The following is a 56,555-nucleotide window of genomic DNA, read 5'->3' as shown; positions in this document are numbered from 1 at the left end:
TTTCTTTTTCCCGTTGCCGGGCAACAGGCAGAGGTCGAGTTTGTTTTTACTGACATCAATACCGAGATAAATCATAAGACAGCTCCCTTTCACATGAACCATCACGCCATCTTGCCTTGTACATACGAAGTCAGAGCTTCTGGTTACCGTTCAGAGTAGATGCTGGCGTGAAAGGAGAAACGGAGGGCTTTAAGCTACGGCACAAGATCGGGTCTTAAGCGGCGCGACAAGCTGCCTCCGTTTCGTGTAACGGGTAGCTAACCAGTTACAACTTCAAGATACAAGCGGCGCGATTTATCACGCAAGGTCAGAGCGCTTTTATGCCTGCGTACGGCGGGCAAAATCGCGCGGGCGGAATCCCATCAGACCGAGCACCACAAAATACGCCCCGCCACCGACAGCACACACCGCCGCCAGACGCAGTAAACGCCACCACATATGCCCCACTTCCCATGACGGCATGACATACAACAGGCCCAGCAGCGCCACCGCCATCGCCACCACGGCGATCAACAGACGGATCAAAAAGCTAAACCAGCCCGGTTGTGGCTGAAAAATCTGTTGTTTTCGCAGCTGCCAGTAAAGCAGTGCCGCATTGAGGCAGGCCGCCAGACCGATGGAGAGCGACAACCCGGCATGCTTCAGTGGCCCGATAAACGCCAGGTTCATCAGCTGCGTCATGATCAGGGTGATAATGGCAATTTTCACCGGCGTTTTGATGTCCTGACGAGAATAGAAACCCGGTGCCAACACTTTCACCACAATTAACCCCATCAGCCCGACCGAGTAGGCAATCAAGGCACGTTGCGTCATCGCTGCATCGAAGGCGGTAAATTTCCCGTACTGAAACAGGGCCACAGTCAGGGGACCGGAAAGAATGCCCAGCGCCACCGCACTCGGCAGTGCCAGCAGGAAACACAGGCGTAACCCCCAGTCCATCAACCGTGAATACTCATCATGGTTATTGCTGGCAAAACTTTTCGCCAGCGAAGGCAGCAGGATAGTCCCCAGTGCCACGCCCAACACGCCAGAAGGAAACTCCATCAGGCGGTCGGCATAGTACATCCAGGAGACGGAACCCGAGACGAGGAATGATGCAAAGATGGTGTTGATAATAAGAGAAATCTGGCTGACGGAGACGCCAAGAATCGCCGGCCCCATCTGACGCATGACGCGCCAGACACCCGCATCACGCAGGTTGACACGCGGCAGTACCAGCATGCCAATTTTCTTCAGATGCGGCAGTTGATAGAACAACTGCAACACGCCCCCCACTACCACGGCCCAGGCCAGCGCCATCACTGGCGGATGGAAATGCGGTGCGGCAAACAGCGCAAAACCAATCATGCTGATATTCAACAACGTCGGGGCAAAGGCAGGAACCGAAAATCGATTCCAGGTATTCAGAATGGCCCCAGCCAGCGATGCCATTGAAATCAGAAAGATATACGGAAAAGTCACCCGCAGCAGCGAACTGGTGAGCGCAAACTTATCGGCGGTATCCGCAAAGCCCGGCGCAGTCACCACAATCACCCAGGGCGCGGCAATCATGCCCAACACCGTCACCAGCGCCAGTACCAGAGTTAATAGCCCGGAAACATAGGCCACAAATACCCGAGTCGCTTCTTCGCCCTGCTTGCTTTTGTATTCGGCAAGAATCGGCACAAATGCCTGAGAGAAGGCCCCTTCAGCGAAAATACGTCGCAGCAGGTTAGGCAGTTTAAAGGCGACAAAGAAGGCGTCGGTGGCCATTCCGGCACCAAACACTCGCGCCACGATGGCATCGCGGGCAAAGCCCAGCACGCGGGAAAACAGGGTCATCGAACTGACCGCTGCCAGCGATTTCAACAAATTCATAATTAGCGGCGCATCCTGAAAAGAGTCGGATAAATGAGCAACTTAGCGCGGGCATTCGAAAATGCCCGGCGATAGTCTACTGCCACGGCGGGAAATGACCAGCATTGAGTGTTACAAGGGATTATTCCTGTTCGGCATCACGCCACAGCTTTTCCACCAGACGCTGCGCCGCCAGCGCTTGTTCGCCACTGGTTACAGGCATCGTCTGATTTTGTACGCACTGAATAAAATGGTGAGCGGCCCCGGTAAAACCACGCTGTGTCAGATGACTCTGCCATGCGGGTGGCGCGTCAAGGCGTAACCCTGTCAGGTTTTCCTGTTGCCAGTCACGCATCTCTGCCACCTGAATGTAATCACCCTCACAAATGGCACTCACCACTTCACGTTGCGTTCCGGCACGACGGTGCATGCTGGTGGTGATTTGCAGCGCACCTGCGGAAAAATGGTGTTCCGCATACAGCATCGCTCCCTGCTCGTTGGTTTCAATATGACCGTGGAGGTGCGAGAGTTTACCACCGGCCAGCCATAACGCGGTGTCAACCACATGCAGATAGTCGTCTAACAACGTAAAACGCAAATCTTGCGGCCCGACACTGTCGGCACGGTGCTTTTCGATACGCAGCGATGCGGCACGCGCCATTTCAGCCTGTAATTGTTGATAACGCGGCGCAAAACGACGGTTGAATGCCACCATCAGTTTGCGTTTGCGTTTCTCCGCCAGCGCCACCAGCGCTTCAGCCTGCTGTAGCGTTTCCGCCAGAGGTTTATCGACGCAGACATCTTTATCTGCCAGCAGCAACGCTTTGACCACCTCGTAATGTGAGGCGGTGCTGCTATGCACAAACACCGCGTCGCTGGCGGCCGCCAGCGCATCGAGCTGACCAAAACAGGGAATGCGGTAGCTATCGCAAATCGGCTGCGCTTTGGACTGATTAGGTGAGAACGCGCCGGCCAGTTGCCAGCCTTGCGCTTGCGACAACACCGGCAGCCAGGCTTTCTGTGCAATGCCGCCTAATCCGACCATCCCAATACGCAATGTCATTTTAATGCTCCTGTTGCAGCAACTGTTCCAGTTGCGCCTGCAACCGGGCTACCGTTTCTTCCAGTTGGGCGACCCGCTCCTCCAGATCTGCATTATCTTCAGCGGTGGTTGTGGCCGGTACATCTACCACATCACCGCCGAAAAGATGCATATAACGACTTTCACGCTTACCCGGTTCTCGCGCCAGACGCACCACCATAGGGCCATCTTCACGGGAAATTAAGCCGTTCAGTGTCTGCTCAACCTCGTTCATATCGCTGAATTCATGCAGGCGACCACTGCGGGTACGCAGCTCGCCGGGTGTCTGCGCTCCACGTAAAAACAGCAACGTCAACACCGCCACTTCCGCGCTACTCAGTTGCAGATTACCAAACGCGGAGTTGCAAAAGCGTTGTTCATATTTACTGACGCGCTGACCAAAGCCGCTGTTCGACGTGACCAGGTGCTTTTTGACCAGTTCATCCAACTGGGATTGCACCTCGCTCTCGCTCAGGTTCATCACCGGTTCACGGTTAGATTTTTGATTGCAGGCGGTGACCACCCCATTGAGCGACAGCGGATATTGATCGGGTGTGGTGACCTGTTTTTCCAGCAGACAACCAATCACACGCAATGCCTGCACTGATAATGCCATTTTCATCGAATTATTCCCTTTTCTTATCCGCGGCGGTCCGGGGTCCACTCGCGCCAGGTTAAGGCTGTCAGAACATGATCCTGCCAGCGGCCATCAATTAACAGGTAATCTTTGGCATAACCCTCTTTTTCAAAGCCCAGACGTGCCAGCAGATCGCCGCTGCGCTGATTATGCGGCATGTAGTTCGCCATAATACGGTGCATGTGCTGCTGCCGCTGCATATATCGAATAGCGCTTTGCAGGGCTTCAAACATCAGTCCCTGCCCCTGCCATTTCTCTCCTAATGAATAGCCAAGGTAGCAAGCGTGAAAGGAGCCTCGTAGCACGTTGCTGAAGTTGGCAACGCCGCGCACTTCACGCTCTTCCTGATCCATTAAGACAAAATAAAATGCCGAGCCTTGTTTGTGCATGTCGGCAATCAATCCCAAACGCGCCTGCCAGCCAGACGGATAGCAATGACTTTCATCACGTACCGGTTCCCAGGGCTTGAGAAAAACACGGTTTTCCGCGTAGTAATCTGCCAACCGCCAGGCATCACGCTCATGAACTAAACGGACCACCAAACGATCGGTAGTGAGGCGCACGCGCGGCCCAGCAGAACGATAGCCAAACATCTTGACTCCTGAAATCCAAGACTTAAGAAGGAAGTACGCCATCGGCGTTATATCTCACTATAACCGTCACCCTGCTTGCGGTAAAACCCCGTTTCCCGCCCTTCGCTATTCATCCCAATTCAGGATTAATTTCTTTACCGGCTCGATGAAAAAATATCATCCTGATAATCCTGTTTTTCCTGCCTGCACAGGCGGAAAATAGACCAACTGGTCTCTTTTCTCCTCTCTTCCTTGCTCAGGATTTAGCATGTCTCGGGTTGCGCGGGCACGACGCCTTGGTAAAACATTTTTATTAGTAGATAACATGCTGGTGGTGTTGGGTTTTTTTGTGGTATTTCCTCTCATCTCCATTCACTTTGTCGAACAACTCGGCTGGGCCGCGCTGATGGTCGGGATTGCGCTGGGTCTGCGTCAGTTTGTGCAGCAGGGTTTCGGTATTTTTGGCGGTGCGATTGCTGACCGCTTCGGCGCTCGTCCCCTTATCGTTTCGGGGATGCTGATGCGCGCTGCGGGCTTTGCCTGTATGGCGCTGGCGCACGAACCCTGGGTGCTGTGGCTGGCCTGCCTGTTATCGGGCCTTGGCGGCACGCTGTTCGATCCTCCCCGCAGCGCGATGGTGGTGAAGCTGGTACGCGCCCGCGAACGTGGTCGCTTCTTCTCCCTGTTGATGATGCAGGACAGCGCGGGCGCGGTACTGGGTGCGCTGATCGGCAGTTGGTTACTGGCCTGGGACTTCCGTCTGGTTTGTTGGGTAGGTGCGGCGGTTTTTGTCAGCGCGGCATTATTTAACGCTATTTGGTTGCCCGCCTGGCGTATCTCCACCGAACGTATCGCGATGCGTGAAGGTATGCACCGCGTCTGGCAGGACAAACGTTTTCGCCTGTATGTACTGACGCTGACCGGTTACTACATTCTTGCCGTGCAGGTGATGCTAATGCTACCGGTGATGGTTAACCAGGTTGCGGGGGCACCCGCGGCGGTGAAATGGATGTACGCCATTGAAGCGCTACTTTCGCTGAGCCTGCTCTATCCGTTGGCACGCTGGAGTGAAAAACGCTTCCGGCTGGAGACACGGCTGATGGCCGGATTATTTCTGATGACCATCAGCCTGTTGCCGGTGGGTCTGACCACGACGCTGCCGTCGCTGTTTTTCCTGATCGCCGTGTTTTATCTCGGCTCGATCATTGCTGAACCGGCGCGAGAGACCCTCAGCGCCTCGCTTGCCAGCCCACGCGCGCGTGGTAGCTATATGGGGTTCAGCCGTCTTGGCCTGGCGATTGGTGGTCTGATTGGTTATTCCGGCGGTGGCTGGATGTTTGATGTCGGGCAGCAACTTTCGCTGCCGGAATTGCCGTGGATGCTGCTCAGCGCGGTGGGCAGCATGACGCTGTTGGCGCTGTGGTGGCAGTTTCAACCGCGCTCGGTGGCCCCGGCGTTGTACAGCAGCTGATTTGCCCGCACCCATAATCTCTCCCATACTTCCCGCACGTCTGTAAAAAGGGTGACGCCAGTCACCCCCGGGAACCGAGGAGAAACAGGATGAAACTCTACATCTACGATCACTGCCCTTTTTGCGTCAAAGCGCGCATGATTTTTGGCCTGAAAAATCGGCCCATTGAACTGGTCGTGATGCTCAATGACGACGAGAACACCCCCAAAAAGCTCATTGGTCAAAAGATGGCACCCATTCTGCAAAAAGCCGATGGCAGCGCGATGCCGGAGAGTATGGATATTGTCCGTCTGGTGGATAATCAGGATGGCGAAACCTTGTTAAATGGCAAAATCAATCCCGCCATCACCGACTGGTTGCGCCATGTGAATGGTTACGTGAATAAACTTCTGCTGCCGCGTATTGCTGACGCTGCTTTTGCTGAGTTCGCCACCCCTGAAGCCCGTCATTATTTCCGGGAGAAAAAGCAGGCCAGCATCGGCGATTTTGGCGAGCTGCGCAAACATTCACCCGGATTAATCAAAAACATCAACGATGATTTGCGTCAGCTGGATAAATTGATCGTCAAACCCAATGCGGTAAACGGTGAGCTATCAATAGATGATATCAATTTGTTTCCGTTGTTACGTTCACTGACCCTGGTTGCCGGTATCGAATGGCCAAGCCGGGTAGCGGCTTATCGCGACAATATGGCGAAACAAACCCAGGTGAATTTGCTGTCATCTATTGCTGCCTGACCGTTTTGATGAGGAGCGCCCGCGCGTTTCTCATCGCTCTCCTGGTGACACCCGTCCCTGATTCAGGCAGGCTATGGCACGTTTGCCGTATTGTTCAGGATGAGGAAAGTATGAAGAAGGCATTTCCCGGGCTGATGGCCCTGCTTTTTGCCGTGCTGCTGGCCGGCTGTAACCAATTAACCCAATACACAATCAGCGAGCAGGAAGTTAATCAGGCACTGCAAAAACACAACAACTTCGAGAAGGATGTGGGTGTTTCCGGACTGGTGAATGCGCATATTGTGTTGACTGATTTGAGCAGCCAGATTGGCCGTGAAGAACCCGGTAAGATCACCTTATCCGGTAAAGCTAACATTAATGTCAGCTCCCTGTTTGGCCCACAGCAAGCTGAAATGCAGCTAAAAATGAAAGCACAGCCGGTTTTCAATGCGCAACAGGGGGCAATCTACCTGAAGGATCTGGAGATCGTTGATGCCCAGGTGCAACCGGAAAAAATGGCGTCGATCATGAAAACGCTGACGCCTTATCTCAATGAATCGCTGAAACGTTACTTCGATGAAAAACCCGCGTATGTGTTGAGCGAAGATCGTAGCAAAGGCGAAGCGCTGGCGAAGAAATTCGCCAAAGGCCTGGAAGTGAAACCCGGTCAGTTGGTGATCCCGTTCACTGACTAATTCCCTTGCAATGATACGTAGCGGCGCGATTGATCGCGCTGTACGGGGTAAAACCCGCGCGATCAATCGCGCCGCTACGCAACATGAATAAAATCCCGTGCAAACGGTTGCTCACATCCTTATGATTACTCCCCGGCCTAAACGTGCCTTTCGTTTTCTACCTAGCCGGAGCCTTTTGAATGACAGCCCAACCCCAGCAAATCACGATTCGCCGCCCTGACGACTGGCATATCCATCTGCGCGATGGCGCAATGCTTCAGGCAGTTTTGCCTTACACCAGTGCGGTGAATGGTCGTGCGATTGTCATGCCAAACCTGGTTCCGCCGGTGACCAGCGTTGCTGCTGCCATCGCGTATCGCGATCGCATTCTCGCTGCACTGCCAGCAGAGCATAACTTTACGCCGCTGATGACCTGCTACCTCACCGATTCTCTGGATCCCGATGAGATTGAACAAGGCTTTCGTGCCGGGGTGTTTACGGCCGCAAAACTCTATCCGGCCCATGCCACCACTAACTCCAGCCACGGCGTGACCAATATCGCGTCCATCGCTCGCGTGCTGGAACGGATGCAGCAAATCGGCATGCCGATGCTGGTGCACGGTGAAGTAACCGATTCGCACATTGATATTTTTGACCGCGAAGCGCGTTTTATCGAAACCGTACTGGAACCGCTGCGTCAGCAATTCCCTGGCCTGAAAGTCGTGATGGAGCACATCACCACCAAAGAAGCGGCTGAATATCTTGCTGCCGGTAATGAACTGTTGGGCGCGACCATTACTCCCCAGCATCTGATGTTTAACCGTAACCATATGCTGGTTGGCGGTGTGCGTCCCCACCTGTATTGCCTGCCGATCCTGAAGCGTAATATTCATCAGGAGGCACTGCGCAAACTGGTCGCCAGCGGAAACCGTCGTGTGTTCCTCGGCACCGATACTGCGCCGCATTTGCGTCATCTGAAAGAAGCCAGTTGCGGGTGTGCCGGGGTCTTCAACGCGCCGACATCTTTACCGGCCTACGCTACCGTATTTGAAGAACTGGGTGCGTTGCAGCACTTTGAAGCCTTCTGTTCCGAAAACGGGCCAAACTTCTACGGCTTGCCATTGAATGAAGGGACACTGACGCTGGTGCGGGAGCCGTGGACGGTTGAACAGAGCGTGGCGGTCGCTGACGATACCCTGGTGCCCTTCCTCGCCGGTGAGACACTTAACTGGCGTGTGACTGACTGATATTTTTCACGCTTGCCTTCGGGATAATTATACTGTACAAATAACCAGTATATTATCTCGGAGGCGTTTATGCGTGTTGAAATTACCGTAGCAAAAACTCAGCCCCTTCCTGCGGGCGCACTGGATGCGTTAAGCGCAGAGCTTACCCGCCGCATCTCCCGTGATTTCCCAGACGATGAACATCACGTCAAAGTTCGCTATGCCAGCGGCAATCAACTGAGCGTTTTTGGTGGTTGCAAAGAAAATCGCGAACGTATCAGCGATATTTTACAGGAAACCTGGGAAAGCGCTGACGACTGGTTTATTACCGATTAACCGCCACTGCGCAGTTTTTGCCGGGTTTCGCCACCCGGCTTTTTTGTTTTATTTCCGCCTCGCCAGACAAACTCTCTGCATCTAAAATCATCATTACTCCCCACCCATTCTTGCGCACGTCATGCTGACAGGAGACGTTTTACATGACTCACGATAAACCGGAAGAGGCAATGACGTTTGGCGAGCTGCTGGCATTAATCAGCGAACAGCAACGCCGCTTGACCGTGCTGGAAAGTGCCTTCGCCAATCTGACCTTCTGTCTGGACGATCGCGCCAGCCAGTTGCTGGTCCATAATCTGACGCTCGAAGCGCAAAATCAGAACCACGACGAGCAGTTACAGCACCAATTTGCTCGTCTGGCTGAAGAGATTCAAAAATGCGCGGGAACCGTTCAGGACCAGGAAAAGGGCTAACTTCACAGTTTTCATCGGCTCAAGAGTTTTCCTAAAGCCAGGCGACTTTGCTGCCGATAATCTCTTTAGCGTCGGTAATTTGTTGCGCGGAAAAATACCCACGCCGGTATGTGTATTATTATTTTTAAAAAGACGCATCTCAAAAGCATTTATTTTGTGTTTTTTTTCACCACCACATTTTTTAACTATTGTACCGTTCGTTTCATGTTATAATTATCTCGCTTGTGCAAGAACAGCCGCATTGAACCTCAAGAAGCACTTCGTTTAACGAGTAAAAAGGAGGTTATAATGGACAGAAATAAAGACGTCATCCAGACTCATCCATTAGTGGGATGGGACATTAGCACCGTTGACAGCTATGACGCCATGATGATTCGCCTGCACTCGCTATCATCGCAGGATCAGAAAGAAGAAGAAGCTGATGTTGGCCCTACCTACTGGCTGACCACCGACGTGGCCCGACAGTTTATCTCGATACTTGAAGCTGGCATTGCGAAAATTGAGTCTACCGAGCAATACCTACGCGATAATCAAAAGCATTAATTTCTCCCATCGCGTGTAAGGGGCACCCTCAAGGGTGCCTTTTTCATGTGCGCGCTCTTTTGATATGCTGCTGAAAAAGTTCGCCGTTTTTCAGGAGTAATGTCACATGGTTTATGATCTGATTGTGGTTGGCAGTGGATCAGTAGGTGCAGCCGCCGGGTACTATGCCACTCAGGCGGGTCTCTCGGTATTGATGATTGATAGTGCCCACCCGCCCCATACTCAGGGTACCCATCACGGTGAAACCCGCTTAATCCGCCACGCCTACGGTGAGGGCGAACGCTATGTTCCGTTGGTGTTGCGTGCACAAACCTTGTGGGATGAACTGGAACAACGCGGTGGTGAACGCATTATGCACCGTAGCGGCATCCTCAACCTCGCTCCTGTCACTTCCACCTTTATTCAAAACGTCATCGACAGCGCGCGCGTCTGGCAACTTGACGTACAGATTTTGCAGGCAGATGAAGTCCGCAAACGCTGGCCACAATTTTCCGTACCCGATGGTTATATTGGGGTGTTCGAACCCAATTCCGGTTTTCTCAAGTGCGAAGAGGCGGTGCGCAGTTGGGTAAAACTGGCGGAACAGGCGGGCTGCGCGCAGCTATTTAACTGCCCGGTGACAGACATTGGTCGGGATAACGATCTGCAACAGGTCACCACCAGTGAAGGCATGTTTCGCGCCCGTAAACTGCTGGTCAGTGCCGGAACCTGGGTGAGCCAGTTGGTGAACAATTTGCCGGTCACCCCGGTGCGAAAAGTGTTTGCCTGGCATCAGGCGGATGGGCGCTACAGTGAAAACAACCAATTCCCTGGTTTTACCGTAGAGATGAGCGACGGTAGTCACTTCTATGGCTTCCCGGCAGACAATAATGCGCTCAAAGTAGGCCGACATGATGGTGGGCAGGTTATGCAGACACCTGCGGATCGCAAGCCGTTCGGCAGTGTCGCCGCCGATGGTAGCGAAGCCTTCAGCTTTTTACGCCAGTTTCTGCCTGGCGTGGGGGTTTGTTTACATGGTGAAGCCTGTAGCTATGACAACACGCCTGACGAGGACTTTATCATTGATACGTTACCAGGCGAGCCAAACCGCTTAATTATCACCGGACTGAGCGGCCATGGCTTTAAATTCGCCAGCGTACTGGGTGAATTGGCCAGTGAGTTTGCTCAGGACAAGCCTTTTTCGTTCGATATTACCCCCTTCTCACTGTCGCGTTTTGCCTGACATCTGATGGCCGCTGCGCTACGCTAGCGGCCTGCCTGACACTTCCTGACATAAACCCACAAATATTTAATTACTGGATTAAATGACAGCGCAAAAGGTGTAGTAATTAATTTCAACGCTTTATTCCAGCGACTTTCCCGCGTAGTTATTCAATATTTCTGTGCGCTTCAGGCATATATCACCATAAATACCGAATGGTTATTTCATAGTTTATAGAAAAGTAAGGGTGATTGATTTTGTATTTCAATATATGGATTCTAATTACCAGTTATTTCCAAACAGGATTTACCGATGATGTGGCGCAATTCCCCACAGCAATTTGGTTTGATATCTATCTTATTACACTGGCTAATGGCGCTCGCCATTTATGGCATGTTTGCGCTCGGATTGTGGATGGTCGGGCTGGGTTACTACGACAGCTGGTATCACAGCGCACCAGAAATTCACAAAAGTATTGGCATCCTGTTATTGATGGCCCTGTTGCTACGTCTGCTGTGGCGTTTCCTGTCCCCTCCTCCGGCACCACTGCGCAGCTACTCCCCTGTAGTCCGGTTTGCGGCGATTGCCGCTCACTGGCTGCTGTACAGCCTGCTGCTGGCCATTCTGGTCAGTGGCTATTTGATCTCCACCGCTGACGGTAAATCTGTTTCGTTGTTTGGCTGGTTCAATATCCCCGCGTTGGTTGCTGGGGCAGCAGAACAAGCCGATGTGGCTGGCGATATTCATCTCTGGCTCGCCTGGACGGTGGTGGTGCTTTCGGTACTACACGGGCTTGCCGCGCTGAAACACCACTTTATTGACCGTGATATCACGCTGCAAAGGATGCTGGGTTGCCGCATCCCATTAACCTCTGAAAAGGAAAAGTGACATGCTTAAGAAGACCCTGCTGATGCTTTCAGGTGCTGGTTTACTGGCCGCCAGCCTGACGGCCAATGCCGCAGATTACAAATTTGATAAACAGGGACAACACGCCTTTGTCCAGTTCCGTATTCAGCATCTCGGCTACAGCTGGCTCTACGGTAGCTTTAAGGATTTCGATGGCAGTTTTACCTTTGATGAAGCGAACCCAGGTGCCGACAAAGTCAATGTCACCATCAATACCGGTAGTCTCGATACCAACCATGCCGAACGTGATAAACACCTGCGCAGTGCTGATTTCCTGAATACGGACAAATTCCCGCAGGCGACGTTTGTCTCCACTGCCGTTAAGAAAGAAGGCAAGGAGTATATAATCACCGGCGATTTGACCCTCAACGGCGTAACCAAACCGATTACGCTGAATGCGCATTTGATTGGCGAAGGTAAAGATCCCTGGGGAGGCTATCGTGCAGGCTTTGAGGCCAGTGGCGATGTGGTGTTGAAAGAATTCAACATCAACAAAGATCTGGGACCAGCATCGCAAAAAGCGGAATTGATTATTTCAGTCGAAGGGGTTCGACAGTAAAAAAATGAGGCAGCCTGCATCATGGCAGGCTGCCGGTTACTTACTTCTTCTCTGGCAACGGAATTGCCATCGTCATGTTGAGCAAACCACGCGATTTATTGAAGACTTTGTTGCCATTTTCACGACCAGCGCGACGTGTGCGCTGCTCTTCCGGCGACAGTTTTGACTCTTCCATGCACAGCGGGCTACAGCAATTGTGAAACTTCTCGGCACAGCTTGGGCACTGAATAAACAGCAAATGACAGCCGTCATTGACGCAGTTGGTGTGGGTGTCACAAGGCACGCCACACTGATGACAATTCGACAGCACATCATCGGAAATGCGTTCCCCCATACGTTCGTCAAAGACAAAGTTTTTGCCTTTAAAACGTACCGGTAACCCCTGCTCGCGCGCCCGGCGGGTGTATTCGATGATGCCGCCTTCGATGTGATAAACATCATCAAAACCGTTATGTTTCATCCAGGCACTGGCTTTCTCGCAACGAATGCCGCCGGTGCAATACATAACAATCTTTTTATCTTTCTGGTCTTTCAGCATGTCGACCGCCATCGGCAGCTGATCGCGGAAAGTATCAGCAGGGACTTCCAGCGCATTATCAAAATGCCCCACTTCGAATTCGTAGTGGTTACGCATATCGACAAACACCGCATTGGGATCATCCAGCATCGCATTGACATCGGCGGCTTTCAGATAGTTACCGACATCGCTGGCATCAAAGCTGTTGTCTTCAATACCGTCTGCGACGATGCGATCGCGTACTTTCAGGCGCAAAACCCAGAATGATTTCCCATCATCATCCAGCGCGATATTCATACGCAGATTATTCAGTGCCGGATCGAAGCCGTAGAGAAAAGCTTTCATGCTTTCATACTGGCTGGCAGGCACACTAATTTGCGCGTTGATGCCTTCATGGGCGACATACACGCGGCCAAATACCTTGAGCTTGGTTAACCCAATGTACAACGCATCGCGGAATGCTTTGGGATCGGCAATCTGGAAGTATTTATAAAAAGAGACTGTGGTACGCGGCTCGGTTTCAGCCAGCATGCGTGCCTTCAGCTCTTTATTGGAAACAAGGTTGTGTAACACTGGCATGGTGTTCGTTCCTGTTAGCAATAGGAAAAAATGAGCGCGCACATGATACCTGAAATCACCACAATGCATAGCCTTTGCCGCGAATATCGGCGAGGGTGAGCTGTGCCGCATTTTTGTCCGGTAATTATATTTTAATGCGATAAGGTGAATTCAGACATTAGCAGTGGAGCTATGCTTGATTTCAGTCAGAGAGAAAAAATGGCACAATAGACACAAATAACAGGAACCGGTACCTCTGGTACAAGACGCAGGATACTGACATTTCAATGACTCAACTTCCACAATTTTCCCGTGAACTCCTTCATCCACGCTACTGGTTTACCTGGTTAGGTATTGGGGCTCTCTATTTACTGGTGCTATTGCCTTACCCGGTTTTATCCGTCATCGGCTGTGGTCTGGGCCGCATTGCCATGCGGTTTCTGAAGCGTCGCGTCAAAATTGCCCAACGTAATCTGGAGTTATGTTTTCCTGATATGCCAATCAGCGAACGCAATGCGATGGTAAAACACAATTTTGAATCGGTCGGCATGGGGTTGATTGAAACCGGTATGGCCTGGTTCTGGCCGGACTGGCGTATCCGCAAATGGGTAGCCTGTACCGGTCTGGAGCATATTGACTCTTCACTGGCTGCCGGACGCGGTATTTTACTTATCGGGATGCATTTTCTTACCCTGGAGTTGGGCGCCCGTGTTTTTGGCATGAACAATCCCGGCATCGGTGTTTATCGGCCAAACGACAACAAACTGATCGACTGGCTGCAAACCTGGGGACGTATGCGTTCCAATAAAAGCATGCTCGATCGTAAAGACCTTAAGGGCATGATCCGCGCAATGAAAAACAACGACATTATCTGGTATGCACCTGACCATGATTATGGCCCGCGTAGCAGTGTGTTCGCGCCGTTTTTTGCCGTTGAAGATGCCGCCACCACGACCGGGACGCATATGCTGATCCGTCTGGCAAATCCCAGTGTTGTCCCCTTTCTGGCCCGCCGCCTGCCACATGGCCGTGGCTACGAACTGAAAATCATGCCGGATATCCGTGAAAAATTTTCGCTGGAAAGCGAACTCGACACCGCAATTTGCATGAATAAAGTGGTTGAGGAGAGCGTATTGCTGGCCCCGGAGCAGTACATGTGGCTGCATCGTCGTTTCAAAACCCAGCCAGAAGGTCAACCCTCGCGTTATTAATGTGATGTGGGACACAGGGAGTGTCCCTCTGCATCAAAACTGAAATTCGACTTAATTCATGACATTATCCGTCAGTTTTTTGTTAAAACTGTACCAGACTTAATTGAAGCTGGCGTATTTTCTCAGACCATATATTTATAGAGCTTTCTCAGAATAAAATCAGACAATGGTGATCATTACTTAAGCCCGTGCTGCTTACGATGCGACATCTTATGCGCATGTCGTTGATTTACACCTGAAAGATTAAATAAAATTTATTGATCGCAATATGGTTGTATGGACCTGTTTTTTTCCAATTCCAGGCATATTCCTATTTAATATTACTAAATTCTTTGAAATCGCTAATCAATGCAGAAAAATTAACTTAATTTACAAGGAATTATCCTGGTAGCTGCAACGCTTATTCCGTTTCTAAAAAAGATACACCCTCTTTATACCTTTCTGGAATTTGTTAGTGAATTCGATTCCAGTTAGTTTCGTTAATGACAGTTAGTTCAATAACTGTTCAAAAAAATAATAAAGATTACACACAGCAAATATACAGCAGGAACTCATAATATGAATAAAGGCATCTATTATTATGTGACGGTCAGTACCGATCAGGACAATTACCATTTACTGCATCGGAAAGAGTGTAAGCGTCTGCCCGAAAAGGAGGATATGGTCTTTATTGGTACGCTCTATAATTTAAATCAGGCCTTATCGATTGCGCGCATTAATTTTAAAAAGGTGAAACCCTGTATTAAATGTTGCATTCGTTATTCTGCGCCAGTTATCCGCGAATCTGTGCGGCCTGTACTGCATTTTCCACAAAAAATGCACTGACACATTCGGGCGGATGTGGCACCTCATCCGCCCGAATGTTATTCCCTCCTTCGCATGGTGATTTTTCGTCTATTCTTCTCTGGAAGCCCTATTCAACAGGCAAGGAGATTGCGATGAGCATGTATAGCACCTTAGTCGAAGCCATCGAGGCGGCGCGTGAAGAGTTTCTCGCCAGTCAACCTGAGTTGGATGAGGACGATGCCGTCGTCAACCAATTCGCTCTGCAAAAATATGTCATGCAGGATGGCGACATCATGTGGCAGGCTGAGTTTTTCGCTGATGAGGATGGACAAGGTGAATGTCTGCCTATTCGCAGCGGCGAAGCAGCTCAGGCCATTTTTGATGATGACTATGACGAAATTGAGCTTCGTCAGGAGTGGCAATCTGAAAATACGCTACATGAATGGGATGAGGGAGAGTTTCAGCTCGAACCGCCGATGGATACTGAAGAAGGTGAAGCCGCAGCAGCCGAATGGGACGACGATAACAGTGATTCTGACCGCTGGGCGTAAAGCTTATTCGTAAGGTCCGTGATGGGCATCCACCGGTAATAGCAGCGTGTCCATCACCAATGACAACGGTAAATCGAGGATGGTAAGCATCCGCCATGCGCCGTCACGCACATCCCACTGCACTCCTGGGTAATATTGATTACCGTGCCCCTGCCCCGGCACGGTACGACTGATAATGCTGCCACATCCGCTCAGTAACAGAATGGCTGCACTTACAACGATGAATTTCATGAAACGATTCACAACAAATTCTCACAATGGCCTGGCGCTATTTTAGCCGTCAGTATGGGTGAATAACCACACCCGACAGCGTAAAGATTGCGTTAGTCGGAACAGTCTTGCTGTCGTAACAGATAAAAAAAGCCGCTATCGTGTTGCGATAGCGGCTTTTTAACTGGGTTACTGACCCGATATCATGACTGCTGAGGCAGTGCCTGCGGGTTTAGCTTCAGCTTTTGATAGCTCTCAACCCACTCATGATATTTCTCTCCATTCTCCCACAGGCGCGTATGCACGCGCGCAAGCACCACCGGATCGCTAATCAGCTGTAAACGCTGCTCGCGGTTCAGTTTTTCCGGCGAATCGCTCAATGCCTGATCCACACGCCGATCGCGTGAATGATCCAGTATTTTGCTGTGCAGGTGACGTGAAGTCGCCATTGCCGTCGCCAGAGCGTTAAATGCCGGGTTGAACAGCGCATGCATAAAGCCATTCTTCAGCGCACGTTCGCGGTTCAGTTGCAGATAGTTGTCCGTGTCGACCAACTCTTGCGGCGGATCGTACTCTTCCGGGATCAGGAACAGCTTCGCGCGCTTACTCTTCAGACCAATGGTGGCACGGCTCGACATGACTGAGACGAACGGTGACAGAATCAGTGAGAAGACAATCGGCGACAACCACCACAGGAAGTTCAGATCCAGCACGCCCATGCCGACAGCCCAGACAATCCCGAGCAGCATCTGCGAACCGTGGCGGCGGAAGGCTTCACTCCAGGGCGTCGCATCATCGTCACGCTGCGGTGAATTCCACACCACTTCCCAGCCGAGGAATGCGCTGACCACAAACACGGTATGGAACAGCATACGCACCGGTGCCAGCAGAACCGAAAACAGCATTTCCAGCAGCAACGAGAAGAACAAGCGCACTGCCCCACCGTAAGGTTTTGCGCCTTTGAACCAAATCAGCACCACGCTGAGCAGTTTCGGCAGGAACAGTAACACCAGAGTGGTTGAGAATAGCGCAATCGCCAGATCGGGACGCCACTGCGGCCACACCGGGAACAACTGACGTGGTTGCAGGAAGTAGGTGGGTTCCATCAGCGTATGGACCACCTGTAAGGCGGTGGAGAGCGCGAGGAACATAAACCACAACGGCGCTGACAGGTATGACATCACGCCCGTCAGGAACACCGCGCGGTGTACCGGGTGCATCCCTTTTACCAGGAACAGGCGGAAGTTCATCAGGTTACCGTGACACCAGCGACGGTCACGCTTCAGCTCATCCAGCAGGTTAGGCGGCAACTCCTCGTAGGAACCCGGCAGGTCGTATGCAATCCACACGCCCCATCCGGCACGACGCATCAATGCAGCTTCGACAAAGTCATGCGACAGAATCGAACCGGCAAAGGAGCCTTCGCCCGGCAGCGGTGCCAGCGCACAGTGCTCGATAAACGGCTTCACACGAATGATGGCGTTATGACCCCAATAGTGGGATTCGCCCAACTGCCAGAAGTGCAACCCGGCAGTAAACAGCGGACCGTATACGCGGGTCGCAAATTGCTGACAACGTGCGTACAGCGTATCCATGCCTGACGCTTTCGGTGACGACTGGATAATACCGGCATTCGGGTTGGCTTCCATCATGCGTACCAGACCGGTGAGACACTCACCGCTCATCACGCTGTCGGCGTCCAGCACCACCATGTAGCTGTAGTTGCTACCCCAGCGACGGCAGAAGTCATCAATGTTGCCACTTTTACGTTTCACACGACGACGACGACGACGATAGAAAATCTTGCCCGCACCACCGACATCGCGCACCAGCTCCATCCAGGCTTTCTGCTCGGCAATCGCGATATCCGCATCGTAGCTGTCACTCAGAATGTAGACGTCAAAGTGTTCTGCGTTCCCGGTGCGTTTGACCGATTCCCAGGTCGCACGTAAGCCCGCGAATACGCGTTCCACATCTTCGTTACAAATCGGCATGATCAGTGCAGTACGATGCTCCGGGTTGAGGGCTTCATCCCCCACCGTGGAGTACGAGATGCTGTACTTATCACGACCAATCAGCAGTTGCAGGAAGCCCATCAGTGCGGTCCAGAAACCGGCAGACACCCAACAGAACAGAATGGCGAACAGGAACAGAATGCCGGTTTGCAGAATATACGGCAGGATCAACTCCACCGACTGCAACCAGTTCTGGTTAAACAGTTCCATCGGATCGAGCAGCGTCCAGCCCTGATACGGCAGAATGGTTTTCATGTACCAGGTAGCAACCACGGTCTGAAACAGCGTCAGAATCAGCAGAACATAGCGGCGCATCGAACCAACGTGACGCCACTTATCTTCCGCTTTTTGTTCTTCCGCCGTTTTGTAACGTGGCGTCGATTTATGCCCACGTAACGAATCCCAGGCGCGAGCCAACGGGTTGGTACGCCAGGCTTCCGGGAACATCAGCGAACGCGTAACCTTTGGCATCGCCTTCAGGATAGTACGGCCGAGATAATCTTTACCCAGTTGCTGACCCTCAGCCAGCGAATCTGGCCAGGCCAACTGCACACGGGACGACACCGATTTTAGCGGCGCATCATCCGGGCGCTCGCTGGCGGCATCATCGTGTCCCAGCGACGCATGAATAGCGTGGAACGCCTGCGCATTCTGTAACGAAACGCTCAGACGCGCACGGCCTGCCGCATCGAGCGGCAGGGCTTCCACGTAAGATTGAGGTGTTAAAGTCGAGTTATTCATTGGCAGGTAGCTGATAGCTCCAGGTTTCCGTCAATGTCTTGTCGCCACTAACCAGCGCCGCACGCATCTCGGTCGGCTGCTTGTTATCTTTCACGCGCAAACGTAGCACCAGGCGCCAGCCTTTAGTGACCGGGTTGTAGCGTACGCTCTGCTCCACCACTTCAGCGTTATTACCCACACTGACCTGCGGTGCAACCTGCGTATTTTCCGGCAGTTTGCTCATCGCTCTGCCAACAAAATCGACGGTGAAGGCGATGCTGCCATCCGGCTGACGTACGAGATTTGATTGCTTCACATCTCCGGCGGAACGCAGGGTATCTTTCACCCAGGCAACGTCATCGGAGTGCAGCAGATTTTCGTCACGGGTAAAGTGCAGACGATACTGGAAACTCATCTCTTTGCCCGGCTCAGCCAATTTTTCCGGCGTCCAGAACGCCACAATGTTGTCGTTGGTTTCATCCGCCGTCGGGATTTCCACCAGCTCAACCCGGCCTTTGCCCCAATCGCCTAACGGTTCAACCCAGCCACTCGGGCGCAGATCATAACGATCGTCGAGATCCTGATAATGGCTGAAATCACGCCCACGTTGCAGCAAGCCAAAGCCTTTCGGGCTTTCGATGGTAAAGGTGCTGACCGCCAGATGTTTCGGGTTATTCAGCGGACGCCAAATCCACTCACCGTTACCGGCATGGATAGACAGACCGTTGGAGTCGTGCAGCTCCTGACGGAAGTTGCTGACCGGCGACGGCTGGTTAGCCCCGAACAGGAACATACTGGTTAACGGCGCGACACCCAGTTTACCAACGTTGTCACGCAGATAGACTTTCGCCTGCACATCGACAGTAGATTCTTTACCCGGACGTACGATAAAGCGATAGGCACCCGTGGCACGCGGTGAATCCAGCAACGCATAGATCACCAGTTGCTTGTCCTGCGGTTTTGGCCGCTCGATCCAGAACTCTTTAAAGCGAGGGAACTCTTCGCCTGAAGGTAACGCCGTATCGATGGCCAGACCGCGCGCTGACAGGCCATAAACCTGACCTGCACCAATAACGCGGAAGTAGCTGGCTCCGAGGAAGCTGGTGATTTCGTCGTCTTTACCCTTTTCATTAAGCGGATAAAGTACTTTGAATCCGGCAAAACCCAGGTTTTTCACCGAGTCTGCGTCATGCTTGACGTTGCCGAAGTTGAAATAGTCCGGATTGTACTTGATTTCACGCACCGTACTGGCAGTGACTTCGTTAATTTTCACCGGCGTATCGAAGTACATACCCTGGTGATAGAACTCAAGTCTAAATGGCGTGCGCAGTTTGCCCCAGTAGGCTTTATCGTGGTTAAACTGGATCTGCTGATAGTCAGCAAATTTCATTTCACGAAACTGAGAGGGTAAATTGCTCTTCGGCGCTTCGAAGCTTTTGCCTGCCATCGCCTGAGCCTGTTTTGCTACATCATCGAGGTTGAACGCCCAGCTATTATTCGCGTACAACGCCAGCAGAACTGCCGCGCCTAACCAGCGCATCTTCTTCAGTCCGGCCATATTTTTTTCTAAAGTCAGCACATCCCCCCCTTTCGCGTGTGCTTAGATCAAACCCGCATATCTTAAAGGATTATTCTTTTTTCCGACAGCGTATGTAACCGATTGTTCCCCTTATTTGTAAGTGGAAAATGCGCTTTTAGGATAATTAGACGATACAGAATCAGCCTATAGTATACCTCGTTTACAGCCGGTAGAATTTTCGTCCGGCATAATCCGGTTTCAGGGCGAAACCGGCCAGGACACAAAACTATTGGATGCTTATGACTGCAGCAAAATCCGAACGCGAATATTTTCTCGATTCGATTCGAGCTTATTTAATGCTATTGGGCGTACCCTTTCACGTCTCCCTGATTTACTCGACACAAAAATGGGCAGTAAATAGCCAGGATGCCTCGATGTGGCTGACGGTGTTTAATGACTTCATTCACGCTTTTCGCATGCAGGTGTTTTTCGTCATTTCCGGCTATTTTTCCTACATGCTATATCTGCGCTATAAGCCACAACGTTGGTTGAAGGTGCGTCTGGAGCGCGTGGGTATCCCGCTGCTAACCGCCGTGCCGTTGATCACCCTGCCGCAGTTTTTTCTGCTAAAAAATCTGACAGATAAAGTCGGAGATTGGGACAGTTTCTCCCTGTATCAAAAGTACAATGCGGTGGTGTGGGATCTGATTTCTCACCTGTGGTTTTTGGTGGTGTTGGTCATTCTCACCAGCCTCGGCATGATCACCTTCCGCTGGCTGCGCTCCCAGCATCGACAGATTGATTACACCCGTGTGGGCTGGGGCAAACTGACGCTGGCGTTACTGGCATGGTCGCTGGCGTGGTGCGTCTTCCGCCGCGCAATCTTTTATTTCCAGCCCGCATGGTTAATGGATGGCCTGTTCAGCACCGCCGTGATGCAAAGCCTGTTCTTCCTGCCCTTCTTTATGTTGGGAGCATTGAGCTGGAAACATCCGCCACTGAAGGCGTTGTTTGTGCGTTTTAATCCGGTGATGTGTTTTGGTGCCATTGCGGTGTTTGTCGCTTACAGCCTCAATCAACGCTTCAGCAGCGGCGATGGCTGGCTGTATGAAATCGACAACGTGATTTCAACCCTGATGGGCCTGTGCATGCTGAACGTCTGTTTCTGCTTCGGACATAAACTGCTGAACAGCCATTCGCCCCGCATCATGTATCTGGTGAATGCCTCGCTGTTTATTTATCTGGTGCACCATCCGCTCACCCTGCTGTACGGCATTTTTATCACCCCACTGATCAGCAATAACACGCTGGGTTTTTTCCTCGGCCTGCTGATGGTGTTTGGCGTGTCATTTACCCTGTATGAAATCCATCTGCGTATTCCACTGCTGCGCTTTCTGTTCTCCGGCAAACCACAGCGTGCATAACCCACGGGCCAGCTAAGCTGGCCCGCTGCTTTCACAACAACCATTCAATCGGCAAATGCCACACCAGTCGCACCATCAGCCGCTGAAACCAGGTACATTGCGGCTCGTGAATATGCACCACCTCACCGGCCTCACCCGGATATTCCACCCAATTCACCCGGCCCCATCCATCAAGCCGTAACATCCAGGCACGGTCCCGCATCCCCTGAATAAAGCGTTGATGGGTACGCTGCGCCAGGGTGTCGCTCTCAATCACCAGTCCCATTTCGGTGTTAAGCACCGCTGAACGAGGATCGAAATTAAACGATCCAATAAACACTTTACGATTATCCACGGTAAAGGTTTTGGCATGCAGGCTGGAACCGGAGTTCCCGGTTAGCCCGCGATCGTGGGGCGCGTCGCTGGCATTGGCCTGTGGTTTCAGTTCGTATAACGCGATGCCGTGACGGAGCAACTTTTTGCGCCAGCGCGCATAACCCGCGTGCACCACGCTGACGTCATTAGCGGCCAGTGAATTAGTCAGAACCGCGATTTTGACCCCACGCCGTTTCAACGCCAGCAGCTGTGCCACACCAGCTCGCGTCGGGACAAAGTAGGCCGAGATAATGTCGAACTGCTGTTGTGGCGTTCCAATCACCTCCAGCATTCGCTGTGGCAGCAAAGAGGAACGCTTCGCTTTGCCCAGCCCTTTGCGCGGGTCATCGCTTAACAAGCGCGTCGCAGCCCAGGTCATACTCAGCGTCCCCTCTGCCATCTGACCAACAAATGGGGAGTGATCCAGCCGCGCCAGATAACGCTGTACCGCCTCACTATCTTGCCAGGCTTCCGGCAGTCGTACGGCCTGGTGTTCGCCGCGCACCTCCACCACGCTGCGTAATGGCAAAACGGCTTTGCTGCGCCAGTAGCGCTCAAAATCCTGCGCGACTTCCGGTACCACCGGGCCGATGACCATCACGTCGAGATCGGTGAACAACGGCTCATCACCGGTGCCAAAATATTCATCGCCAATATTTCGTCCCCCCACCAGGGTGACGGCACCGTCCACCGTCAGGCTTTTATTATGCATACGGCGATTGAGGCGGGCGAAATCGGTCAGATAGCCCAGCATACGCAAGGTGCGAAACGAGAAAGGATTAAACAATCGCACCGCGATATTGGGATGGCGGTCCAGTTCGGCAAGGGTTTCATCGAGGCCGGGCGTGTTGTTGTCATCCAACAGCAGCCGCACCTTAACGCCGCGCTCCGCTGCATCGAGCAGCGCGCTGAACAGCAGGCGGCCAGACATGTCGTTTTGCCAGATGTAGTACTGCACATCGATGGTGTTTCGGGCCATGCCCATCAACAGATAACGTGCAGCAAACGCATCCAGCCCATCATTGAGAGGATGGACGCCACTCATCCCCGGATGGCGCGCGCAGCGTGCATCCACAATTTCGTTAAGCCAGTTTCGCTGATGTTCCTCAAAATGGCGTGGTACGGCTTCGCTCATACAGGTTCCCTGCAACACATAATCTTCTTATTGTTGGTGGCAGCACCGCGCATCGCAATCAGAGGCTTCCGGTTGCAGCGGCTGGCCTGCGCTTAATTTAGTCTAGACTTAGCGGGACGATCTGCATTCGGCGTTCCCCGTGAGGAGAGGAAAAATGGCGCAACACCCCCTTGATCCCCCATCCCCGCGCTATCAGCCCCGGCTGTTTCGCAGTTTTTTTCAGGGTAGTTTTCCCTGTTCGACTTCCCGTCGTGCCGGAGGGCGGCGACTGGATATGGTGATCAGTAGCGGTCATGACATGCTGCTGGAGAAGGATTATGCCGCGCTGGCGCAGGAAGGGTTGCGCACCGCGCGCGATGGCGCACGCTGGTATCTGATTGAGTCCACGCCAGGCGAATATGACTGGCACTCTTTTCTGCCAATGGTGCACGCGGCGGCGCGCCATGATCTGCAAATCATCTGGGAACTGGCGCATTTTGGCTATCCCGACCATCTCGACATCTGGAGTGCCGCCTTTGTCCAGCATTTTGAACGCTTCGCCCGCGCGATGGCGCAGTTGATGCGTGATGAAGGGGTGCAGCAACCGTTTTTTACGCCGATCAATCAAATCTCCTTCTGGTCGTGGGCTGGCGCCGATGTCGCCTGGCTCGATCCCTATTCCAGTCAGCGCGGCAAAGAGCTGAAGCGTCAGCTGGTACGCGCATCGCTGGCAGCGATGCATGCCATTCGCGAGATCTATCCGCAGGCGCGTTTTGTGCTGACCGATCCACTGGTACAGGTTGCCACCGACCCCGCGAATCCCGACAGCAAACCCTATGCCGACGCGCAACATCAGGCGCAATTTGAAGCCTGGGATTGGCTGGCCGGACGCGACGCCCCGGAACTGGGCGGCAGCGAAGATTTCCTCGATATCCTTGGACTGAATTACTACCCGGATAATCACTGGTTTTTCCCCGGTGAACCATTGCCGGTAGATCACCCTGCACGATTGCCCTTACATCGTCTGCTGTGGCAATGCTGGCAGCGTTATCAGCGCCCGATGCTGCTGGCCGAGACCGGTGCCGAAGGCGATGCCCGTGCGTCCTGGTTCCATCAGGTGAGTGAAGAGGCAATGCTGGCGCTGGATGAAGGGGTGGCGCTGGAAGGGATTTCGCTTTATCCGGTGGTGGAGTATCCGGCGTGGGCCGATGACCGGCGTTCGCCCGGTGCGTTATTTGGTTTGGGTGATCCCAACGGCAATCGCACGTTGCATGAGGGTTTAGCGCTGGAGTTGCGCAGTCAGCAAATTAAGTGGCAAAAACGTCAGCAAAGTTAAGATTGTTGCGAGTTGGGATGTTTGGGACCGCAGGTTTGTACATCAAGGGATTGATCGGCGGGATGGCGCACATCGGTGAGCCAGGTCATGGTAAACAGGAACACCACACCAATCAGACAGGCAGAAAGCAGGCCTATTATGGCGATCAGTTTGTCATCTCGGGATTCCATCGACATCTCCTTACAGGCTTCCGATACCCGTTGCAGCAAGCCTTAGCTCATCCATAACGTCATCATCAGGACAAAGATTATAAGGGTAACCGAGGTCACTGCAAGTACCACAATGGCAAACTGCGCATCGTCCAGCGGCTGCCGCAGGGGTTCGTCATGATCGTCAGGTGGCGCAGGTGAACTCATGTTAACTCAGCAAAAAATAAAGGGATCGACCGACTGGATTACCGTTCCGAGTGTAATAGAAAGCCAGCAAAATGAAAACGGGGCGCAATCGCGCCCCGCTGATGGGATTAGAAATCGTAGGTGAGTGAGACTTTGACGGTACGTGGCTCCCCTTGCGTCAGGTAAGTGCCACTGTCATCGACGTTCGCCCAATATTTCTCGTTGGTGACATTATCCACTCCAACACGCCATACCATGTCGTTTTGGTTGACCTTCATCCGGTAGCGCAGCCCCAGATCCAACGTGGTGTAATCGTCCATTTTCATGGTATTGGCGAGGTCAGCATACTGTGAACCGGTATAGTTCAGCAGAGCGGTTGCCGTCAGGCCATCAACTGGTTTGATATCATATTCAGCGCCCAGTGCCGCAGTGAAACGGGGTACGCCAATCGCGTTTTTACCATTTTCGTTGCTGTCACCGGTTTTGGTCATATCCGGATCGATCCAGGTTGCACTGCCGTTCAGACGCAGACCCAGGAGCGGTTCACCAAATACGTTCAGTTCCACACCACGGTTGCGCTGTTCGCCATTCAGTTTGTAGACGCCGTCGTTCAGCACACCGACCGGTTGCTTGATTTCGAACAGCGCCAGCGTGCCACCAATACGCCCGTAGTCTGCTTTCACTCCAACTTCGTTCTGTTTGGCATGCACAATACCCGTCACGCTGCCGTAGTTAGAGGCAGTGAACGGCGCAGCCGTGCCCGGCGTGAGTGATTCAGTATGGTTGGCATACAGCGAGATATTGCTGGTCGCTTTGTACAGTAAGCCATATGCCGGTAACCAGCGGCTGCTGTCAAAGCGTGTTCCGGTATCTTCCACACCATCATAACCGTAGTTACGCACCACCACTTTCTGATGACGTGCACCTAAAGTCAGCAGCAACGAATCATCAAAGAAGCCCAGCGTATCACTCAGCAGATACCCCTGCGAACGTGAACGATAAGTCGTTAGCGGATCGCTGAATTTGGTGCCCCCAGCGAAGACGGTATCCGGTTCCGCCACATCGTGCGGATTATAGATGTTGATATCCGCATCGTTACCCGAAGACATGCGATAGGTATTTTTCGCATTCGAGGTCATTGCCGAGTAACCGATGTTGACTTTGTGCGTCACAAAACCGGTGGTGAAATCACCACGGATGCCCACGCTGCCACTCATGGTGTCCTGAATACGGTTAGTATCGAAACGGCCGATAGTGGCGTTGCCAGCGCGATCCAACACTTTCGGCGTGCCGTAGTTACCAATTTCGTGGGTGTGCTGCGCACCCAGCGCACTATAGACAGTCCATTGATCATTGAGATCGTATTCAGCTTTTGCCAGGCCGAATTCAGATTCGATATCACTGAATATCCAGTTCTGGCTGTAGTTGGTGCTATTAGAAGGTACGTCTGGAATAAAGTCGATACCGCCAATATTGATACCGTTGCGGGCATCATGGAAGGTTTTCTTCTGATACCCCACATCCAGCGAGGTACGCAGACGATCGCCACGGTAATCAAGACCCAATGAAGCAGCGGTGGTGCGTTTCTTTTCACCGTCAACACCGGTTTCACCTTCACGGTGAACAGCATTCAGGCGCACACCGAACTGGTTATTATCACCAAAACGACGGCCAATATCTGCGGTGGTGCCTAATTGCGAATCTGAGGTGTAATCCACACCCACGCGCGTCAGTGGTGTGTCTTCAGCATGTTTTGGTTCCAGGTTGATCATGCCACCGACACCCGTCTCGGCAGATCCGTTCAGCAGCGCGTTAGCCCCTTTGAAAATTTCCACCCGGTCAATCAGTGAGGCATCCATCACCTGACGCGGCACGATGCCTGCCAGACCACCGTAAGTCATGGCATCCCCATCCAGGCGAAAACCACGAATACGATAGCTTTCAGCAAAGTTGCCGTAGCCCTTCACGTTCTGCACGGTGGCATCGTTACGAATCACATCGGCAATGGTTTTTGCCTGCTGATCCTGAATCGCTTTGGAAGTAAAACCGATCACGTTGAACGGCACATCCATGGCATTTTGTTCGCCCAGCATGCCGAGACGGCCACCGTGCGCCACCTGTCCATCCAGGTAAGCGGGAACCAGATCGTTACCGCCAGGTTTGAAATCAGTCTGCGGTGTCGCTGTCACCGTCAGTGTCTGCTGTTCTTTTTTTGCCGCATCTGCGGTGGTGTTGGTGGTAGCAGCCATCACTGGCAAACAACCGGCACTGACCATTACAGCCAGCAGTGTCGGTTTCAGTCCGGGATTGAAAGGCGTAGTGCGCATGGATATCCCCTGATACAAACTTAATTGATAATCATTTTTATTGCGGTTTGCGATTATGCTGAGGACTGCGCCGAATGCAAGAAAAATCCAGGCATTTTCTTAACGAATTCCTGACGGGGCATGACAGAAAATTGATGTTGAGACGTAGCGGCGCGATTTATCGCGCGCCTTTGACTTTAATGCTACAGACAAATAACGCGCGATAAATCGCACGGCTACGGGAATGGTGGCGTTACATCCCTTGCCAACGGCGGAACACCAGAGACGTATTAATGCCGCCAAAAGCAAAGTTATTTGACTGGATATAATCCGTTTCGAGCTGACGTACTTCGCCCATGATGTAATCCAGCTTTCCGCATTCCGCGGCGGGCTGTGTCAGGTTCAGCGTCGGCACAAACCAGCCTTCACGCATCATCTCAATACTCATCCAGGCTTCCAGTGCCCCACATGCCCCCAGCGTATGGCCGAAGTAGCTTTTCAGGGAGGAAATCGGCGTATTTTCGCCAAACACCGCAGCGGTGGCCTGACTTTCGGCAATATCACCGCGATCGGTAGCGGTGCCGTGGGCATTAATGTAGCCAATTTGCTCCGGGGTCACTCCCGCCATTTGCAAGGCACGCTCGATGCAAATTTGCATAGTTTCCCGCTGCGGCTGTGTGATATGCGCCGCATCGCAATTGGTATAAAACCCGACCAGTTCGGCATAGATCGTCGCCCCACGCGCCTGCGCATGCTCCAGCGACTCAAGAATCAGGGTGCCGGCCCCTTCACCAATCACCAGCCCATCGCGCTGCTGATCGAACGGGGCTGGCGTCAGTCCAGGCGCCGCGTTTTGCTGGCTGGTGGCAAATAAGGTGTCAAACACCGCCGCTTCCGAAGGGCAGAGTTCTTCGGCTCCTCCGGCAACCATCACCGTCTGATAGCCGTGACGAATGGCTTCCCAGGCATAGCCGATGGCCTGGCTGCCCGAGGTACAGGCGCTGGATGTCGGGATGACACGACCACGCAAGCCAAAAAACAACCCGGCGTTCACCGCCGTAGTGTGCGGCATCATCTGCACGTAAGTGGTACCGGTGATATTGTTGGTGTGTTTTTCGGTCAGCATGGTGGCGAACTCACTCACCGGCCCGGTACTGCCGGTCGAGGAGCCGTAGGCGATACCGGTTTCCCCGCTGGTCAATACCGGATGATCAATTAACCCCGCCTGCTCCAGCGCCAGTTCCGTGGCGCGGGTCGCCAGCAGCGACACCCGCCCCATGGCACGAATGCGTTTGCGGGTGTAGTGATCCGGGAGCGTAAAATCGTCCACCGGCGCGCCCAGTTGCGTATGCAGACCATCGTAGATCTGCCATTCCGGCATGTTACGCACCGCGTTTTTACCCTGTTTCAGGCGCTCAGCTACCGCAGACCAACTTTCTCCAAACGCCGTGACACCGCCCATTCCGGTGACTACCACACGTTGCATCACAGCATACCCCCATTGATTGAAATCACCTGACGCGTGACATAACCCGCGATATCCGACATCAGATAGCTGGCCAGGCCTGCCACCTCCTCAGCTCCCCCCATACGTTTCATCGGGATCAGCTTCAGTGCTTCGTCGATGACCTGCGGTTCCAAATCGGTCATACCGGTATCAATCAATCCCGGCGCGATACAGTTGACGGTAATTTTACGTTTAGCCAGTTCAATGGCCAGCGCCTTGCTGGCACCGATAATGCCAGCTTTGGCAGCGCTGTAGTTCACCTGCCCGCGATTGCCCATGATGCCCGAGACTGACGATAAGGTGACAATCCGCCCCCCCTGGCGCAGGCCGATCATCGGCATCACACAAGGCTGAATCACGTTATAAAAACTATCGAGATTGGTGTGGATCACGCTGTCCCATTCTTCATCGCTCAATGCCGGGAAAGCCGCATCACGGGTAATACCGGCATTGCTTACCACGCCATACCAGGCACCAAAGCGGGCGATATCCTGCTCCAGCGCTGCGCGCGTTGCCTCCCGCTGCCCGACATCAAATTGTATGGTGCGACCGCTACCGCCCGCCGCGATAATCTGCTCCAGCGTTTGCGTTGCGCCAGCGGCGTCACGGTGATAATGCACCGTCACATAGAAACCATCCTGCGCCAGCCGCAGGGCAATGGCACGCCCGATTCCTTTACTTGCGCCGGTTACTAAAACGCTACGTGTCATGGCTGATGTCCTTGTAATAGTCGTTGTAATTCATCGTCATCGGGTTGATAAGTGTTAAGGCGGCCAGTCGCCAGACACTCAGACTGATGACTTATTTTCCCTTCAAAACTGCCAAGCCGGTCATCACGCATCAGCAAATGCATCTCCACCTGCAAATGCGCTCCGGCTGGAAAAGTGGCTGCTATCGGGCGATACCCCCGCCCGCCGAGCAACATGCCGGGGCGGATCTGAGTTTCCCCCTGCTGCCGGGCATGAAAACCCGACCAGACGCCCACGGTCTGCGCCATGATCTCCACACCGAACCAGGCGGGCAGCTCCCCTTGCGGCGTCAGAAACGGTGCCAGTACGCCCTGCCCGTCAATGGTCACTGCGCAGATGACATGGTCAGCACTGACTGCGATAACACGATCCAGCAGCAACATCGGCGCACGGTGCGGTAAATATTCACTTACCGGCAGAAAATCAACCATCGACGCGTCCTGTAATCAGGCAGGTATTGTTCCCGCCAAAAGCAAATGAATTAGACGCGATAACCGGACGCCCCAGCGGCACTGGTGCGGTAATCAGGCCACAATCCGCTAAGGTGGTGTCGCGTTCCGCGCGAGAAAAATCCTGTGGAGGCAGCGGTAAATGTTGCTCCAGCAACAGCAACGACAACGCGGCTTCGGTGGCACCTGCTGCGCCTAACGTATGTCCCGTGAGGTGTTTGGTGGAACTACAGGGTACGCGATCACCAAACAGCCGCTGCACCACGGCGGCTTCCACCTGATCGTTCAACGGCGTCGCGGTGCCGTGCAAATTGATATAACCAACCTGCTCTGGTGCTAAACCTGCCTGCTGCAACGCCATTGTCATTGCTCGTTCTGCTCCCACACCTTCCGGGTGCGGTGCCGACATATGCCAGGCATCCGACGACTCGCCAACACCCAGCAGCGCCAGGGGCTGAGGCTCGCGCGTTAACAACAACAACGCCGCCGCTTCACCAATCGAGATCCCGTCACGATCGCGGCTGAAGGGCGCACAATGGTGTTCAGAAAGTGATTCCAGACTGGCAAAGCCGTTGATCGGCATCCGGCTGAGCGAATCCGCCCCGCCCACCAACGCCACATCCGCCAGGCCTGCCGCAATCAGGCGCTCGCCGCTAATAATGGCGCGCGCGCTGGAAGAACAGGCCGTGGAGAGGGTATAAGCCGGGCCATCCAGTTGCAGATAATGCGCCAGGAAGCGTGAAGGATCGCCCAATTCCTGCATCCGGTAGTCATAGCCGCTTAAGCCGGCACTAACCTGACGATCCCCCTCATCAACCCCTGAGGTGCTGGTGCCAAGGATCACTGCCACACGATCGCGACCGTACTGCGCTACCGCCGCCTCCACCGCCGGGCGAATCTGCGCCAGCGCAGCCAGCAGCAGTTGGTTGTTACGGGTGTTATGCGCGGCCAGTTCGGTGGGGATGGTAGGAAGCTCGCCCAGAACTTCGCCAACCCAACAGCGTTTCCCCGCCAGCAACCAGCTCTCGCGCGGCTGCATCCCCGGTGCTTCGCCCTGTTGCAATTGGGCAGCGATCTGCTCGAGGCTGTTGCCAAGTGCATTAACCATGCCGTAAGCCGAGATGTAAATCATGATGCGTCCAGGTGTTGAATCTGAATTTGATAACCAAAAGCGCGCTGATCAATGCTGATCGGCTCACGTTGCGTGCCACGTTGCATATAACGGATCAACGTCACCACCGTACCGGATGGATCACGCAGCTCGCGACGATCGCCAATATCCTGCAACTGCCAGCCTTGAGGTAATTGTGGCTGCCAGGCGCTGATCGGCCAGTGGCTCAGCATAATATCTGCCAACACCTGGCTGGCGGGCGGCATCTCCGGCAGCGCCATCATCTGTTGGGTATGAATGCCGGTCGCATCATACGTGACGCGGAACAGACGAATGCCGAGCGACGATAACCCGGCAAGGCTGATATGTTGCTCATCCGCCGCCAACAGCACCAGCAACGATTGCGTTTTCCCTTTAACGTGACCGGTTAACAGCTGCTGCTGTTCGAAAGCCGGTGTAATCCCCGGAGCCGGTAGCGTGACGCGTACCCCCGGTTTGAGCCACGCCGTTGGCCGATGAGTGGGATCTTTCTGACGGGCACAGCCACCCAGCAACAGTGCGATCAGCAGAAAAATCAGGCCCTTGTTCATGATTGCTTCCTTTTCCGGGGGGCCAGCGCCAGTGGCGCCAGTAAGAATGCGCAGAAGATGCCACTGCACAGCACCACACCAAAGCTACTGATGGCGCTGGTGCTGCTGAACACCAACATGCCCAGCGTCAGCAACGTCGTCATCATTGCCAGCGTCACTGCCAGCATTGAAGTCAGCGGTGTGCCGCGCGGGTTACTGAAGAACAGCGTGTAATTGATGCCGATACCCAGCACCAGGATCAGAGCCAGCAAGGCAAAAAGATTGAGACTGGCCCCAATCCAGCCAAGCGTCGCCAGTGCCGCCGCTAGCGAAAGCCAGGAAGGTAACGCGCTACGCAAGCCAGCTTTCAACCCCAGCCGTATCACATAACTCAGGGTGATCAATAGCAACGCTAACGCCAACAGCCCGCTCAATAATGTGCGCCAGAAACCAAACAGCTGGTCATAGCTGGCTTTGCGATCAACCCAGCTGACACCAGGTTGTTGCGCCGCCAGTTGTGCCAGCGCCGCACTGTCACGCACACCATTCACCGGCACCAACACGCTGCTGCGTCCATCCGGCAGCGACAGCCACAATAAACGCCAGCCTTCACTCAACGGACTTGCCAGCCAGTTTTCCGGCGTCACTGGCATGGCGTGCAGATCGGCTTCTGCCAGCGTCACGCCCGCTTGCTTCAGCCGTGCCGTAATGGTGGGGGCTGCTTGTGCCAGCAAGGTCAAATCCTGCTGCTGTCGTGCCAGCGAGTTAAGTGGCAGGATACGATACCCTTCCAGCCATCGGTGCTGCCGGGCCTGCTGTAACGCAGGAGCCAGCTCGCTCACCCGTTGCAGCGTTTGCTGCGGGTTATCCCCCCACACCACAAACCAGGTTTGATCGGCCTGCTGCCCGGTAAGCTGCGCCAGTTGCCGATCCTGGGCCAGTAGCTGCTGCGGTGCGCTTTGCAGATGGGCAATATCATCATCCACCCGCAGTTGCAGGATACCGAGCAGTGCATACATGGCGACCAGTGCCGGTAATCCCCACATCAGCACCCGCTGGCGTCGCCAGGCAGCGAGCCAGCGGGCCAGCCACACCATGCCGGGGATCGGGCGCACCGGCAGCCCCCGCACCAGCCAGGGGTAGAAGCAGATCACCGTCAGGCAGGAAGCACTCAGGCCACTGGCGGCGAATACCGCCAACTGGCGCAGACCGGGAAAGGGTGCCAGCAGCATCAGCAGCCAGGCGATAGCCGTGGTGGCCAGCGCCAGCAGCAGGGTGGCGCGCACCTTCTGCAAACTTTGCCAGGGCGATGCCTCGTTGCCGTGCACCATGCGCTCGGTCAGGTAGTACAGGGTGTAATCCGCTGAAATGCCAACAATACTCAGGCTCATCACCAGCGTGGTGAGATGCAACTCGCCAAAACAGAGCAAGGTCGCTACCGTCCCCGCCATCGCGCCAATCGCCACCGACAATGCGCACAACGCGAGTGGTCGCAGCGATCGGAACACCAGCCAGATCAGCAGCAACAATCCCGCCAGCGTCGCACTCCCCAACGTCTCGACATCATGCTGCGCGCGCTGGCTGGCATCATCGCTAAATAACACCGTGCCCCGCGTCAACAGCCGGGCATCCGGCCAGCGCGTTTTCAGTTGCTGCTCCAGTTGGTTGAGTGCCGTCACCAGTTGATGACTTTGCCGGATACTGAAGGCATTGCTGTCCAGCTCGCCGTGCAAAAAATACCAGCGCCGCTGCTGTGGGTCATTCACCGTCAACCAGCCATTGTGCAGCACCATTTTGCTGGCATTTTGCTGTAAGGCCAGCTGCGCCCCACGCACCAGCAGCAGCGGATCGTGCTGTAACTCCTGGCTGCTCACGCCGGCGAAAGCGGAAAACAGTTGCGCCAGAATCCAGTCTGCCTGGTCTGCCCCGCCGCTTTGCAGCCGCGCACGCGTGGCGTCGTCAATCAAACCATTGCGATTCTGCCAGGCGAAGGCACCCCAGCGCTGCATTTGCAGATCGTCCATTGCGCCACTGACTTGCTTCAGTTCCGGTAAAGCCTTGAGCTGCGCCTGCCACCAGGCCGCCACGGCATCACCGTCATCGGCGTTACTGCTCACCAGCCAGACCAGCTGACGATCCAGACGTTGCATAAAAGCCTGCTGAATCTCGGCAGGAGCCTGGCCGAGATTCTGCTGCGGCAACAGCGCCAGCACGCTGCTGTTTAGCTGGCTACGCGGTAACAGGCAGGCCAATGCGATAGCCAGCGCCAGGCAGACCGTCAACCACACCAGCGCCAGATTTTTTTCACGGTGTCGGAGCAAAACGCGCGCGCTCCTCATCGGTCAGATGGCCGGGTTCGGTCCGGGTATCGCTCAGGGTGATATCGGTTTTATCTCCCTGCTTATCGTCCAGCTGGATGCGGTTAAGATACGCGCCCCCCTGCAACTCGATACGGTTGAAAATTTTATTCAGTGGTGCCGCTTTCGGCGTCAGTCCCAGTTGCCAGTTTTCATTGCCCTTATCCTGAAAATCGAGGGTGAAATTCTCTTTCAACACTTTTTCATCAGCCTGGAACAGGGCGCGTAGCAGATGATTAAACTGGAACATTTGTGGGTTGCTTTCAGCCGTGATCACCTGTGGCGGTTGACCGCTCATGCTTTGCACCATGCGTTTATCATCCAGAATCAGCGTCATCGGGAAAGGCGTATTCTGTTGCCACCACAGCCCTTGCTGTTGGGCAATCAGCAACTGTCCGCGTGAGACCAACGGCTGCGCCATTCCGGCGATGGTGCGTACCTGAACGAAGTTGGCACGAATAACCGGCTGACTGGCAAAACGTTGTTGCAGTTGCTCAAGGGTCACCGCATGCGCGGCGACGTTCCACAACAACAGCAACGTCAGCAAAAATCGTTTCACGGTTGTACCCCCAGACGTTCAAACAATATGGCGGGCGAGACAAAACACATTTCCTGCGTGGCCTGATCCACCGCCACCTGAATGGTGTGGGCTTTGGTGGTCAGTTGTCCGGCGGCATTGTGGATGTGGTAATCAATCCGCAAACGGTTTTCATATTCCACGATGGTCGCGCTGACCCGAATGCGCTCTTCGCAGCGCAGTGGCTGACGGTATTTCACCCGCGTATCTACCACCGGCCAGACGTAGCCACTGGCCGCCATCTCGTGGTAGCTGTAATTCACGCTGCGCAACAACGCCTCGCGTGCCGCTTCAAAAAAGCGGAAATAATGGCCGTGCCATACCACTCCCATTGGGTCGCAGTCGTTAAACGAAACCACAATTTCCACCTCGGCACGGTGGTTCGACTCACTCATCGCGACTCTCCTCTCCCGGTAAGCTCCAGAAATCATAAAAATTGAACCAGTCCAGCGGAGCCAGAAAGGCGTGATGCTCCAGACGTTGCGCATAGCGATCCACCGCCTGCTGCAATGCCTGCTGACGAGTGGCACGGGGCAGAGATAAAGGGGAGGCAAAGTTTTCGCAATACACCCGTAATTTGCCATGCTGCTGCAAGGCAAACATCAGCAAAACCGGACAACGTAGCGCGGCTGCCAGTAAAAACGGTCCCTGTGGGAACGGTGCTGGCTGGCCGAGAAATTCACTCCAGATCACGCGTCGCTCACCGCCACGCTGGCGATTGACCGCTGTGCGATCGCCAACAATCGCCACCCACTCTCCGGCGTCCAGTTTTTGTTGCAGCAGGATCGCTGTATCCGGACCCATATCGGTGACCGGCATCAGATTAACCCCTGCCTGCGGCGCGATACTTTCCAGCACTTCGCGAAAGCGTTGCGCGTTATCGGTAAACACCAATGCGTTGATCACCAGGCCGCTGACCTGCTTCGCCATGGCGCGGCACGCTTCGATATCGCCCAGATGTGAAGCCAGGATCAGATGCCCTTTGCCATCGGCGGCACGAATGACCGCTTCCGCCCCTGGTGCGAAATCAATATCACGTCCCCACTGCACATCACCGCGCCAGCTCGCCACCTTATCCAGCATGCTGTAACCGAAGCGCAGAAAATGGCGGTAGCTATTGAGGGGTGCAGGCAACCTGAGATGTTGCTGTTGCGCACAGCGCTGAATCTTTGCCAGCCACTGCTGTGACGCCGCGCGCGCATGGCGTCCGCTGAGCCAGTACACCGCAACCACCGGCCACAGCAGCAGCACAAAAGGTCCCCGCCCGGCATGTTGATACAACCACAACATAAACCGCAGCCCCCATTGACCCCGACGTTCCGGGGTTGCCGACCAATGGCGGTCACTGCCCCGCTGACGGAGCAACTGTGGGATGCGCGGCAGCATGCCGAAGAATAAACGGGTGTGCATCCACGAGATGCGCAGATTGTCGTGCAACGCATCAAAATGCGACACACCGGTTACCGGATAGGTCACGCGCGTGGACAGAAAGCGGCTCGGCGTACCCTGCCAGTAAAGGCGCACCATAATTTCTGTATCAAAATCCATCCGCTGCCCAATCGGCTGGCGATCGCATAACGCCAGCGATGGCACCAGCGGATAGACGCGGAAGCCACACATGCTGTCTTTTAACGAAAACGAGAGCGTCTCTATCCAGACCCAAAAATGGGTGATGTAGCGGCCATATAAACGTGACTTAGGAATCGAGGCATCATACAGCGGCTGACCGGAAATCAGGCTGTGCGGATAGCGCCGTGCCTCCTCCAGCATACGGGGCGTGTCTTCCACCTGATGTTGACCGTCCGCATCCAGCTGTAATGCATGGCTGTATCCTCTGGCTGCGGCAACGCGCATTCCAGCGATCACCGCGGCACCCTTACCTTGATTGGCTGACAACCGATGGACATGCAGATCGGGCGCGTTGAGATCATCAATCAGCTGGCGGGTTTGAGCATTGCTGCCATCATCCACGATGATAATTGGCAAATTAAACGGTGCCAGACGTTGCAACACCGACGCCAGCATCGCGCCGTGGTTATAGCAAGGGATCAGCACACAGGGAGAAAAAGGTTCACTCAGCACAGGCGAATCTTCCCACTGCTGGCGATAGGTTGGGCGCCGTCAGACAGTAACCGATATTGAAAACTGAGCAGGGATTTCTCTGCCTGCCAGTTGAGCTGGAGTTCCAGTTCAGCGTCCGGTGGCACCGGCTGCTGAAACTTGATGTTCTCAATCGACGAGAAGGCTTTGCCTGGCACCAGACGCGTCAGCCCGTAATAGAGCACCCAATCGAGTTGCGCCACACCGGGTAAAATAGGGAGCGTCGGAAAATGGCCCTGAAACCATAGCAGGTCGCCAGGTACACGTAATCGCAGCGTCAGCGCTGTCTCCTGTTGCTGCACATCAAGTTCAATCGGCAACATGAAAAAGCTCCTCAATTTGCGGCCAGGCGCGCTTACTTTGCGCGGTAACCGGGATGGTCGTCACTACACGCCAGTAGCGAGGCATCGCCACCGGCTCCAGCCAGGGTTGCAGCGCCTGTCTCCAACGCTGTTTGCAGTGTGACAGCGCAGCGGGTTCAGGAAGCTGTGTGATTGCCAGCACCACGCCAATCGCCTGGCGACCATGACGCTGGATCGCCAGCGCTGCCGCATCGTTCACACCCGGCAAATCCAACAGACGTCGTTCGATTTCGCTCAGTGAGACGCGCTTATCTTCGATTTTTACCACCCGATCCTGGCGGCCAGCCAGTTGAAATCGCCCCTCCGACTGCGGCAGGATACGGTCGTCCAGCGCACAACCTGCGGGTGTTTCCAGCAACGGGGAGAACACACGCCAGTGCGCATTTTCCTGACGACAAAGTTCTACTGCCGGGAAACATTGCCACGGCGTCTGCCCGGCACTGAGATAACGCCAGGCAATCACGCCGGTTTCAGTGCTGCCATAGATCTCATCGACGCTACAACCCAACCATTGCTGCGTGCGCTGTGCATCGGGCCAGGGTAACGCCCCGCCGGCGGAAACGATTAACGCACAGCGCGGCAGATGCAGTGACGCGTCCAGTCGACGTAAAAACGCCGGGCTGCTGATAAACGCATAACGGCGTGTAGGGGTCTGATCAGCGAGCTGTTCACTGTAAAACAACTGCTGCGCGGCAAAGGGTAAACCCAGTGCCATTGGCAACACGATTCGGAAACTCAGGCCATAGAGATGCTGATGGCTGACGGAGGCAATGACATGGCTGTGTTGCAGGCGCTCTCCCCACAACGTGGCCAGCCATTGCGCTTCAAGGTCCAGCGCGCGAACGGATTTCACCACCGGACGTGGCGTTCCTGTTGAGCCAGAAGTAAACAACACCAGGGTTGCGTCAGCGGCAATCGCAGTCAGCTCCCCTTCCGCCTGCGCGCCATCCCAAAGCAGATGCGGCAACGAAATGGTCAGCGGCATATCGCTGATCACCCCATCAATATTGGCCGCCATCTCTTCCAGTTGTGCTGCCCGGCAATGACCCGGGATCACCGGGGTTTTCCCCAGATGCCATAACGCCAGCAGGGCGACGGTGAAGTGATAACTGTTGTCAAAGCACAACGCCCAATGTTGTCCCGGCTGCGTCTTAATGCGTGCAGATAACGCAATCACCTGTTGGCGCAGCGTGGATAAGCGATATTCCTGCTGACCCTGCCAGGCCACCAGGCGATCCTCTGCGTTGAGCCAGCTGGCGATGGGCTGTACGTTCATGCCTGTTTCCTCATCCGCTGACGCAGCAGCCATTCGCCGCCCATCAGCATTCCCATCAGCAGATAACTGATGCATCCATTCCAGAGTGTCCATAGCGCGAGATCCGCCCGCAGGCAGGTCATTAACGCCACGCTGCCGTTAAAAACAAAAAAAAGGCACCACACCTGAGTCACATGTCGGGTGTAGCGCACAGCACGAGGCGGTAGCTGCGGTTCACGTAACCGGGCGATGCGTTCCACCAGCGGCATGCCTCGCCATAATGACGTGCCAAACAGCAGCAACATCAGGGCATTGACCACCACCGGATACCACAGCAACAGATGTTGCTGGCGTAGCACCAGGCTGGCGAGACACAGCAGGCTTCCTACCAGCGCCAGCAACAACCCACCTCGCGCCAGGGCACCGTGAGACTTACGTAAGCTCCAGCCGCGCAGCACAAACAGCACGGCAAGCACCAACAACAAGGTGCGCCAGTGCGGATACGTCAGCGCCAGCCAGACCAGCAACGGCCATGCGAGCAGGGCGATGCCATTCAGCAGACGCAGTGCCGCACGCATTTTGTTCTCAGGCTTCACGCATCAATTGGTCAACGGCATCCACCACATCCTGCACGGTACGCACCGAGCGGAAAATTTCCGGTTTGATCTTGCGACCAGTACGTTTTTGCAGGTGCACCACCATATCGACGGCATCAATGCTGTCGAGTTCGAGGTCCTCATACAGACGCGCATCCGGACGAATGTCGTCAGCATCAATTTCAAACAATGAGGTCAGCAGCGCCGCAACTTCCTGGTAAATCTCGTCTTTATTCATCATATTTACCGCTCTCAGGCTTGCTGTTGTTCAATAAACGCAGCCAGCGTGGCCACGGAAAAAAAGTGCGCGCGCAACGTTTCACTTTCAGCGGAGAGCTGAACGCTAAAACGATTCTTTACCGCCAGTCCCAGCTCCAGAGCATCGATGGAGTCCAGCCCCAGTCCCTCGCCGAACAGGGGGGCATCGGTGTCAATATCATCAACGCTGATATCTTCCAGATTCAGCGTGTCGATAATCATTTGTTTTATTTCGTTGTTCAGTGATTGCATAACTTACTTTATCTCGTCAGGGACCAGTGCCTGTTGCAGGTGGCGCGTCAGGCGACGCGCTGCCAGCGGCTGTGCATCTTCATTGGCTTCGCTAAAGCTCTGGCTATCAATACGCGATTGTACGCGTACAGTAAAAAGGGGTTTAACCGGCGGAATCTGATACCAGCGACTTTGTTTATCCAGCATACGCTGGGTGCAGCTGATATGAACCACGCGCAGATCGCATCCGGCGCGGACCGCTATATTCGCCGCGCCGCGTTGCAGTTTCAGGGGTTCGCCATAACGGGTGCGGGTACCTTCAGGAAAAATTAGAATGGTATCGCCGCGCGCCAGGCGTTGCTGACTATCCGGCAACAGCGTTTCTGCTTCGCTGTTGATCAGGTAATCGGCAGCACGAATAACGCCGCGTAAAAAGAAGCTGTGCTGCAACTCGGCTTTGACCAGGCAATCCATCTCCGGTAACACCGAGGCAATCATCACGTAGTCGATGAGTGAGGGGTGATTGGCCACAATCAGGCAGCCACGATCCTGTTGCAGTAACTCCGCCCCTTCAATGCGGTAGTCGTATACCCCAACCCAACGGCAGAAGCGTAAAAAACAGCGGAAACTGCACGCGATACTGCGACGCGCAAGCTGCCGCCGTCGCGTCGCGTCGCGTTGCACCAGCAGTAGCACATTGAACCAGATCAGGGACAGCAGTAAGCCTCCCACACTGAACAAGGTAAAACTTACGGCGGTCATCACCAGCCGCCAGTAATAATTGAAGCCTGAACGTTGCAGTGACAATGTGTTATCAGCCATGTTCACGCTCCCACTGCCAGCGATGGCGTTCACCCTGAATACTAAACGCTACCTGCTGGCTTAACAGACCATGCAGGCACAGCAGGCTCTGTGGCAGAGTATCGGCCTGGTCAGTGTGTCCAGGTTGGGCCTGACAGCGCCACATGGTGCCCGTCCCCAGCAACAACGCGACCGCATAAGGTGCATTGAATGGCATCTGCGCCAGCCAGGGACGATAGTAGTCCGGGACCTGCCCGTCAAAATCCACCAACAAAACCTGCTGATAACCCGCCTGATGTAAGGCGGCCACTTCAATCAGCCCTTGCTGGAAACTGTCCATGCCTGCCGCAACGGACGCCGCAACCAATGGCTGACGCGCGGCAATGGTCAAACTGCCAACCGCCGAGTTGTGAACCGACATGGCGAAATCGGTAGGCGATAGCGCTTGCTGATGTGCCAGCGCCGTGAGGATGCGCAGATTACGCTCCAGCTCTCCATGACGGCTGGTAAAGACCACCGCATCGACCTGCTGACGGGACAACAACGCCAATCCACACTCCACCGCCGCACGGCTGCCATTGCTCAGGCGACGGGCAGTCATCATCGGCAGAAATTGTGATTTTGCGAGAGGTTGCGTGGCATCAATCAATGGGGGCTGTTGCGCCCACTGGTGCCAGTCGCTGACCAGGTCAAGCCCGGGCGCCATAGCGTGCCAGTCAATAAGCGTGTAAGCGAGTTTCATACCTGCATTCTTTCATGAGCTATAGGGACGGTGAAATTGTCACTGTGTGGCATCCCTTCCTTGCCTGACTCCCGTCATCCGACAAATCTCTGCCAACATCAGTTGGGCCAACGGCCCAGCTGATCATATGTCGGCAGTATACTGATTAACTTTATCTACGTATGGTCGAGGCGACTATTTTGCAGCCTGTGCCGCAAGGCGCAGTTGGATATCCTGGTCAAGGTTGTGAACCCAGCGGTTGTAATTACGGTGAATCTGACCACCACTGGCCAACAGGTTCTGGCTGCCTACATATTGAATGCTGTAGCTCTGAGGGGTGTAAGTCACGCGAATGTCAGCTGAGTGACCGCGCTGTGCCAGGCGGCCATTGATCACGCCAGGTCCGGCAGGTGTCATTACCCACTGGCGACTGATGCCCGCCTCAATAATGGCGCTTTTCATTTGGCTATCGCTGTAATGCTGGCTCAGCGACTGGTTGATATTATCGATTGGCTGGGTGCGTGATACGCATCCGGTTAACAGCACTGCCGCAATAACCAAAGCGCTACCCAATGTTTTCTTCATCATTTCCTTTTTTTCCCTTGTCATGGCAACCCACTAAAGCGGCCGCGCGTGTAAAAAAACCCACACTCTTCCGTAAAGACAGCGTGAAATGGCGCGGATAATACCATTTATTGTAAAGACAAGTAAAAAAAAGCATGAATGACTCAAAGACCCGAAGCAAGCCTTTAAAAGTCAGATAAATCGCTGATGGTGCAGACATACCTGCCAGAAAATGCAGTTATCGGGCAATGATTAACCTTTCCATCCTCCTCCCAATGCCCGATAGAGTTCGATTTGCGCCAATAAGAGGGTGTTTTTCACACTGACGACGCTGAGTTGGGTGTTGAACAGGGTACGCTGGGCGTCCAGTTCATCAAGGTAGGAGGCGTAACCATTTTGATAGCGGTTACGGGCGATGCGCAGCGCTTCACTGACGTAGTTTTGCTGTTTCTCCAGTTCCGTCAACTGTTCCTGATTGCGACGAATCGCATCCAGTGCGGTATCCACTTCGGCAAAGGCATTTCTCACCACTTTTTCATAGCCATACAGCGCCTGATTGCGTGTCGCCATCGCCACATCAACTTGTGCCGTCAGGGCTTCGCGGTTGAGAATCGGTGCCAGCACGCTGCCGCCAATGCTCCACAGACGGAATGGATTCGCCAGCAATTCATGCAGATGATAACTTTCCAGGCCACCGCTGGCCGTGAGATTCAGGGTGGGCAGCAATTGCGCTTGCGCCGAAGCGAGCGAGGCATCGGAAGCCAATAACTGACGCTGCGCCTGAACGATATCCGGACGGCGGTTGAGCAGTTGCGACGGTAACAGGTTCGGCAGCGTCTGCGGCATCACCTGGTTGAAATGATCGGCGCGGGCAATCTCTCGCGGGTTCATCCCTACCAGTACGCTGAGGGCATTTTCCTGCTGGGTAATTTGGTGCTGCAACTGCGGCACCTGCGCTTTGGCCGTTTGATACTCTGACGACGCCTGCATCCACTCCAGCCGTGACGAGTAGCCGGTTTCAAACTGACGCTGCGCCAGCCTGAGCGAATTGGCGCGTGAGGTCAGCGTATCCTCGGTGACGCGCAACTGTTCATCCAGGGCACACAGGCTGAGATAACCCGATGCTACCGAACTGGCAACGGTTAATTCCGCCGCTGAAGCCGCCGCGCGTTGGGCTTCCAGTGAAGCCTCAGCCGCGCTGATGCTATTGCTGCGGCTGCCCCACAAATCCACCTCGTAATTGGCCTGTAATGATGCCTGAAACACCGCATTCTCATAAGGCAAACCGGTAGCCGCAGAGATGGCGCGCTGATGCGTGGCGCCTGCCCCTGCCGTCAGACTCGGGTAGTCATCGCCCTGTGCGGCGCGCAGTTGCGCACGATATTGATCGACACGGGCACGGGCGGTGAGAATATCGCTGTTGTGCTGCAACGCCTGACTGACCAGGCGGTTGAGGTTGTCATCGCCAAAGGCACGCCACCACTGCGCTTCCGGCACAGCGCCCGGCCCCACCTGCTGACGCCAGCTTTCCGGAATCGGCAAGGAGGTCGGCGCTTTATCCACTTCGGTGGCACAACCGCTCAGCCATAAGGCGGCGAGCGTTGTCAGCAGCAACCGACTCATAGTTTGTCCTCACGCGGCTCTGCTGCCGTGTCGATATCCACCTCAACCGACATCCCGGGACGCAGTTGCTGTAAATCACCATGTACCTTGATTCGCACCGGAATGCGCTGCGCAATTTTGACGAAATTGCCGGTGGCGTTATCCGGCGAAATCGCGCTGAACTCAGAGCCTGCCGCAGGAGAGATGAACTCCACCGTGCCGTCGTAACGCTTGCCATCCAGCGCATCCACACGAATGGTCACCGGCAACCCTGGCCGGATACGTGCCAGCTGCGTCTCTTTCAGGTTGGCGATCACCCATTTATTGTCCGGCACGACTGACGTCAGGCGCGTGCCTGCCGTGACATAGGTGCCTTTGCGCACCGACAACTGGCCGAGTTGGCCGTTATCCGGGGCAATGATGCGGGTATTGGCGAGATCGATCTCCGCCAGCTCCAGCGCCGCCTGCGCATTGGCGACATCCCCCTCGAGCGAAGCGCGATTCACAATCACCGTTTGCAGATTCTGCTGCGCAACCGCCAATTGCGCCTCGGCCTGACGCACCTGCGCCTGCGCCTGGGCATCCGCTGCGCGTGCCGCATCGCGCTCCCGTACCGATAAGGAGCCGTCGGCGGTAAGATTTTCCACTCGTTTCAGGTCAAAACCACTTTTCAACGCCTGCGCTTTGGCATTGTCCAGTGACGCCTGGTTACTGACGATAGTGGCTTGCGCGCTTTTTCGCTGCTGCTGATTGTTATTCAGTGCCGCTTGTTTCATCGCCAGTTGCGCCTGTGCCTGATGCACCCGCTGACGATAGATACGATCATCAATGGTCATCAGCAACTGCCCTTTTTCCACCGGCTGCAAATCCACCACGTTGACTGACGTCAGATAACCGCTGACTTGCGGGCTGATAAACGTCACCTGCCCCCGGACGTAAGCGTTCTCCGTTGACTGGATGGTGCTGGTGAATGGCCACAACTGCCAGGCATACAGGATCACCAACACCCCGACCAGCACGATGCCGCTGCCTGCGGCAATTGAGAGGATACGTCGACGGTTGATGCGCTCACGCTCTGCGGCCTGAAGATCGTCCTGTTGACTCATGATGTCTCCGTTCGGTTAGCTGCTAATGCCTGCTGGCGCTGTTCCGCCAAATTGCGTCGTGCCTGACGCCAGTTGAGATAACGCAGGCGCGTCAGACGCCATAACACCCACATCAGGGTCATCAGCGCCAGACCCGCTGTCAGGTAATAGGTATCGTTATAAGCCAGGATATTGGCCTGCAAAGTAGAAACGGTTTGCAGCTGACTGCCGCTTTGCGCACTGAGTAGCGAGCCATCCGGGAGCTGACTGCTGAATAGCGCGCTGTACTGGCTTAAACGCTCAGTCACGTTGGGATTGAGTTGCGACAGTTGATCACCGAGCAGGCTGGAGTGATATTTTTCGCGCCACGTCTGGAAAGTGCCGAGGATCGCCGCACCAATCAGCCCCCCCAGGTTCTGGCTCATACCGAACAACACCACAAAGCTCACCAGGTTTTTCGGCTGCGTCACCACGCTGCCGATGCCAAACAGCATGGCTGGCGTCATAAAGAAAACGCTGCTGAAGCCCAATAAAAATTGGCTGAAATACATGTTATCGCCGCGTGTCAGCGGGCTGGATTGCGCGTCCATCAGTGAAGCGATGATCATCACCACCAGCGAGAAGACAATTGGCCAGCTGAGATGGCTGGGCCTGATGGTCAGCGCACTCAGCGCCATGCCAGCCATCACGCCACAGATAATTGCCAGTGCCATACCGCGCATCTGGTCATTAAGCAAACCCAGTTGCTGCAAGAAACCCACCGCACCCGTGTTTTGCTCCGCCAGTACGATGCGCATCATAATCATCACAATTCCCAGCCGGATCATCATGCCGTTACTAAGCCAGCGGGTGTTAATCAGCGGATTTTGCCGGTTATGCTCCAGCACCACGGCGGTGACAATCAACACCAACGCAATGGCCAGCGCGATGCCCAGCCACGGCGTGGTAAACCACCATTCAATGCGTCCCAGCGACAGCACCGCGCAGATCAACGCCATGCCAGGCGCCAGCAAAATAAAGGTGAGAAAATCGAGTTTTTCGAAAGCTTTAATACGATCACCCGGCGGCAGTTTCACTACCAGCACGCACCCCAGCGCGATCATTGCCAGACCCAGTTCAAACAGATACAACCCCCGCCATTCATCCAGCTGCAACAGTTCAGTGGAGAACAGCCGCGCCAGCGGAATTGCCAACTGCGAGGCAGTCAGACCGATGACCAGCGCTTTCAGGCGGTGCTTCGCGGGCCACGCCTGGATTTGGTAGTAGATACCCAATGAACTGAGCGCCGCGCCAACCATGCCATGAGCGGTACGTACAATTATCGCCGAGCTGAGATCGTTAGCCAGCAGATGGAAGAACGCCACCAGCACGTACAGCACCAGAAAGGCCTCGGTAAACAGTCGCAGACCAAACTGTTGACGAAACTTCACTAGCAACAAATTGATGGAGATATTGCCCATCACATAAACCGCCGGTAGCCAGGCGATTTCGTTGGAGTACGCACCGAAGGTGCCTTGCAGATTGGTGAGATTCGCCGTGACCAGCGCATTGCTGAGTGCGCCGGTGAGGGAGATCAGCATACCTATCAGACCGAAGGCAATGCGTTTCGCCGGTGAATGGAGAGGCGTAGAGGGTGACCCCGGTAGCATCGGCTTTTCATGCGGTAGCCATTCACGCTGGGCATAGGGGTTACGCTTTGCCATAGCTACAAGGTTCCCAGCCGCGCCAGAAGTTGTTGCAACACCTGTTCGGTTATTGCCAGCGCCTGGGGATCAATATCCGCCAGCAACTGAGCGCGCAGCGCATCTGCCTGGGCTTTCACTTCTGCATAAGCGACACCGCCCTGCTCCGTCAGCACCAGCAGGCGCTTACGCCGGTCCTCTGGCGGCTGAACTCGCGCCAGCAATTGTTGCTTCACCAACCGATCCACTAATGGCACTACACTGGCTTCTTCCAGACCAAGCAGCAGCGCCAGCGCTTTTTGTGTTGGCGGTTCACTGGCGGTCGCCACGGTGGCAATCGCCATCCAGCTACTCATGCTCATGCCACTCTCTTTCAGACGGCGATCAACAGCCAGTCGCCACGCATGAGCGGTGAGATGTAACAGACGGGAGAAGGGTTGGGGATATTGGCTCAAAGAGTAGCAACCTAATGGTTAGATATCTAACTAAATTTTCCGCTATTATACGCAGACCCAGTTGCGAATGAAAAGTGCCCTAAATTAGTGTCCATACGCGCCGATAATTGTAGTGCAAATCTGTCACCAGCAAGGAATCTGTACAGCTTCCTTGTATAAGTTCCATCACAAAAAAGTCGCTATATCTGGCTGTAAGTTAATTAATAGCACAAAATGATCAGGATTTTACTTGTACAGACTTAATCTCATTGTATAAGTTTATTCCCCATAGACCTTTTAACGGTCTCGTAACGAATGATGCATATTGCGTCGCCTCTGCAAGTGTTAGTGGATTTCCACCTGCAGAGGTGTTTTTTTGTCAGTTTGGTGAATTGGGGTCTTTCACGCCTGTCCGCGCGAAAGTTTTATCATCAGCAGGTTTACATCTTAGGGCTGTACACATGCAAAACACCGTAACCAGCAATGACCAGGATATAACCGAATTTTTAAAACCTGCGGCTTATAACGCAGAGGTCTTTGCTCAAATCATTGGCGAAATCCTGCAAACAGGTATGCCGGTGACCAATAAAGCCATTATCTCCGTACTGATCACCCGACTGGAGCAGGAAAGTGATGTGGCACAACTGAATATTTATCGTCAGTTGTTGGAGAAAGTGGTGAATAAAACACCTGACGATTTAGCCATTTAAGCTCGTAACCGCGCGATTCATCGCGCGGGTTTTGCGAGACTGCGCGACAAATCGCGCCGCTTCGCGTTGATAGTCTGGTATCCCGCCACATTGACCGGTAACATCCCTTCCCTTATCTGTTTCGCATCTGGTTACTGCCTTACCCTCGCGGTAAGCGCAACATAATAAAAGAGCCTGCAAAATTTATGAGCCAACCAACTGAAGACCTCACGGTGAGCCGCGTCTTACGCTCGCCTGTTTTACTCACCCGGGAATGTCTGGCTGGCGTGATTACCGCACTGGCCCTGATCCCTGAAGTGATCTCCTTTTCGGTGATCGCCGGAGTGGACCCCAAAGTCAGCCTTGTTGCGTCCGTGGTGCTGTGCCTGACCCTTTCCCTGCTGGGCGGCCGCCCTGCGATGGTGACAGCAGCGGCAGGATCGGTGGCGCTGGTGATTGGCCCGATGGTACATGCGCACGGCGTAGAATATATTCTGCCAGCGGTGATATTGGGTGGCGTGATCCAGATTCTGTTTGGTCTCGCCGGGATGGCACGCATGATGCGTTATATCCCGCGTTCGGTGATGATCGGTTTCGTCAACGCACTGGGGATTTTGATCTTTTTTGCCCAGGTACCGCATGTATGGGGGCAGTCCGGCCTGGTGTGGGTGTTATTTGCGGTGACGCTGGCGATTGTGCTGCTGCTGCCTAAAGTGCTGAAAAGCGTCCCTTCGCCGTTGATAGCGATTGTGGTAGTGACCGCAATTGCGCTGCTGATGGGCTATCGGGTACCAAACGTGGGTGATGAAGGCCCGATGAGCGCCGGATTACCGGGCTTTACCCATTTGCTGGTGCCACTGAATGTGCAAACGCTGCAAATTGTCTGGCCCACCGCGTTAAGTATCGCCTTTGTCGGCCTGATGGAATCGCTGCTGACGGCGAAACTGGTGGATGACATCACCGATACCCCATCCAGTAAACGCCGTGAATCATGGGGTCTTGGCATTGCTAATATTCTTGCCGGATTTTATGGTGGCATCGCCGGTTGCGCCATGATTGGTCAAACCATTGTTAACGTAGAGCTGGGTAAAGCGCGCACCCGAGTCTCGACGGTAGCCGCTGGCGTGGTGCTGTTACTGTTGGTGACCGGCCTGAGTAAGTTAATGGCGCAGATTCCAATGGTGGTGCTGGCGGGCATTATGATGGTCGTCGCGGTGAAAACCCTCAACTGGCATAGCCTGCAACCCGCCACGCTGAAACGTATGCCGTGGTCGGAAACGCTGGTGATGCTGCTGACCGTCGCCGTTACCGTGTGGACCGGCAATCTGGCGATCGGGGTGTTAATGGGTGTAATCCTCGCCATGATGCTGTTCGCGCGCCGCATTGCCCATGTGATCCAGGCCGAACGTCAACTCAGTGAGGACGGACAACAGGTTCATTATACCGTGCGCGGACCGCTATTTTTTGCCAGCAGCAATGACCTGTTTGAACATTTTGATTACGCCCACGATCCGGCATTGGTGACGATTGATTTGACCCATGCACAGATTTGGGATGCTTCCAGCGTTGCGGCGTTAGATGCGATTGAGTACCGCTATCAACGTCATGGTGCGAAGGTGACCTTTATCGGGTTGGATCATCGCAGCAGCGATTTTCATCGGCGTCTGACAGGTACGCTGGGATAAGAAGCAAAAAAGCCAGGCGTGTCACCACGCCTGGCCGTTTTTCCTTTCTTTAATGATTACAGGATGTTGACGTGAATCCTGTCTTCAATCAGTACTTCCGCCATACCGCTGCTCTGGTACTCCGTATAAACCTTACCATCGACGGTCACGGTGCCGTTGCTGTGCCAGTTCTCAATGCCACCGGTCAACTGCACCAGACCATTCTCACCGCTGACAATCAGCGCATCACCATCAGCGCCTTCCCAGCTATCCAGCGTCTGGTTATTCACCTTCAGCGTGTTGTTGCCGTCAGTCATATCGATGCTGTGCGTATCCTTCAGGGACTCCGTCAGGGCCGCCAGATCAACGTTCTGGTGTTCACCATCCAGCAACAGCGGGATACCGCCATCGTCATGGTTTTGCTCATCAGCCGGCAAGCTGTAGCTGCGAGAACTCGGAGCGGCATCCTCAGCCGGGGCTGAATGGGTGTTGTAAACCACGTACACCTGGCCGTTGTACTGCGGGTTAGTCGCTTCACCTTCAGTGTTGGTGGCGCCCGTTCCCAACTCCGAAGGAGCACCTACCAACATATCCGGTGCACCATCGTTGTTCATATCAACGACTTCAACCGACCAACCAAACCTCTGATTATCAACACTTCCGTAGTGGACCTCGCCCCAACCGTTATTCAGGATGACCTGTATATCAATCTCACCCGTCGCATCCGTACCCAACGAAGCCAGGTATTGCAGATAGTCCGCTTGATGACCGCCGTAGACGATATAGACGGCACCCACACATTTACCATCCTTCATTGCCAACGGATCGCTGATGATAAGATCCTGAGTACCATCGCGATTCATGTCATAACCGCCAATGACATTCAGACCAAAGCCTTCTCCTTTATCACCTCGGCCAGCCTGGACTTTACTGACAATGGCATAACCTACATCGGTGTTAAACTTCGGATTATCAGCATTGACACCGACCGTCATGTCATCAGTGATTTTGTCACTATGGAGTATCCATACCTTACCGTTAGACCCACCCTGGGAATCACCAGCAGAAGCAATGGCAATATCCGTGTGCTCACCACTACCGAAATGACCGAGCATGGCAATGTTATGACTAATCGGCTTGTACTCATTGCTACCAAAGTCTCCGAGCACATCATTCGCGATGAGGTTCAAATACCCCGCACCAATGTTATCAATAACAATTAAATCTTCGTCGGCCACATCACCGATGCTGAAGTCATTCGGCAAACCGGTATCTGGAATCTTATAGAAATACCAGGAACCCCGGTAAGATGCACCGGTATGAGCAGATGCCGCATCCATAAAGGCAACATAGTTAGAACCATTGCCAAAAACATCCCCCATGTACACGATATCCGTACCAAAGTTATAGCTTTGGGTTGAACCGACTGTGCCATTCGTATTTTCATGGCCGATTTTACCAATCACCATACCAGCTGGAAGCGTCTCTTGCGGAACCCAGGCAGCATTGTCCGTCGTGTCATTCGGATCTCGGATCAGGTGCATGTTTGTCCAGTTGCCATCCGGGTTGGTGCCATTCGGATTAAAGGTGACAGTAGTGATGTTACCTGTCTGCTCACGGGCCCCATGAATGTCACCGATCAGGAACGTTAGCGTTCCGTCCTCATTCTCCATGGAATTGACATTGAAACCGAACCAGCTGTCAAGGCCATTGGCAAGGGTCATCATGAACCCATACTGACTCTTTCCATTCTCTGCGTTAGAAATCAGACTGAGATCGAAATTATTATCAGTAAGTAACGATTCCTTCACAAAGTAGACAGTGTCCTTTTCGTGCATGTAAATCGCCACCCAGCCGCCGTCCAGCGCTTTCATGCCATAACCCTGATAGCTGTTCACATCAGGTTGGCCATCCCCCTTAGCATCACCATTATTCGAAATAATCGTTCCCATGCCTGGGTTCGCGGCGAATAACTTCTCGATACTGGTGCTGCCATCTAACAGGGAAGAAAATTCTTTTTTGACGGCGTAAATGATCCCCTGGTTGGTTGGCTGACCGGCTGCGTTTGTGCCGCCATTTGGTGCACTGATGTAAATATATTCACCGCTAACCACCATGGCATAGCCGAACATATCCCCTTCACCGCCCCCTGCGTCGGAGTAGAGCACCGCAGGAATCGTCCAGCCTCCGTCCTCAGTACCATTAAGATAGCCCGGTTGTGATTCGTTGTTAGCGGCATCAACCACCACTGCCGAGATATTATGCGCGCCAGATCCGAGTGCTTCGTCGTCAGGTACGGTATATTCCCAGCTACCATTCGCATTAACCGGAATATCTGTGGCAATCACAAGGCCATTGCGATCGTAAATGGTGATGGTCATATTGGCGAAATCGGTATCTTCTGTACCCAACTCAACCTGACCTTTAAAGGTTGGTGTCGATTCAGCCGCTTCCGCATCAGTCTCAATCGTGGTTTTATTGGTGTTAAGGGTATCCACCGTAAAGTCAGGCACCGGCGTCGAAGTTGACGCGTTACCCGCTTGATCCACGACCTGAACCGTCATTTCGTTGTACAAACCATCGGTTAACACCGTCGGCAGTTGGATACGCCAGCTACCATCCGCCTCAGTGACGACAGAAGCAATCGCATTACCATATTTGTCGTAAATGTAGACCGTGCAACCTGCTTCTGCCTTGCCGCTCAACGTTGGCGTGTTGTCGTTAGTCAGACCACCCGCTCCGACATCCGTATCGGTTTGGTCATTGGTCACTTTGACATCAGTGGCCGGTTCTGGATTGGTGTTATCCTGGTCATAGTTCACCGGATCGGTGGTGGTCCCCTCATTGCCTGCCGCATCAGTGATGGTGGCCGTGATGGAGTGATCAGTTTCAGCCAGTTCCTTCCCTGCCGGTACCGTGAACTCCCAGCTACCGTCGTCGTTCGCCACAACTGAACCCAGTACGGTTTCACCGTCTTTTATGATGACAATGGCGCCCTTCTCAGGAGGCGTGAGCTGACCTTTGAAGGTCGGCGTGTTGTCTTTAGTCGGGTGCTCGGCGTCAATTACATTGCCATCATCGTCTTCGATGATCAGCGTGGTGGTGCTGGTTGGTGCTACGGTGTCCTGAGTGTATTCCAGCGCAGTGGACGGTTGCCCTTCGTTGCCCGCCTTGTCGGTGACAGTGGCGGTAATGGAGTGACCATCGTCTTGCAGCTCCTCACCTTCCGGCACCGTGAACTCCCAGTTACCGTCTGCATTTATCGTTGCCGTTCCCAGTACTTTGTCACCGTCTTTGATCACCACGTAATCGTCTGCCTGGGCACCCGTCACCTGACCTTTGAAAGTCGGTGTGCTGTCTTTGGTCGGGTTCTCAGCGTTGATCACCTTACCATCGTTGTCTTCGGCCGCAATGGTGGTGGTAGCGGTTGGCGGGACGGTGTCCTGAGTGTAATCCAGCGCAGCGGACGGTTGCCCTTCGTTACCCGCTTTGTCGGTGACAGTAGCGGTAATGGAGTGACCATCGTCTTGCAGCTCCTCACCTTCCGGCACCGTGAACTCCCAGTTACCGTCTGCATTTATCGTTGCCGTTCCCAGTACTTTGTCACCGTCTTTGATCACCACGTAATCGTCTGCCTGGGCACCCGTCACCTGACCTTTGAAAGTCGGTGTGCTGTCTTTGGTCGGGTTCTCAGCGTTGATCACCTTACCATCGTTGTCTTCGGCCGCAATGGTGGTGGTAGCGGTTGGCGGGACGGTGTCCTGAGTGTAATCCAGCGCAGCGGACGGTTGTCCTTCGTTCCCATCCTTATCGGTGACAGTGGCGGTAATGGAGTGAGCATCGTCTTGCAGTGCCTCACCTTCCGGCACCGTGAACTCCCAGCTACCGTCTTCATTTATGGTCGCCGTTCCCAGTACCGTTTCACCGTCCTTGATCACCACGTAATCGTCTGCCTGGGCACCCGTCACCTGACCTTTGAAAGTCGGTGTACTGTCTTTAGTCGGGTTCTCGGTGTTAATCACCTTGCCATCGTCGTCTTCAGCAGTAATGGTGGTGGTACCGGTCGGCTCTTCAGTGCCACCGCCCGGCGTACCGTCACCGATATTCATCGGCAAATCTGTCGATGTGCTGCTGTTACCCGCCGGGTCTTTCACGGTGATCACCAGACCGTTGTTACCATCGGGCAACGGCTGGTTCGGAGTCAGCTCCCACGAGCCGTCAGTATTCACGACCGTCGAGCCAATTTCATTACCTTCACTATCAGTGATGATGATGGTACTGCCCGGTTCCGCCTTGCCGCCAATGACCGGTTGGCTGTTGGCACTGTCGTTGCTGGTGCCGTTTGCCGGGTTGCCGTCGATAGTGAGATCGGTCGGCGGGTTGGGTGCCTCCGTATCAATGTTCACATAAACCGGCTCGCTGGCACCGCTATTACCGGCCTCATCCTGCAGCTCAATGGTCAGGTTATTCTCACCCTCACCCAGCGGTTCCGTCGGGGTCCAGGTCCAGCTACCATCTTCGCCGACCGCCACTTCACCCAGCACATCCTCACCCTGTTTGATCACCACTTTGTCGCCCGGCTGTGCGCCATCGACTTTACCGCTGAACACCGGGGTTGGGTCGTTGGTCAGGCCGTCATCGCCGATCGCCACAGGATTTTCCGGATCGTTGTCGTTGGTCATCACGATATCGGTCAGCGTACCGGTCGGACCTTCGGTATCACCGCCCGGCGTACCGTCACCGATATTCATCGGCAGATCTGTCGCTGTGCTACTGTTACCCGCCGGGTCTTTCACGGTGATCACCAGACCGTTGTTACCATCGGGCAGCGGCTGGTTCGGAGTCAGCTCCCACGAGCCGTCAGTATTCACGACCGTCGAGCCAATTTCATTACCTTCACTATCAGTGATGATGATGGTACTGCCCGGTTCCGCCTTGCCGCCAATGACCGGTTGGCTGTTGGCACTGTCGTTGCTGGTGCCGTTTGCCGGGTTACCGTCGATAGTGAGATCGGTCGGCGGGTTGGGTGCCTCCGTATCAATGTTCACATAAACCGGCTCGCTGGCACCGCTATTGCCGGCCTCATCCTGCAGCTCAATGGTCAGGTTATTATCACCCTCACCCAGCGGTTTCGTCGGGGTCCAGGTCCAGCTACCATCTTCGCCGACCGCCACTTCACCCAGCACCTCCTCACCCTGTTTGATCACCACTTTGTCGCCCGGCTGTGCGCCATCGACTTTACCGCTGAACACCGGGGTTGGGTCGTTGGTCAGGCCGTCATCGCCGATCGCCACAGGATTTTCCGGATCGTTGTCGTTGGTCATCACGATATCGGTCAGCGTACCGGTCGGACCTTCAGTATCACCGCCAGACGAACCGCCACCACCAACGTTCATCGGCAAATCTGTCGATGGGCTGCTGTTACCTGCGGGATCTTTCTCGGTAACGACCAGGCCGTTGTTGCCATCGCCCAACGGCTGGTCCGGGGTGAGTTCCCAGTCACCATTTTCGTCAACAACAGCAGAACCAATCAGATTACCTTCTTTATCGGTAATGATAATGGTGTTGCCCGGCTCACCGCTTCCGCCAATGGTGGGCGTATTGCCTTCGGTGATGTTTTCACCGTCATTAGGTTTACCATCGATAGTGATATTACCTGGCGCTTCCGGCGGAGTGGTATCGATGTTCAGTCCAACATCCTGAGCGTCTCCGGTATTGCCTGCAGCATCCTGCAATTCAGCGGTGATCTGGTGTTGGCCTTCGCCCAACGGTTTCTGCGGGGTAAATGACCAGTTCCCCTCTGCATCAATTTCTGCATAACCCAGCAGCGTACCGCCATCTTTAATAGCTACGCGATCGCCTTTTTCAGCCCCATCGACCTTGCCAGTAATCAGCGGCGTAGTGTCGTTGGTGGAACCATTGGTGATGGCTGTTGGGTTAGCCGGATCGTTATCATTAATAAACTGGATATCGCTCAGCGTCCCGGTTGGTGGGATGGTGTCGACGTTGATTGGCAACTCAGAAGAACTGTTGTTACCAGCGGGGTCGGTCACATCGATGGTAAGATCTTGATTACCATCACCAATTGGTTGATTAGGAGTAATTTCCCAGTGGCCGTCTTCATCTGCCACAGCAGAACCGATAACATTTCCTTCGCCATCAGTGATGGTAATATTGCTGCCCGGTTCGGCGTCACCACCAATGGTTGGCGTGTTGTTTCCGGTGATGTTCTCGCTATCTGCGGGTTTACCATCTACGGTGATATTGCCTGGCGCTTCCGGCGCGGTGGTATCAATGATCAAATCAACCTGCTGAGAGTGGCCTGCATTTCCGTCTGCGTCCTGCAATTCAGCAGTAATCTGGTGTGAACCTTCGCCCAAGTTGGTAATCGGGGTAAATGACCAGTCGCCGTTTTTATCCACTATCGCATAACCCAAGACCGTATCACCGTCCTTTATCGCGACGCGATCGCCCTCTTTTGCACCCGCAACCTTACCGGTAATGGTTGGTGTGCTGTCGTTGGTCATACCATTCGTGATGATTGTCGGATTATTGGGGTCATTGTCATTAATGAACTGAATGTTGCTCAGCGTACCGGTCGGCCCTGTGGTGCCGCCACCGTTGCCACCATTACCGTTGCCACCATTACCGTTGTTACCGCTATTGCTGTTGCCATCGTCTTTGCCACCGCCGGTAGCGGCGATCACACCACCGGCAATTGCTGCCGCTGCCAGACCCGCTGCCGCTGCCGCCCAGCCAGGAGAAAGGCCGAACAGACCTGCCGCACCTTTGTCGTCATCTTCCTGCTTCTCTTCAGCTGCCTCGGCAGTGACCTCCATTGCTGGAGTTGCTTCCTGCACACTGCTTTCGCCGTCGGTCAATGCAGCAACCATTGAGGTGGCACCGATGGAAGACCAGGTGTAGCGATTACCTTGCTCGTCAATACCGTAGATGTCCGGTGGGGTTTCCTGGGCGTAATAACCTTCAATAATCACCGCGGCGCGTGCGCCATCTGCGCTAAAAATTTCCAGGTTGTCGCCGTGACGAATAAATTTGAGACTTTGAATTGAGGCGATATCTTCGCCTGCCTGAATTTCAATCTGACCTTGTGGTGGAGACTGAATTGTTAATTGGGTTAAGGGTTCAACCTTAATAACAACGTTATTTTCCTTAATAACGCCGCTCGCTGCTTTGTTCAGCGTTCCGCCTGTTGACGTTGAGGATGTCATAGTCATTTCCTGGTGTCTTAATTCAATAATTCAATTCATCGCGTAGTGTCACACGTTGAGAAGAAACTCTTTCCATGCATTACCTCCTCCTGGAAGTAAGCACAACCAATAATAAAGGCGCACTTATCATAAAGGTATATTTATAAGCAGCTTTATATCTGAAATTATTGTGAGTAAAGTATTTTATTAAAGGTAAATATTTGCACCGAAAATAAACATAACATTATGTTATTTATAGTTATTAATAATGACAAATCAACTCCATTCAGATGTCATAAATTAATCACAGGCATCAGATTTCTTTCCTAACTATCATGCCAGGTCGTTCTTAAAGGACGATGTGATTGATATGTTCTTTGTCAAAAAATGAAATTAACATTGAATTATAACAATAAAAAATTAAGAGAATTCTTATTCCGCAAAAGAGAATTCGCGTAATAGGAATAATATATTAGTGATAGGGTTTTTATATTCGCGCCTGACACCAGACCGATTAATACCCCTGACATGCTGACTAATAAAACCAGGAAATGAATTATTACTATCCAGGATTGGAACTTACCCATTATGAAAGAAAATAGATTAGCCCCTTAGATCACCAGACACTTCGCCTCTCTTAAAATAAGAGGTAGTCTTGGAACTATGTTTAACACCAGTCAGAATAATAAGATGGTTGAAGTGTTATCAGGACCTGAGCGACGTCGGCGTCGTACTCCGCAGGAAAAAATTGCCATTATTCAGCAGACTATGGAACCGGGCATGACCGTGTCTCACGTCGCACGACTGCACGGTATCAATGCTAATCAGATCTTCAAGTGGCGCAGGCAATATGAAGA

Annotated in this window: 52 protein-coding genes; 18 read left to right on the top strand and 34 right to left on the bottom strand. The window is 53.9% G+C overall.

Annotated elements, in window-relative coordinates:
• Window positions 1–318: 318 nt before the first annotated feature.
• From murJ to rimJ, 4 genes are all read right to left on the bottom strand, one after another.
• On the bottom strand, window positions 319–1,857 hold the full coding sequence (murJ, locus tag CTZ24_RS07790; RefSeq protein ID WP_208725238.1) for a murein biosynthesis integral membrane protein MurJ: 1,539 nt from the start codon (window positions 1,855–1,857) through the stop codon (window positions 319–321).
• Between the two features lie 121 nt (window positions 1,858–1,978).
• Window positions 1,979–2,899: a Gfo/Idh/MocA family protein gene (locus tag CTZ24_RS07785; RefSeq protein WP_208725237.1), complete on the bottom strand. Its 921-nt coding sequence runs from the start codon at window positions 2,897–2,899 to the stop codon at window positions 1,979–1,981.
• 1 nt (window position 2,900) lies between these two features.
• Entirely contained in the window at window positions 2,901–3,539 is a 639-nt protein-coding gene (locus CTZ24_RS07780; protein ID WP_208725236.1) for a DUF480 domain-containing protein, read from the bottom strand.
• Window positions 3,540–3,556: 17 nt separating this feature from the next.
• The gene (gene rimJ / locus CTZ24_RS07775; protein ID WP_013508634.1) at window positions 3,557–4,147 is read right to left on the bottom strand and encodes a ribosomal protein S5-alanine N-acetyltransferase; all 591 of its coding nucleotides are present in this window, start codon (window positions 4,145–4,147) and stop codon (window positions 3,557–3,559) included.
• Between the two features lie 247 nt (window positions 4,148–4,394).
• Between rimJ and mdtH the strand changes: the two genes are divergently transcribed.
• The 10 genes from mdtH (at window position 4,395) to CTZ24_RS07725 (ending at window position 12,171) form a co-directional block, all read left to right on the top strand.
• A complete protein-coding gene (gene mdtH, locus CTZ24_RS07770) occupies window positions 4,395–5,597 on the top strand; it encodes a multidrug efflux MFS transporter MdtH (RefSeq protein WP_021186030.1) in 1,203 nt (400 codons plus the stop codon).
• A gap of 89 nt (window positions 5,598–5,686) precedes the next feature.
• Entirely contained in the window at window positions 5,687–6,334 is a 648-nt protein-coding gene (grxB, locus tag CTZ24_RS07765) for a glutaredoxin 2 (protein WP_208725235.1), read from the top strand.
• Window positions 6,335–6,444: 110 nt separating this feature from the next.
• Window positions 6,445–7,008: a lipoprotein gene (locus CTZ24_RS07760; RefSeq protein ID WP_036627684.1), complete on the top strand. Its 564-nt coding sequence runs from the start codon at window positions 6,445–6,447 to the stop codon at window positions 7,006–7,008.
• 179 nt (window positions 7,009–7,187) lie between these two features.
• Window positions 7,188–8,234 (top strand): dihydroorotase, encoded by a 1,047-nt coding sequence (pyrC, locus tag CTZ24_RS07755; protein WP_021186033.1) that lies wholly within the window; start codon window positions 7,188–7,190, stop codon window positions 8,232–8,234.
• Window positions 8,235–8,303: 69 nt separating this feature from the next.
• Window positions 8,304–8,549: a DNA damage-inducible protein I gene (dinI, locus tag CTZ24_RS07750; RefSeq protein ID WP_013508629.1), complete on the top strand. Its 246-nt coding sequence runs from the start codon at window positions 8,304–8,306 to the stop codon at window positions 8,547–8,549.
• Between the two features lie 143 nt (window positions 8,550–8,692).
• Window positions 8,693–8,962: a hypothetical protein gene (locus CTZ24_RS07745; RefSeq protein WP_208725234.1), complete on the top strand. Its 270-nt coding sequence runs from the start codon at window positions 8,693–8,695 to the stop codon at window positions 8,960–8,962.
• Between the two features lie 288 nt (window positions 8,963–9,250).
• Window positions 9,251–9,505 (top strand): biofilm formation regulator BssS, encoded by a 255-nt coding sequence (gene bssS, locus CTZ24_RS07740; RefSeq protein WP_013508627.1) that lies wholly within the window; start codon window positions 9,251–9,253, stop codon window positions 9,503–9,505.
• A 106-nt stretch (window positions 9,506–9,611) separates the two neighbouring features.
• The gene (solA, locus tag CTZ24_RS07735; protein ID WP_208725233.1) at window positions 9,612–10,727 is read left to right on the top strand and encodes an N-methyl-L-tryptophan oxidase; all 1,116 of its coding nucleotides are present in this window, start codon (window positions 9,612–9,614) and stop codon (window positions 10,725–10,727) included.
• 291 nt (window positions 10,728–11,018) lie between these two features.
• Complete coding sequence (locus CTZ24_RS07730; protein ID WP_208725232.1) at window positions 11,019–11,594, top strand: cytochrome b; 576 nt, start codon at window positions 11,019–11,021, stop codon at window positions 11,592–11,594.
• 1 nt (window position 11,595) lies between these two features.
• A complete protein-coding gene (locus CTZ24_RS07725) occupies window positions 11,596–12,171 on the top strand; it encodes a YceI family protein (protein ID WP_208725231.1) in 576 nt (191 codons plus the stop codon).
• A gap of 40 nt (window positions 12,172–12,211) precedes the next feature.
• On the opposite strand, the gene trhO is transcribed toward CTZ24_RS07725, so the two are convergent.
• Window positions 12,212–13,267 carry an oxygen-dependent tRNA uridine(34) hydroxylase TrhO gene (trhO, locus tag CTZ24_RS07720; protein WP_021186038.1) on the bottom strand — a complete coding sequence of 352 codons (1,056 nt, stop codon included), beginning with the start codon at window positions 13,265–13,267 and terminating at the stop codon, window positions 12,212–12,214.
• 266 nt (window positions 13,268–13,533) lie between these two features.
• Here trhO and CTZ24_RS07715 point away from each other — a divergent pair, with 266 nt between their 5' ends.
• The 3 genes from CTZ24_RS07715 to CTZ24_RS07705 all read left to right on the top strand — a co-directional run bounded on the left by CTZ24_RS07715 (window position 13,534) and on the right by CTZ24_RS07705 (window position 15,794).
• Complete coding sequence (locus CTZ24_RS07715; protein ID WP_208725230.1) at window positions 13,534–14,457, top strand: Kdo(2)-lipid IV(A) acyltransferase; 924 nt, start codon at window positions 13,534–13,536, stop codon at window positions 14,455–14,457.
• Window positions 14,458–15,015: 558 nt separating this feature from the next.
• Window positions 15,016–15,282 (top strand): hypothetical protein, encoded by a 267-nt coding sequence (locus tag CTZ24_RS07710; RefSeq protein WP_021186040.1) that lies wholly within the window; start codon window positions 15,016–15,018, stop codon window positions 15,280–15,282.
• A gap of 113 nt (window positions 15,283–15,395) precedes the next feature.
• Window positions 15,396–15,794, top strand: coding sequence for a MysB family protein (locus CTZ24_RS07705; protein ID WP_021186041.1), 399 nt, complete (start codon window positions 15,396–15,398; stop codon window positions 15,792–15,794).
• A 3-nt stretch (window positions 15,795–15,797) separates the two neighbouring features.
• Here CTZ24_RS07705 and CTZ24_RS07700 read toward each other — a convergent pair whose 3' ends face one another.
• The 3 genes from CTZ24_RS07700 to CTZ24_RS07690 all read right to left on the bottom strand — a co-directional run bounded on the left by CTZ24_RS07700 (window position 15,798) and on the right by CTZ24_RS07690 (window position 20,288).
• Complete coding sequence (locus CTZ24_RS07700) at window positions 15,798–16,025, bottom strand: YceK/YidQ family lipoprotein (RefSeq protein ID WP_021186042.1); 228 nt, start codon at window positions 16,023–16,025, stop codon at window positions 15,798–15,800.
• A 182-nt stretch (window positions 16,026–16,207) separates the two neighbouring features.
• Window positions 16,208–18,760, bottom strand: coding sequence for a glucans biosynthesis glucosyltransferase MdoH (mdoH, locus tag CTZ24_RS07695; RefSeq protein WP_208725229.1), 2,553 nt, complete (start codon window positions 18,758–18,760; stop codon window positions 16,208–16,210).
• On the bottom strand, window positions 18,753–20,288 hold the full coding sequence (locus CTZ24_RS07690) for a glucan biosynthesis protein G (RefSeq protein ID WP_200864688.1): 1,536 nt from the start codon (window positions 20,286–20,288) through the stop codon (window positions 18,753–18,755). The genes mdoH and CTZ24_RS07690 overlap by 8 nt, the downstream gene beginning before the upstream one ends.
• Before the next feature lie 269 nt (window positions 20,289–20,557).
• On the opposite strand from CTZ24_RS07690, the gene mdoC reads away from it, so the two are divergent.
• The gene (mdoC, locus tag CTZ24_RS07685; RefSeq protein WP_036627695.1) at window positions 20,558–21,682 is read left to right on the top strand and encodes a glucans biosynthesis protein MdoC; all 1,125 of its coding nucleotides are present in this window, start codon (window positions 20,558–20,560) and stop codon (window positions 21,680–21,682) included.
• Window positions 21,683–21,713: 31 nt separating this feature from the next.
• Here the strand turns inward: mdoC and CTZ24_RS07680 are convergent, their stop codons facing one another.
• A complete protein-coding gene (locus tag CTZ24_RS07680; RefSeq protein ID WP_302474907.1) occupies window positions 21,714–23,171 on the bottom strand; it encodes a phospholipase D family protein in 1,458 nt (485 codons plus the stop codon).
• A 154-nt stretch (window positions 23,172–23,325) separates the two neighbouring features.
• On the opposite strand from CTZ24_RS07680, the gene CTZ24_RS07675 reads away from it, so the two are divergent.
• A complete protein-coding gene (locus CTZ24_RS07675) occupies window positions 23,326–24,486 on the top strand; it encodes a hypothetical protein (protein ID WP_036627705.1) in 1,161 nt (386 codons plus the stop codon).
• Here CTZ24_RS07675 and CTZ24_RS07670 read toward each other — a convergent pair.
• From CTZ24_RS07670 to CTZ24_RS07555, 24 genes are all read right to left on the bottom strand, one after another.
• The gene (locus CTZ24_RS07670) at window positions 24,483–24,656 is read right to left on the bottom strand and encodes a hypothetical protein (RefSeq protein ID WP_013508613.1); all 174 of its coding nucleotides are present in this window, start codon (window positions 24,654–24,656) and stop codon (window positions 24,483–24,485) included. The two genes, CTZ24_RS07675 and CTZ24_RS07670, sit on opposite strands and share 4 nt — an antisense overlap.
• A 42-nt stretch (window positions 24,657–24,698) precedes the next feature.
• Entirely contained in the window at window positions 24,699–24,842 is a 144-nt protein-coding gene (locus CTZ24_RS07665) for a hypothetical protein (protein WP_013508612.1), read from the bottom strand.
• 107 nt (window positions 24,843–24,949) lie between these two features.
• Window positions 24,950–27,148 carry a TonB-dependent receptor gene (locus CTZ24_RS07660; RefSeq protein ID WP_208725228.1) on the bottom strand — a complete coding sequence of 733 codons (2,199 nt, stop codon included), beginning with the start codon at window positions 27,146–27,148 and terminating at the stop codon, window positions 24,950–24,952.
• A 232-nt stretch (window positions 27,149–27,380) separates the two neighbouring features.
• Complete coding sequence (locus CTZ24_RS07655; protein WP_021186048.1) at window positions 27,381–28,613, bottom strand: beta-ketoacyl-ACP synthase; 1,233 nt, start codon at window positions 28,611–28,613, stop codon at window positions 27,381–27,383.
• A complete protein-coding gene (locus CTZ24_RS07650; protein WP_208725227.1) occupies window positions 28,613–29,344 on the bottom strand; it encodes a 3-ketoacyl-ACP reductase FabG2 in 732 nt (243 codons plus the stop codon). Before CTZ24_RS07650 ends, CTZ24_RS07655 begins: the two co-directional genes overlap by 1 nt.
• A complete protein-coding gene (locus tag CTZ24_RS07645; protein WP_021186050.1) occupies window positions 29,341–29,814 on the bottom strand; it encodes a hotdog family protein in 474 nt (157 codons plus the stop codon). The genes CTZ24_RS07650 and CTZ24_RS07645 overlap by 4 nt, the downstream gene beginning before the upstream one ends.
• Window positions 29,807–30,964, bottom strand: a complete 1,158-nt coding sequence (locus tag CTZ24_RS07640) for a beta-ketoacyl-[acyl-carrier-protein] synthase family protein (RefSeq protein ID WP_208725226.1) — start codon at window positions 30,962–30,964, stop codon at window positions 29,807–29,809. Before CTZ24_RS07640 ends, CTZ24_RS07645 begins: the two co-directional genes overlap by 8 nt.
• A complete protein-coding gene (locus CTZ24_RS07635) occupies window positions 30,961–31,533 on the bottom strand; it encodes a DUF3261 domain-containing protein (protein ID WP_208725225.1) in 573 nt (190 codons plus the stop codon). Before CTZ24_RS07635 ends, CTZ24_RS07640 begins: the two co-directional genes overlap by 4 nt.
• On the bottom strand, window positions 31,530–33,851 hold the full coding sequence (locus CTZ24_RS07630) for an MMPL family transporter (protein ID WP_208725224.1): 2,322 nt from the start codon (window positions 33,849–33,851) through the stop codon (window positions 31,530–31,532). The genes CTZ24_RS07635 and CTZ24_RS07630 overlap by 4 nt, the downstream gene beginning before the upstream one ends.
• Window positions 33,817–34,428, bottom strand: coding sequence for an outer membrane lipoprotein carrier protein LolA (locus CTZ24_RS07625; protein WP_208725223.1), 612 nt, complete (start codon window positions 34,426–34,428; stop codon window positions 33,817–33,819). The genes CTZ24_RS07630 and CTZ24_RS07625 overlap by 35 nt, the downstream gene beginning before the upstream one ends.
• Window positions 34,425–34,841: an acyl-CoA thioesterase gene (locus CTZ24_RS07620; protein ID WP_208725222.1), complete on the bottom strand. Its 417-nt coding sequence runs from the start codon at window positions 34,839–34,841 to the stop codon at window positions 34,425–34,427. Before CTZ24_RS07620 ends, CTZ24_RS07625 begins: the two co-directional genes overlap by 4 nt.
• On the bottom strand, window positions 34,834–36,528 hold the full coding sequence (locus CTZ24_RS07615; RefSeq protein WP_208725221.1) for a glycosyltransferase family 2 protein: 1,695 nt from the start codon (window positions 36,526–36,528) through the stop codon (window positions 34,834–34,836). The genes CTZ24_RS07620 and CTZ24_RS07615 overlap by 8 nt, the downstream gene beginning before the upstream one ends.
• Window positions 36,522–36,869, bottom strand: coding sequence for a 3-hydroxyacyl-ACP dehydratase FabZ family protein (locus CTZ24_RS07610; RefSeq protein WP_208725220.1), 348 nt, complete (start codon window positions 36,867–36,869; stop codon window positions 36,522–36,524). Before CTZ24_RS07610 ends, CTZ24_RS07615 begins: the two co-directional genes overlap by 7 nt.
• The gene (locus tag CTZ24_RS07605; RefSeq protein WP_208725219.1) at window positions 36,856–38,184 is read right to left on the bottom strand and encodes an AMP-binding protein; all 1,329 of its coding nucleotides are present in this window, start codon (window positions 38,182–38,184) and stop codon (window positions 36,856–36,858) included. Before CTZ24_RS07605 ends, CTZ24_RS07610 begins: the two co-directional genes overlap by 14 nt.
• Window positions 38,181–38,741 (bottom strand): COG4648 family protein, encoded by a 561-nt coding sequence (locus CTZ24_RS07600; protein ID WP_208725218.1) that lies wholly within the window; start codon window positions 38,739–38,741, stop codon window positions 38,181–38,183. The genes CTZ24_RS07605 and CTZ24_RS07600 overlap by 4 nt, the downstream gene beginning before the upstream one ends.
• 7 nt (window positions 38,742–38,748) lie before the next feature.
• On the bottom strand, window positions 38,749–39,000 hold the full coding sequence (locus CTZ24_RS07595; RefSeq protein WP_021186060.1) for an acyl carrier protein: 252 nt from the start codon (window positions 38,998–39,000) through the stop codon (window positions 38,749–38,751).
• 11 nt (window positions 39,001–39,011) lie between these two features.
• Window positions 39,012–39,269, bottom strand: coding sequence for a phosphopantetheine-binding protein (locus CTZ24_RS07590; protein WP_021186061.1), 258 nt, complete (start codon window positions 39,267–39,269; stop codon window positions 39,012–39,014).
• 3 nt (window positions 39,270–39,272) lie between these two features.
• On the bottom strand, window positions 39,273–40,070 hold the full coding sequence (locus CTZ24_RS07585; protein WP_021186062.1) for a lysophospholipid acyltransferase family protein: 798 nt from the start codon (window positions 40,068–40,070) through the stop codon (window positions 39,273–39,275).
• A complete protein-coding gene (locus CTZ24_RS07580) occupies window positions 40,063–40,791 on the bottom strand; it encodes a beta-ketoacyl synthase chain length factor (protein ID WP_208725217.1) in 729 nt (242 codons plus the stop codon). The genes CTZ24_RS07585 and CTZ24_RS07580 overlap by 8 nt, the downstream gene beginning before the upstream one ends.
• A 174-nt stretch (window positions 40,792–40,965) precedes the next feature.
• Entirely contained in the window at window positions 40,966–41,358 is a 393-nt protein-coding gene (locus CTZ24_RS07575; protein ID WP_152521917.1) for a hypothetical protein, read from the bottom strand.
• Between the two features lie 228 nt (window positions 41,359–41,586).
• A complete protein-coding gene (locus tag CTZ24_RS07570; protein ID WP_208725216.1) occupies window positions 41,587–42,957 on the bottom strand; it encodes an efflux transporter outer membrane subunit in 1,371 nt (456 codons plus the stop codon).
• Complete coding sequence (locus CTZ24_RS07565; RefSeq protein WP_021186066.1) at window positions 42,954–44,042, bottom strand: HlyD family secretion protein; 1,089 nt, start codon at window positions 44,040–44,042, stop codon at window positions 42,954–42,956. The genes CTZ24_RS07570 and CTZ24_RS07565 overlap by 4 nt, the downstream gene beginning before the upstream one ends.
• Window positions 44,039–45,724 (bottom strand): MFS transporter, encoded by a 1,686-nt coding sequence (locus CTZ24_RS07560; RefSeq protein ID WP_208725215.1) that lies wholly within the window; start codon window positions 45,722–45,724, stop codon window positions 44,039–44,041. Before CTZ24_RS07560 ends, CTZ24_RS07565 begins: the two co-directional genes overlap by 4 nt.
• Window positions 45,725–45,726: 2 nt before the next feature.
• Window positions 45,727–46,158, bottom strand: a complete 432-nt coding sequence (locus CTZ24_RS07555; RefSeq protein WP_021186068.1) for a MarR family winged helix-turn-helix transcriptional regulator — start codon at window positions 46,156–46,158, stop codon at window positions 45,727–45,729.
• 440 nt (window positions 46,159–46,598) lie between these two features.
• Between CTZ24_RS07555 and CTZ24_RS07550 the strand changes: the two genes are divergently transcribed.
• The gene (locus CTZ24_RS07550; protein WP_021186069.1) at window positions 46,599–46,847 is read left to right on the top strand and encodes a biofilm/acid-resistance regulator YmgB/AriR; all 249 of its coding nucleotides are present in this window, start codon (window positions 46,599–46,601) and stop codon (window positions 46,845–46,847) included.
• A gap of 185 nt (window positions 46,848–47,032) precedes the next feature.
• Window positions 47,033–48,511 carry a SulP family inorganic anion transporter gene (locus CTZ24_RS07545; protein ID WP_208725214.1) on the top strand — a complete coding sequence of 493 codons (1,479 nt, stop codon included), beginning with the start codon at window positions 47,033–47,035 and terminating at the stop codon, window positions 48,509–48,511.
• Between the two features lie 56 nt (window positions 48,512–48,567).
• Here the strand turns inward: CTZ24_RS07545 and CTZ24_RS07540 are convergent, their stop codons facing one another.
• Window positions 48,568–55,719, bottom strand: a complete 7,152-nt coding sequence (locus CTZ24_RS07540; RefSeq protein WP_208725213.1) for an Ig-like domain-containing protein — start codon at window positions 55,717–55,719, stop codon at window positions 48,568–48,570.
• A 669-nt stretch (window positions 55,720–56,388) separates the two neighbouring features.
• Between CTZ24_RS07540 and CTZ24_RS07535 the strand changes: the two genes are divergently transcribed.
• Window positions 56,389–56,555: transposase (locus CTZ24_RS07535; protein WP_208725517.1), on the top strand; the 167-nt coding region annotated here is incomplete at its 3' end.

Source organism: Pantoea phytobeneficialis (assembly GCF_009728735.1).
GTDB classification, from domain to species: domain Bacteria; phylum Pseudomonadota; class Gammaproteobacteria; order Enterobacterales; family Enterobacteriaceae; genus Pantoea; species Pantoea phytobeneficialis.
This window is presented reverse-complemented; position numbering and strand designations above follow the sequence as displayed.

Coding starts and splice junctions, on each gene's coding strand:
- CTZ24_RS07730 (WP_208725232.1), top strand. CDS start 11,019: ATGATGTGGCGCAATTCCCCACAGCAATTTGGTTTGATATCTATCTTA.
- CTZ24_RS07660 (WP_208725228.1), bottom strand. CDS start 27,148: ATGCGCACTACGCCTTTCAATCCCGGACTGAAACCGACACTGCTGGCT.
- CTZ24_RS07745 (WP_208725234.1), top strand. CDS start 8,693: ATGACTCACGATAAACCGGAAGAGGCAATGACGTTTGGCGAGCTGCTG.
- CTZ24_RS07780 (WP_208725236.1), bottom strand. CDS start 3,539: ATGAAAATGGCATTATCAGTGCAGGCATTGCGTGTGATTGGTTGTCTG.
- rimJ (WP_013508634.1), bottom strand. CDS start 4,147: ATGTTTGGCTATCGTTCTGCTGGGCCGCGCGTGCGCCTCACTACCGAT.
- CTZ24_RS07670 (WP_013508613.1), bottom strand. CDS start 24,656: ATGGAATCCCGAGATGACAAACTGATCGCCATAATAGGCCTGCTTTCT.
- CTZ24_RS07545 (WP_208725214.1), top strand. CDS start 47,033: ATGAGCCAACCAACTGAAGACCTCACGGTGAGCCGCGTCTTACGCTCG.
- CTZ24_RS07585 (WP_021186062.1), bottom strand. CDS start 40,070: ATGGCTGATAACACATTGTCACTGCAACGTTCAGGCTTCAATTATTAC.
- CTZ24_RS07705 (WP_021186041.1), top strand. CDS start 15,396: ATGAGCATGTATAGCACCTTAGTCGAAGCCATCGAGGCGGCGCGTGAA.
- CTZ24_RS07610 (WP_208725220.1), bottom strand. CDS start 36,869: ATGTTGCCGATTGAACTTGATGTGCAGCAACAGGAGACAGCGCTGACG.
- bssS (WP_013508627.1), top strand. CDS start 9,251: ATGGACAGAAATAAAGACGTCATCCAGACTCATCCATTAGTGGGATGG.
- CTZ24_RS07600 (WP_208725218.1), bottom strand. CDS start 38,741: ATGCGTGCGGCACTGCGTCTGCTGAATGGCATCGCCCTGCTCGCATGG.
- CTZ24_RS07560 (WP_208725215.1), bottom strand. CDS start 45,724: ATGGCAAAGCGTAACCCCTATGCCCAGCGTGAATGGCTACCGCATGAA.
- mdoC (WP_036627695.1), top strand. CDS start 20,558: ATGACTGCAGCAAAATCCGAACGCGAATATTTTCTCGATTCGATTCGA.
- CTZ24_RS07580 (WP_208725217.1), bottom strand. CDS start 40,791: ATGAAACTCGCTTACACGCTTATTGACTGGCACGCTATGGCGCCCGGG.
- CTZ24_RS07715 (WP_208725230.1), top strand. CDS start 13,534: ATGACTCAACTTCCACAATTTTCCCGTGAACTCCTTCATCCACGCTAC.
- CTZ24_RS07650 (WP_208725227.1), bottom strand. CDS start 29,344: ATGACACGTAGCGTTTTAGTAACCGGCGCAAGTAAAGGAATCGGGCGT.
- CTZ24_RS07635 (WP_208725225.1), bottom strand. CDS start 31,533: ATGAACAAGGGCCTGATTTTTCTGCTGATCGCACTGTTGCTGGGTGGC.
- dinI (WP_013508629.1), top strand. CDS start 8,304: ATGCGTGTTGAAATTACCGTAGCAAAAACTCAGCCCCTTCCTGCGGGC.
- CTZ24_RS07655 (WP_021186048.1), bottom strand. CDS start 28,613: ATGCAACGTGTGGTAGTCACCGGAATGGGCGGTGTCACGGCGTTTGGA.
- CTZ24_RS07540 (WP_208725213.1), bottom strand. CDS start 55,719: ATGACATCCTCAACGTCAACAGGCGGAACGCTGAACAAAGCAGCGAGC.
- CTZ24_RS07680 (WP_302474907.1), bottom strand. CDS start 23,171: ATGAGCGAAGCCGTACCACGCCATTTTGAGGAACATCAGCGAAACTGG.
- grxB (WP_208725235.1), top strand. CDS start 5,687: ATGAAACTCTACATCTACGATCACTGCCCTTTTTGCGTCAAAGCGCGC.
- trhO (WP_021186038.1), bottom strand. CDS start 13,267: ATGCCAGTGTTACACAACCTTGTTTCCAATAAAGAGCTGAAGGCACGC.
- CTZ24_RS07700 (WP_021186042.1), bottom strand. CDS start 16,025: ATGAAATTCATCGTTGTAAGTGCAGCCATTCTGTTACTGAGCGGATGT.
- mdtH (WP_021186030.1), top strand. CDS start 4,395: ATGTCTCGGGTTGCGCGGGCACGACGCCTTGGTAAAACATTTTTATTA.
- mdoH (WP_208725229.1), bottom strand. CDS start 18,760: ATGAATAACTCGACTTTAACACCTCAATCTTACGTGGAAGCCCTGCCG.
- CTZ24_RS07645 (WP_021186050.1), bottom strand. CDS start 29,814: ATGGTTGATTTTCTGCCGGTAAGTGAATATTTACCGCACCGTGCGCCG.
- CTZ24_RS07760 (WP_036627684.1), top strand. CDS start 6,445: ATGAAGAAGGCATTTCCCGGGCTGATGGCCCTGCTTTTTGCCGTGCTG.
- CTZ24_RS07595 (WP_021186060.1), bottom strand. CDS start 39,000: ATGATGAATAAAGACGAGATTTACCAGGAAGTTGCGGCGCTGCTGACC.
- CTZ24_RS07575 (WP_152521917.1), bottom strand. CDS start 41,358: ATGATGAAGAAAACATTGGGTAGCGCTTTGGTTATTGCGGCAGTGCTG.
- CTZ24_RS07675 (WP_036627705.1), top strand. CDS start 23,326: ATGGCGCAACACCCCCTTGATCCCCCATCCCCGCGCTATCAGCCCCGG.
- murJ (WP_208725238.1), bottom strand. CDS start 1,857: ATGAATTTGTTGAAATCGCTGGCAGCGGTCAGTTCGATGACCCTGTTT.
- CTZ24_RS07785 (WP_208725237.1), bottom strand. CDS start 2,899: ATGACATTGCGTATTGGGATGGTCGGATTAGGCGGCATTGCACAGAAA.
- CTZ24_RS07665 (WP_013508612.1), bottom strand. CDS start 24,842: ATGAGTTCACCTGCGCCACCTGACGATCATGACGAACCCCTGCGGCAG.
- CTZ24_RS07620 (WP_208725222.1), bottom strand. CDS start 34,841: ATGAGTGAGTCGAACCACCGTGCCGAGGTGGAAATTGTGGTTTCGTTT.
- CTZ24_RS07630 (WP_208725224.1), bottom strand. CDS start 33,851: ATGAGGAGCGCGCGCGTTTTGCTCCGACACCGTGAAAAAAATCTGGCG.
- CTZ24_RS07570 (WP_208725216.1), bottom strand. CDS start 42,957: ATGAGTCGGTTGCTGCTGACAACGCTCGCCGCCTTATGGCTGAGCGGT.
- CTZ24_RS07725 (WP_208725231.1), top strand. CDS start 11,596: ATGCTTAAGAAGACCCTGCTGATGCTTTCAGGTGCTGGTTTACTGGCC.
- pyrC (WP_021186033.1), top strand. CDS start 7,188: ATGACAGCCCAACCCCAGCAAATCACGATTCGCCGCCCTGACGACTGG.
- CTZ24_RS07640 (WP_208725226.1), bottom strand. CDS start 30,964: ATGATTTACATCTCGGCTTACGGCATGGTTAATGCACTTGGCAACAGC.
- CTZ24_RS07565 (WP_021186066.1), bottom strand. CDS start 44,042: ATGAGTCAACAGGACGATCTTCAGGCCGCAGAGCGTGAGCGCATCAAC.
- CTZ24_RS07590 (WP_021186061.1), bottom strand. CDS start 39,269: ATGCAATCACTGAACAACGAAATAAAACAAATGATTATCGACACGCTG.
- CTZ24_RS07710 (WP_021186040.1), top strand. CDS start 15,016: ATGAATAAAGGCATCTATTATTATGTGACGGTCAGTACCGATCAGGAC.
- solA (WP_208725233.1), top strand. CDS start 9,612: ATGGTTTATGATCTGATTGTGGTTGGCAGTGGATCAGTAGGTGCAGCC.
- CTZ24_RS07550 (WP_021186069.1), top strand. CDS start 46,599: ATGCAAAACACCGTAACCAGCAATGACCAGGATATAACCGAATTTTTA.
- CTZ24_RS07605 (WP_208725219.1), bottom strand. CDS start 38,184: ATGAACGTACAGCCCATCGCCAGCTGGCTCAACGCAGAGGATCGCCTG.